General features: G+C 70.1%; 52 protein-coding genes (2 of these 52 only partly in view). 23 read left to right on the plus strand and 29 right to left on the minus strand.

All coding sequences use genetic code 11. The annotated features are described in order from the left end of the window. Positions 1-1,138, minus strand: partial view of a beta-galactosidase gene (locus ACFY1J_RS03205; RefSeq protein ID WP_390730562.1) — the beginning only. It extends 1,829 nt beyond the left edge of the window; only the first 1,138 of its 2,967 coding nucleotides appear in the window; the start codon lies at positions 1,136-1,138; its stop codon lies off the left edge, out of view. Between the two features lie 72 nt (positions 1,139-1,210). On the opposite strand from ACFY1J_RS03205, the gene ACFY1J_RS03210 reads away from it, so the two are divergent. Next, complete coding sequence (locus ACFY1J_RS03210; protein ID WP_390706399.1) at positions 1,211-1,669, plus strand: RrF2 family transcriptional regulator; 459 nt, start codon at positions 1,211-1,213, stop codon at positions 1,667-1,669. Positions 1,670-1,997: 328 nt separating this feature from the next. After that, positions 1,998-2,651, plus strand: a complete 654-nt coding sequence (locus ACFY1J_RS03215; RefSeq protein ID WP_390706398.1) for a DUF4360 domain-containing protein — start codon at positions 1,998-2,000, stop codon at positions 2,649-2,651. Positions 2,652-2,774: 123 nt separating this feature from the next. Here the strand turns inward: ACFY1J_RS03215 and ACFY1J_RS03220 are convergent, their stop codons facing one another. The 9 genes from ACFY1J_RS03220 to ACFY1J_RS03260 form a co-directional block, all read right to left on the minus strand. Then, complete coding sequence (locus tag ACFY1J_RS03220) at positions 2,775-3,533, minus strand: intradiol ring-cleavage dioxygenase (protein WP_390706397.1); 759 nt, start codon at positions 3,531-3,533, stop codon at positions 2,775-2,777. Positions 3,534-3,632: 99 nt separating this feature from the next. Continuing rightward, positions 3,633-5,336 carry a pyridoxal phosphate-dependent aminotransferase gene (locus ACFY1J_RS03225; RefSeq protein WP_390706396.1) on the minus strand — a complete coding sequence of 568 codons (1,704 nt, stop codon included), beginning with the start codon at positions 5,334-5,336 and terminating at the stop codon, positions 3,633-3,635. A 190-nt stretch (positions 5,337-5,526) separates the two neighbouring features. Further along, the gene (locus ACFY1J_RS03230) at positions 5,527-6,675 is read right to left on the minus strand and encodes an aldose epimerase family protein (protein WP_390706395.1); all 1,149 of its coding nucleotides are present in this window, start codon (positions 6,673-6,675) and stop codon (positions 5,527-5,529) included. 54 nt (positions 6,676-6,729) lie between these two features. Next, positions 6,730-7,974, minus strand: a complete 1,245-nt coding sequence (mmsB, locus tag ACFY1J_RS03235; RefSeq protein ID WP_390706394.1) for a multiple monosaccharide ABC transporter permease — start codon at positions 7,972-7,974, stop codon at positions 6,730-6,732. Then, positions 7,971-9,521: a multiple monosaccharide ABC transporter ATP-binding protein gene (mmsA, locus tag ACFY1J_RS03240; protein WP_390706393.1), complete on the minus strand. Its 1,551-nt coding sequence runs from the start codon at positions 9,519-9,521 to the stop codon at positions 7,971-7,973. Before mmsA ends, mmsB begins: the two co-directional genes overlap by 4 nt. A gap of 45 nt (positions 9,522-9,566) precedes the next feature. Further along, positions 9,567-10,673 carry a multiple monosaccharide ABC transporter substrate-binding protein gene (gene chvE / locus ACFY1J_RS03245; RefSeq protein WP_390706392.1) on the minus strand — a complete coding sequence of 369 codons (1,107 nt, stop codon included), beginning with the start codon at positions 10,671-10,673 and terminating at the stop codon, positions 9,567-9,569. An 82-nt stretch (positions 10,674-10,755) separates the two neighbouring features. Next, on the minus strand, positions 10,756-11,724 hold the full coding sequence (locus tag ACFY1J_RS03250) for a hypothetical protein (RefSeq protein WP_390706391.1): 969 nt from the start codon (positions 11,722-11,724) through the stop codon (positions 10,756-10,758). Positions 11,725-11,837: 113 nt separating this feature from the next. Further along, positions 11,838-12,842 carry a zinc-binding dehydrogenase gene (locus ACFY1J_RS03255; protein ID WP_390706390.1) on the minus strand — a complete coding sequence of 335 codons (1,005 nt, stop codon included), beginning with the start codon at positions 12,840-12,842 and terminating at the stop codon, positions 11,838-11,840. Continuing rightward, entirely contained in the window at positions 12,839-13,999 is a 1,161-nt protein-coding gene (locus tag ACFY1J_RS03260; protein ID WP_363301242.1) for a mandelate racemase/muconate lactonizing enzyme family protein, read from the minus strand. The genes ACFY1J_RS03255 and ACFY1J_RS03260 overlap by 4 nt, the downstream gene beginning before the upstream one ends. A 201-nt stretch (positions 14,000-14,200) precedes the next feature. On the opposite strand from ACFY1J_RS03260, the gene ACFY1J_RS03265 reads away from it, so the two are divergent. Beyond that, a complete protein-coding gene (locus tag ACFY1J_RS03265) occupies positions 14,201-15,016 on the plus strand; it encodes a hypothetical protein (RefSeq protein ID WP_390706388.1) in 816 nt (271 codons plus the stop codon). Between the two features lie 478 nt (positions 15,017-15,494). Here ACFY1J_RS03265 and ACFY1J_RS03270 read toward each other — a convergent pair whose 3' ends face one another. After that, positions 15,495-16,358, minus strand: coding sequence for a hypothetical protein (locus ACFY1J_RS03270; RefSeq protein ID WP_390706387.1), 864 nt, complete (start codon positions 16,356-16,358; stop codon positions 15,495-15,497). A 198-nt stretch (positions 16,359-16,556) separates the two neighbouring features. Between ACFY1J_RS03270 and ACFY1J_RS03275 the strand changes: the two genes are divergently transcribed. Next, complete coding sequence (locus ACFY1J_RS03275) at positions 16,557-17,714, plus strand: serine hydrolase domain-containing protein (protein ID WP_390706386.1); 1,158 nt, start codon at positions 16,557-16,559, stop codon at positions 17,712-17,714. A 41-nt stretch (positions 17,715-17,755) separates the two neighbouring features. Here the strand turns inward: ACFY1J_RS03275 and ACFY1J_RS03280 are convergent, their stop codons facing one another. Both ACFY1J_RS03280 and ACFY1J_RS03285 read right to left on the minus strand, forming a co-directional pair. Beyond that, the gene (locus ACFY1J_RS03280) at positions 17,756-18,175 is read right to left on the minus strand and encodes an organic hydroperoxide resistance protein (RefSeq protein WP_390730487.1); all 420 of its coding nucleotides are present in this window, start codon (positions 18,173-18,175) and stop codon (positions 17,756-17,758) included. A 97-nt stretch (positions 18,176-18,272) separates the two neighbouring features. Then, the gene (locus ACFY1J_RS03285; protein ID WP_390730488.1) at positions 18,273-19,271 is read right to left on the minus strand and encodes an NADP-dependent oxidoreductase; all 999 of its coding nucleotides are present in this window, start codon (positions 19,269-19,271) and stop codon (positions 18,273-18,275) included. An 89-nt stretch (positions 19,272-19,360) separates the two neighbouring features. Here ACFY1J_RS03285 and ACFY1J_RS03290 point away from each other — a divergent pair, with 89 nt between their 5' ends. Beyond that, positions 19,361-19,798: a MarR family winged helix-turn-helix transcriptional regulator gene (locus ACFY1J_RS03290; RefSeq protein WP_390706383.1), complete on the plus strand. Its 438-nt coding sequence runs from the start codon at positions 19,361-19,363 to the stop codon at positions 19,796-19,798. 14 nt (positions 19,799-19,812) lie between these two features. After that, on the plus strand, positions 19,813-20,616 hold the full coding sequence (locus ACFY1J_RS03295) for an EI24 domain-containing protein (RefSeq protein ID WP_390730489.1): 804 nt from the start codon (positions 19,813-19,815) through the stop codon (positions 20,614-20,616). Here ACFY1J_RS03295 and ACFY1J_RS03300 read toward each other — a convergent pair. Next, complete coding sequence (locus ACFY1J_RS03300) at positions 20,606-21,859, minus strand: pyroglutamyl peptidase (RefSeq protein WP_390730490.1); 1,254 nt, start codon at positions 21,857-21,859, stop codon at positions 20,606-20,608. The genes ACFY1J_RS03295 and ACFY1J_RS03300 overlap by 11 nt on opposite strands. Before the next feature lie 74 nt (positions 21,860-21,933). Further along, complete coding sequence (locus tag ACFY1J_RS03305; protein WP_390730491.1) at positions 21,934-22,914, minus strand: LysR family transcriptional regulator; 981 nt, start codon at positions 22,912-22,914, stop codon at positions 21,934-21,936. Positions 22,915-22,963: 49 nt separating this feature from the next. Here ACFY1J_RS03305 and ACFY1J_RS03310 point away from each other — a divergent pair, with 49 nt between their 5' ends. The 4 genes from ACFY1J_RS03310 to ACFY1J_RS03325 all read left to right on the plus strand — a co-directional run bounded on the left by ACFY1J_RS03310 (position 22,964) and on the right by ACFY1J_RS03325 (position 27,158). Then, positions 22,964-23,353, plus strand: a complete 390-nt coding sequence (locus tag ACFY1J_RS03310; RefSeq protein ID WP_390706379.1) for a RidA family protein — start codon at positions 22,964-22,966, stop codon at positions 23,351-23,353. Positions 23,354-23,364: 11 nt separating this feature from the next. Next, on the plus strand, positions 23,365-23,703 hold the full coding sequence (locus ACFY1J_RS03315) for a YrdB family protein (protein ID WP_390730492.1): 339 nt from the start codon (positions 23,365-23,367) through the stop codon (positions 23,701-23,703). 56 nt (positions 23,704-23,759) lie between these two features. Next, positions 23,760-26,192, plus strand: a complete 2,433-nt coding sequence (locus ACFY1J_RS03320) for a beta-glucosidase (protein ID WP_390730493.1) — start codon at positions 23,760-23,762, stop codon at positions 26,190-26,192. 135 nt (positions 26,193-26,327) lie between these two features. Beyond that, positions 26,328-27,158, plus strand: coding sequence for a hypothetical protein (locus tag ACFY1J_RS03325; RefSeq protein ID WP_390730494.1), 831 nt, complete (start codon positions 26,328-26,330; stop codon positions 27,156-27,158). Positions 27,159-27,172: 14 nt separating this feature from the next. Here ACFY1J_RS03325 and ACFY1J_RS03330 read toward each other — a convergent pair whose 3' ends face one another. Together ACFY1J_RS03330 and ACFY1J_RS03335 are read right to left on the minus strand one after the other, a co-directional pair. Then, positions 27,173-28,147 carry an aldose epimerase family protein gene (locus ACFY1J_RS03330; RefSeq protein WP_390730495.1) on the minus strand — a complete coding sequence of 325 codons (975 nt, stop codon included), beginning with the start codon at positions 28,145-28,147 and terminating at the stop codon, positions 27,173-27,175. A gap of 10 nt (positions 28,148-28,157) precedes the next feature. Beyond that, a complete protein-coding gene (locus ACFY1J_RS03335; RefSeq protein WP_390706374.1) occupies positions 28,158-29,051 on the minus strand; it encodes an SGNH/GDSL hydrolase family protein in 894 nt (297 codons plus the stop codon). Positions 29,052-29,306: 255 nt separating this feature from the next. On the opposite strand from ACFY1J_RS03335, the gene ACFY1J_RS03340 reads away from it, so the two are divergent. Then, positions 29,307-29,801, plus strand: coding sequence for a DUF3145 domain-containing protein (locus ACFY1J_RS03340; RefSeq protein ID WP_263208345.1), 495 nt, complete (start codon positions 29,307-29,309; stop codon positions 29,799-29,801). Positions 29,802-29,913: 112 nt separating this feature from the next. On the opposite strand, the gene fabF is transcribed toward ACFY1J_RS03340, so the two are convergent. From fabF to fasR, 5 genes are all read right to left on the minus strand, one after another. Continuing rightward, complete coding sequence (gene fabF, locus ACFY1J_RS03345; protein WP_390706373.1) at positions 29,914-31,176, minus strand: beta-ketoacyl-ACP synthase II; 1,263 nt, start codon at positions 31,174-31,176, stop codon at positions 29,914-29,916. 107 nt (positions 31,177-31,283) lie between these two features. Beyond that, a complete protein-coding gene (locus ACFY1J_RS03350; protein WP_015660680.1) occupies positions 31,284-31,532 on the minus strand; it encodes an acyl carrier protein in 249 nt (82 codons plus the stop codon). 105 nt (positions 31,533-31,637) lie between these two features. After that, positions 31,638-32,669: a ketoacyl-ACP synthase III gene (locus ACFY1J_RS03355; RefSeq protein ID WP_390730496.1), complete on the minus strand. Its 1,032-nt coding sequence runs from the start codon at positions 32,667-32,669 to the stop codon at positions 31,638-31,640. 23 nt (positions 32,670-32,692) lie between these two features. Next, on the minus strand, positions 32,693-33,604 hold the full coding sequence (locus tag ACFY1J_RS03360) for an ACP S-malonyltransferase (RefSeq protein WP_390706371.1): 912 nt from the start codon (positions 33,602-33,604) through the stop codon (positions 32,693-32,695). An 89-nt stretch (positions 33,605-33,693) separates the two neighbouring features. Then, a complete protein-coding gene (gene fasR, locus ACFY1J_RS03365) occupies positions 33,694-34,899 on the minus strand; it encodes a fatty acid biosynthesis transcriptional regulator FasR (RefSeq protein ID WP_390706370.1) in 1,206 nt (401 codons plus the stop codon). A 72-nt stretch (positions 34,900-34,971) separates the two neighbouring features. On the opposite strand from fasR, the gene ACFY1J_RS03370 reads away from it, so the two are divergent. Then, positions 34,972-35,625, plus strand: a complete 654-nt coding sequence (locus ACFY1J_RS03370) for a pirin family protein (protein ID WP_390706956.1) — start codon at positions 34,972-34,974, stop codon at positions 35,623-35,625. A gap of 177 nt (positions 35,626-35,802) precedes the next feature. Here ACFY1J_RS03370 and ACFY1J_RS03375 read toward each other — a convergent pair whose 3' ends face one another. After that, on the minus strand, positions 35,803-36,624 hold the full coding sequence (locus ACFY1J_RS03375; protein ID WP_390706369.1) for a serine hydrolase domain-containing protein: 822 nt from the start codon (positions 36,622-36,624) through the stop codon (positions 35,803-35,805). Between the two features lie 74 nt (positions 36,625-36,698). Between ACFY1J_RS03375 and ACFY1J_RS03380 the strand changes: the two genes are divergently transcribed. Further along, the gene (locus ACFY1J_RS03380; protein WP_390706368.1) at positions 36,699-37,163 is read left to right on the plus strand and encodes a MerR family transcriptional regulator; all 465 of its coding nucleotides are present in this window, start codon (positions 36,699-36,701) and stop codon (positions 37,161-37,163) included. 7 nt (positions 37,164-37,170) lie between these two features. Here ACFY1J_RS03380 and ACFY1J_RS03385 read toward each other — a convergent pair whose 3' ends face one another. The 3 genes from ACFY1J_RS03385 to ACFY1J_RS03395 form a co-directional block, all read right to left on the minus strand. After that, a complete protein-coding gene (locus tag ACFY1J_RS03385) occupies positions 37,171-38,022 on the minus strand; it encodes a DUF4429 domain-containing protein (RefSeq protein ID WP_390730497.1) in 852 nt (283 codons plus the stop codon). Positions 38,023-38,088: 66 nt separating this feature from the next. Then, positions 38,089-39,306, minus strand: coding sequence for an alpha/beta hydrolase (locus ACFY1J_RS03390; RefSeq protein ID WP_390706366.1), 1,218 nt, complete (start codon positions 39,304-39,306; stop codon positions 38,089-38,091). 83 nt (positions 39,307-39,389) lie between these two features. After that, entirely contained in the window at positions 39,390-40,016 is a 627-nt protein-coding gene (locus ACFY1J_RS03395; protein WP_390706365.1) for a TetR family transcriptional regulator, read from the minus strand. Positions 40,017-40,082: 66 nt separating this feature from the next. On the opposite strand from ACFY1J_RS03395, the gene ACFY1J_RS03400 reads away from it, so the two are divergent. Next, the gene (locus ACFY1J_RS03400; protein WP_390730498.1) at positions 40,083-41,738 is read left to right on the plus strand and encodes an MFS transporter; all 1,656 of its coding nucleotides are present in this window, start codon (positions 40,083-40,085) and stop codon (positions 41,736-41,738) included. A gap of 373 nt (positions 41,739-42,111) precedes the next feature. Here the strand turns inward: ACFY1J_RS03400 and ACFY1J_RS03405 are convergent, their stop codons facing one another. Next, entirely contained in the window at positions 42,112-42,873 is a 762-nt protein-coding gene (locus tag ACFY1J_RS03405; RefSeq protein WP_390706363.1) for a potassium channel family protein, read from the minus strand. Between the two features lie 94 nt (positions 42,874-42,967). Beyond that, entirely contained in the window at positions 42,968-45,715 is a 2,748-nt protein-coding gene (gene aceE / locus ACFY1J_RS03410; protein ID WP_390706362.1) for a pyruvate dehydrogenase (acetyl-transferring), homodimeric type, read from the minus strand. Positions 45,716-46,197: 482 nt separating this feature from the next. Here aceE and ACFY1J_RS03415 point away from each other — a divergent pair, with 482 nt between their 5' ends. The 6 genes from ACFY1J_RS03415 (at position 46,198) to ACFY1J_RS03440 (ending at position 50,771) form a co-directional block, all read left to right on the plus strand. Next, a complete protein-coding gene (locus ACFY1J_RS03415) occupies positions 46,198-46,635 on the plus strand; it encodes a DUF3052 domain-containing protein (protein WP_263208317.1) in 438 nt (145 codons plus the stop codon). Between the two features lie 142 nt (positions 46,636-46,777). Then, the gene (locus ACFY1J_RS03420) at positions 46,778-47,236 is read left to right on the plus strand and encodes a peroxiredoxin (RefSeq protein ID WP_390706361.1); all 459 of its coding nucleotides are present in this window, start codon (positions 46,778-46,780) and stop codon (positions 47,234-47,236) included. Between the two features lie 115 nt (positions 47,237-47,351). Further along, positions 47,352-47,927, plus strand: a complete 576-nt coding sequence (locus ACFY1J_RS03425; protein ID WP_363298963.1) for a TerD family protein — start codon at positions 47,352-47,354, stop codon at positions 47,925-47,927. A 94-nt stretch (positions 47,928-48,021) separates the two neighbouring features. Beyond that, complete coding sequence (locus tag ACFY1J_RS03430; protein ID WP_316757284.1) at positions 48,022-48,597, plus strand: TerD family protein; 576 nt, start codon at positions 48,022-48,024, stop codon at positions 48,595-48,597. 160 nt (positions 48,598-48,757) lie between these two features. Beyond that, positions 48,758-49,897 carry a DUF475 domain-containing protein gene (locus ACFY1J_RS03435; RefSeq protein ID WP_390730499.1) on the plus strand — a complete coding sequence of 380 codons (1,140 nt, stop codon included), beginning with the start codon at positions 48,758-48,760 and terminating at the stop codon, positions 49,895-49,897. 136 nt (positions 49,898-50,033) lie between these two features. Continuing rightward, positions 50,034-50,771 (plus strand): Tellurium resistance, encoded by a 738-nt coding sequence (locus ACFY1J_RS03440; protein WP_390706955.1) that lies wholly within the window; start codon positions 50,034-50,036, stop codon positions 50,769-50,771. A 3-nt stretch (positions 50,772-50,774) separates the two neighbouring features. Here ACFY1J_RS03440 and ACFY1J_RS03445 read toward each other — a convergent pair whose 3' ends face one another. Further along, the gene (locus ACFY1J_RS03445; protein WP_390706359.1) at positions 50,775-51,611 is read right to left on the minus strand and encodes a TerD family protein; all 837 of its coding nucleotides are present in this window, start codon (positions 51,609-51,611) and stop codon (positions 50,775-50,777) included. A 186-nt stretch (positions 51,612-51,797) separates the two neighbouring features. Here ACFY1J_RS03445 and ACFY1J_RS03450 point away from each other — a divergent pair, with 186 nt between their 5' ends. The 3 genes in view from ACFY1J_RS03450 to ACFY1J_RS03460 are tightly spaced (at most 23 nt apart) and all read left to right on the plus strand, a layout consistent with a single transcriptional unit that may run on beyond the window. After that, positions 51,798-52,964, plus strand: coding sequence for an HpcH/HpaI aldolase/citrate lyase family protein (locus ACFY1J_RS03450; RefSeq protein ID WP_390706358.1), 1,167 nt, complete (start codon positions 51,798-51,800; stop codon positions 52,962-52,964). Positions 52,965-52,987: 23 nt separating this feature from the next. Continuing rightward, positions 52,988-55,438, plus strand: a complete 2,451-nt coding sequence (locus ACFY1J_RS03455; protein WP_390706357.1) for a phosphoribosyltransferase — start codon at positions 52,988-52,990, stop codon at positions 55,436-55,438. Continuing rightward, a protein-coding gene (locus ACFY1J_RS03460) for an HAD family hydrolase (protein WP_390730500.1) crosses the window boundary here: on the plus strand, positions 55,438-56,242 show its 5' portion. 8 nt of this gene lie beyond the right edge of the window; only the first 805 of its 813 coding nucleotides appear in the window; it begins with the start codon at positions 55,438-55,440; its stop codon lies beyond the right edge, outside the window. Before ACFY1J_RS03455 ends, ACFY1J_RS03460 begins: the two co-directional genes overlap by 1 nt.

Genomic DNA, 56,242 nt, shown 5'->3' on the forward strand with positions numbered 1-56,242 from the left:
CGCCGTAGTCGTACGACGTGTAGACGACCGGCGCGGGCAACCAGCCCCACGAGGTGCCGCCGAAGGTCATGTAGACGTTGTGCAGCGTGATGCCGTTGGCCAGGTTGGTCAGGTAGAAGCGCCGCTCGTAGGCCGCGTCCCGGGTGCGCCGCGACTCGGCGTACCCCTTCCCCTGGAACCACGCCCCGCCCCACGGGTCGAACCAGCCGCCCCCGAACTCGGGCACGAACCCCGGTGTGCGCGGACTGGCCGTGGCACCGCCCTTGAGCCCGCCGGGCCCGAAGTGCCCCCAGTCCGGCGGCGGCTGGGCGGGCGACGGATAGCCGTCGAAGCCGTACAGCCAGTTCCCCTTCTCACCACCGGTGTCGAAGGTGCCGGGGATCCAGTAGCCGTTCCTGCCCTTGTCGTTGTGGAAGAGGGGGACGTCGATCCCGTCCCGCCGTACCTTCCGGTACAGATGGGACATGTAGTCGCGGCCGGTCGGCTCGCTCACATGGGCGTCGTACTCGTTCTCGATCTGGTACAGCAGGATCGTGCCGGTGCCCTCGGTGAACAGATGCCGGCGGGCGATCCGGTTCACCGCGGTGAGCCACTCGTCGGCGTACTTCAGATAGGTGGGGTCGGCCGTCCTCGCCGTCCCCGGTGTGGCCGTGAGCCAGCCCGGGAAGCCGCCGCCGTCGATCTCGGCGTTGATGTAGGGACCCGGGCGGAGGATCACATACAGCCCGGTCTCGGCCGCCATGCGCAGGAACAGATCGAGATCCCGCACACCCGTGAAGTCGTAGTGGCCGGGAGCGGGGGAGTGGTAGTTCCACGACACATAGATGCTGACCGCGTTGTAGCCGTGCGCCCGCATCTTCTGCAGCACGTCCCGCCACAGGGACGGGCTGGGCAGCCGGAAGGGATGCATCTCGCCGGACCACACGACCAGCCGTCTGCCGTCGACGACGAGCGAGTGGTGGTCGTACCCGATCGTGTGCCGTCGTCCGTCGGCGCTCGGCGGGGCGGGGGCCGGGCCGGTCGGCACGCTGCGCGCGGCATACGCCGAGGGCGCCCCGGGGCCGCCGCTGCCGCCCAGGGCGAACCCGAGCGCGGCCGAGCCGGCGAGGGCACTGAATGAACGTCTGCTGAGCGCCAAGGGATCCTCCCGGGCGATCTTCGGGGCGCGGGTCCGGCCATTCTCCATGGAGGTACGCCCCACAATGGACCCATGAGGATCTCGGCACGGGCGGATTACGCGGTACGGGCGGTACTGGAGGTAGCCGTACGGCAGGGTGAAGGCCCGGTTAAGGCGGAGGAAATCGCCACCGAACAGGTCATCCCGCACAAGTTCCTGGAGGGGATCCTGGGGGATCTGAGGCGCGCCGGAATCGTGGACAGTCGGCGCGGCGGGGGCGGCGGCTACCGGCTGGCCCGGGAGGCGTCGAAGATCACGGTGGCCGATGTCATCCGCGCGGTGGACGGCCCGATCGTCTCGGTACGGGGCGAGCGCCCCACGGGCCTCGCCTACACGGGAACCGCCCAGCCGCTGCTCCCCGTGTGGATCGCGCTGCGCGCCAACGTGCGCAAGATCCTGGAGGGCGTCACGATCGCCGACATCACGACGAACACCCTCCCCGAGCCGGTACGCCGACTCGCGGCGGAACCGTCGTCCTGGGAGAACCCCTGAACCTCGCCTGCCGCCGTCGGCGACTTTCCCGGTGTGGATGATGGTCCCGCCGGTGTAGGAGCCGTCGGTGAGCGTCACAGCCGTGTGCGCTCGCATATGGATGCGATCCGGCCGCCGCGGCAGGAACCGTGCCGTCGTCCTCCTCCTCGCCGAGTCAGGGCGCAGACCGCGGGGTGTGAAATCCGCTCGTGTGAATGGCCTGAGTTCGACCTGCCCTGCTCTCGTGCGGCTTTCTACGATGCGAGCGCCGCCCCGGCCTTCACAGGTGCCACACAGTTTCTTCATGGGCCGGAGGCGTTCAACCCCCCACTCCACGACTGGAGAAACCATGACTGGTGGACTCCTTCTGAGCGGTGCGGTCGCCGCTCTCCTCACCACCGCGCTGCCGGGCCAGAGCCCGTCCTCCGTGATCGACAACCCGCCCCCGGACAAGATCGTCATCGACGTCGCCACAGTGAACGGCTCGGGCTGTCCGCAGGGCACCGCCGCCGTCGCCGTCTCGCCCGACAACACCGCCTTCACGGTCACCTACAGCCAGTACCTCGCCCAGGCCGGCGGCAACTCCGACCCCACGGCCTTCCGCAAGAACTGCCAGCTCAACCTGATCGTGCACGTCCCACAGGGCTTCACCTACGCCATCGCCAGCGCCGACTACCGCGGCTTCGCCTCGCTCCAGTCCGGCGCGAGCGGCGTCCAGAGAGCCTCCTACTACTTCCAGGGCTCCTCGAACACCGCGGCCAAGAACCACCCGTTCAGCGGTCCCTACAACGACGACTGGCAGGCCACCGACAGCACCGACTGGGCGCAGCTGGTCTGGGCGCCCTGCGGGGTGCTGCGCAACTTCAACATCAACACCGAGCTCCGGGTCAACGCCGGCAGCGCCAACCCCGGCAAGGTCAGCTTCATGACGATGGACTCGACGGACGGTGACATCAGCACCGTGTACCACATGGCATGGAAGACATGCCCGGCGAAGTCCTGACGGCCTGATGGCCCGGCCCCGACCGCACCCGGGGGACGCGTACCCCGACCGCACCCGGGGACGCACACGAGCCCGCGCCCTGTGAGGCAGGGCGCGGGCCTCGTGGTCCTCGTGTCGCGCCGGCTAGTCGTCGACGCCCAGGGTGAGCTTGCCGCTGTAGCCGGAGGAGGCCGAGCTGCCCAGGGCGGTGAGGGTCAGGAGGCCGGACGAGGCGCCTCCGCCGTCGTAGATCGAGTCCTGGGTGAGGGTCGTACGGGTGACCGTGTTGGTCGAGTACGGCGAGATCCTGGCGACCGCCGTGGTGATCGTCTCGCTGAAGAACAGCTGGCCCGTGTGCAGGGTCGAGCCGCCGGTGAAGGAGCCGTCCGAGGTGAGCGTGACGCCGGTGTGGACCTTCACATGGATGTGTATACAGCGGCCCCGGTACCAGCCGGGGTAGATCGTGGTGAGGTTGGCGACGCCTGCGGCGTTGGTGAGCACGCCGCCGCGCAGGAAGGTGCCGTCGTCCGACTCGTTGTGGCCGTTGTTGCCGACGTAGCCGGAGTACTCGCCGAGCGCGTCGGCGTGCCAGATCTCCACCAGGGTGTTGCCGAGGGGAGTGCAGGCGGAGTTCACGACGGTGAGGGCGAGCTTGAGCGGGGCGCCCGGCTTGCCTTCGGTGACGTCGGAGCGTACGAGCGCTCCGTCGAGGTAGTAGGGGCCTTCGGTCATCTCCTTCGTGAGGGTGCAGACGGCCGCGGCGGCGACCGGCGCGGTGTCCGGCGTCTGCGCGGTGGTGTCAGGTGCCGCGGCGGCTCCCACGGCCAGGGCGGCGGCCGTGGTGCCGGTGGCGATCAGTACGGTGCGTCGCCCGACCGAGCGGGCATCCGATGTGTCTGTCATGAACACGGCACCGTAGGAAAGGATGCTGTTGAAGGGCTGTCAGTTCGGCAAAGTGACGGACCGTCAAGATGCCGTTGAGACAGCCGTGCGAAGCCGGTCCTAGCCCGCCTGTCCCATGCCCGCCGCGTTCGGCCAGCTCTGGGCGTTCGGCCAGCCGGTCGCCGGAGCCGGGGTCAGCCCCGGGGCCGGGGCCGTCATACCGCGGACCTGGGCCGCGGTGAGGCCGCCGCGGGCCGGGACCCCGGGAGGGGTGGGCCCGGCGACCGCGGCGGCGGGTGCCGGCACCGGCGTGGGGACCGGCGCCGGCACCGGCGTGGGGACCGGTGCCGGAACCGGTGTGGGGACCGGCGTGGGGACCGGCATCGGGGTTGGCATCGCGGTTGGCATGGGGGTCGGCATGGGGGTCGGCGCCGGAGGGGCGGCCGGGGCGGCCATGGGCTGCTGCATGGCCTGGGCTGCCGCCGGCATCGGCATCCCGACGCCGGCCGGCTGGACGGCGGCGGGGAGCGGCATGCCGGTGCCGGCGGCCGGGGCGGCGACCGGCCCCGGGGCGGCGCCGGCACCGATGGCCTGCGCGGCAAGCCCCAGCATCCCGGCGCCGTTGGTCTCGCTCACCAGCCGGTCCACCGCCGCCGTACCCGAGCTGTAGCTGGTCCCTGTACTCAGCTCGGGTACGGCGGCTCCCCTCCTGGACCCGTAGAGCACCTGCTCCAGGCCGGACACCAGGCGACGCACGTCGACCTGGGGGCGCACCACGAGCCTCAGGAAGCGGCTGGAAGAACCGATCTTGTTGCCGCACTCACGGACCAGGATCCGGTGCTCGGTGAGCATCCGGTCCCGGACCACGGTGCCCTCGGCGCCGACGGGCAGGCGCACGAAGAGGAAGTTGCCCTGCGACGGATAGACCGTCAGACCCGGCAGCGCGGACAGCTGGCTGGCCATCTCCAGCCGGTCGCGACGCACCTGCAGCAGGCTCTGCGCATACTCCGCGCCGTGCTCCTTCAGCATGAACACCACATGCTCGGCAAAGGAGTTGAGGTTCCACTTGGGAAGCATGGAGCGGACCTTGCCCGCCAGGGACGGGTTGGCGACCAGATAGCCGAAGCGTATGCCGTGCAGTCCGAAGTTCTTGCCGAGGCTGCGCAGCACGACCACGTTCGGGCGCAGCATCGCCTCCTGCACGACGCTCGGCTCGGCCTCGGCGTCGGCGAACTCCAGGAAGGACTCGTCGATCACCACCAGGTCCAGGTCCGCCATCGCGTCCATGAACTGCACCAGCGCCTGGCGGTGGATGAATCCGCCGTCGGGGTTGTTCGGGTTGCAGACGACGGCCACGCGGGTGCCGCGCTTGCGGATGAACTCCGCGTACTGCGCGAGGTCCAGGGCGAAGCCGCTGGACTCCTGGAGCGGGAACATGTCGACGCGCTTGCCGGTCTCCATCGGCTGGTCCGTCCAGCGGCCGAAGGTGGGCACCGGGACGGCCAGGGACTCACGGACCAGCAGATGGTCGATCCAGGTGATCAGCTCCGTTGAGCCGTTGCCCATCGCCACGCACTGCGGCGGCAGCTGCAGGAGGCTGCACAGCTCCGCCGTGATGGTGTCGGCGCTGCTCGGGTAGTACGTGATGATGTCCGGCAACCGGGCCGACATCTCCTCGAACATCGCCGGGGTGGGGAAGTACGGATTACAGGGGATACAGAAGTCCACCGGCCCGGCCCCGTCGCCGCCCTGCCGCGTCAGCGCCGCCATCGACGGGCTGTGCGCCGCGGTGTTGCGGAACAGCGAGGTGACGTTTTCGGCCATGGAACCTCCGTATGAGGCGAGCCCGACGGGGACGGCTGGGCTCGTCGTCTATGGGTGGCCCGCGCGGGGGAGCACGGGCCACCTCTCTATACGGAGTCGGCTGGTTGGCTGTTCAACGCGTGTGAAAGAAGTGTGTGCTCGGGAACCCGGGGCCCGTGCGCCGCGTTACGGGCCCCGTGGCTCAGGTCACTCAGGCGTTGAAGGAGTGGATCGTCGTCGTCCGGTACGTCTGCCCCGGGCGCAGCACGGTCGACGGGAACGCGGGCTTGTTCGGCGAGTCCGGGAAGTGCTGTGTCTCCAGGCAGAGGGCGTCGCCCTGGCGGTAGGTGTGGCCGCCGGTGCCGGTCAGGGTGCCGTCGAGGAAGTTGCCGGAGTAGAACTGCAGGCCCGGCTGGTCGGTGGCGATCCGCAGGGTGCGGCCGGAGTGCGGGTCGCGCAGGGTGGCGACGTGCTCGGGCCCGGCGGTACTGCCCTTGTCCAGGGCCCAGTTGTGGTCGTAACCCTTGGCCTGCACCTGCTGGACGTGGCCGGCGCGGATGTCGCGGCCGATCGTCTTGGCCTTGCGGAAGTCGAAGGGGGTGCCGTGGACCCTCGCGAGCTCGCCGGTGGGGATCAGGCCCGTGTCGGTGGGGGTGTAGCGGGAGGCGGCGATCGTGAGCTCGTGGTTCTCGATCGTGCCGCTGCCCTCGCCGGCCAGGTTCCAGTAGACGTGGCTGGTGAGGTTGACGACGGTGGCCTTGTCGGTGGTGGCCTCGTAGTCGATGCGCCAGTCGCCGTGCCGGGTGAGGGTGTACGTCACCTTCGTCCGGAGCGTGCCCGGGTAGCCCATCTCGCCGTCGACGCTGGTGTAGTACAGATGCAGGCCGACGTCGGAGCCCTTGGTGAACGGCTCGATGTCCCAGATGTGCTTGTCGAAGCCCTTGGCCCCGCCGTGCAGGCTGTTCACACCGTCGTTCACGGACAGCTGGTAGGACTTGCCGTCCAGGGTGAACTGTCCCTTGCCGATGCGGTTGCCGTAGCGGCCGATCAGGGCGCCGAAGTACGGCGTCTTCGCCACGTAGTCGTCGATGTTGTCGAAGCCCAGCGAGACGTTGGCGTAGTGGCCGTGCCGGTCGGGCAGTTCCAGGCACTGGACGACACCGCCCCAGTTGAGGACCTTCAGCCGGGTGCCGCCGTTCTCCAGCGACCAGCGGTACACCTTGGTGCCGTCGGCGAGCTTCCCGAAGAGCGACTTCTTCGGCAGCCTGCCGCCGGCGGCCTCGGCGGTGCCCCCGAGGGTGGTCGCGGCGAGACCCGCGGCCGCGGCGCCCGCTATGACCGTACGTCTGTTCAGTTCCATATGCGGCTCCTGTAAAGGGAGGGGCCCCGCCGTTTCCGGCGGGGCCCGAGCTACTTACGAACCGGACTTGCGCTTGTTCCACACATCGAAGCCGACCGCCACCAGAAGGGCGAGGCCCTTGATGACCTGTTGCCAGTCGGTGCCGACGCTGAGGAGGTTCATGCCGTTGTTCAGCACGCCGAGGACGAGACCGCCGATGATGGCGCCGAGGACGGTGCCGACACCGCCGCTCATGGACGCGCCACCGATGAACGAGGAGGCGATCGCCTCCAGTTCGAAGTTGACGCCCGCCTTCGGCGAGGCCGCGTTCAGACGGGCGGCGACCACCAGACCCGCCAGGGCCGCGAGCACGCCCATGTTCAGGAAGACATAGAAGGTGACCTTCTTGTCCTTGACGCCGGACAGCTTGGCCGCCGGCAGGTTGCCGCCGATCGCGTAGATGTGACGGCCGAAGACGGCGTTGCGCATGATGTAGCCGTAGCCGACCACCAGCGCGCCGAGGATGATCAGCACGATCGGCGCGCCCTTGTAGCTGGCGAGCAGCATCGTCAGGGTGAGGATCGCGGCGACCAGGGCGACCAGCTTCAGCAGGAAGAGACGGCCGGGCAGCACCTCCAGCGCGAACTCCTGCTGACGGCCGCGGTCCCGCACCTCCTGCCACACCACGGCGACGATCAGCACGAGGCCGAGGAGCAGCGTGAGGTTGTGGTAGTTGGTGTTCGGGCCGGCCTCGGGCAGGAAGCCGTTGCCCATCTTCTGCAGACCGTCGGGGAACGGGCCGAGGGTCTGGCCCTGGAGCAGGATCTCGGTCAGACCCCGGAAGAGCAGCATCCCGGCGAGGGTGACGATGAAGGACGGTATGCCGAGATACGCGATCAGGAACCCCTGGGCCGAGCCCGCGACCGCGCCCACCAGCAGACACAGCACCAGGGCGAGCGGCCAGGCCATGCCGTGCTGCACCGTCAGCACGGCCGCGAAGGCACCCACGAACGCGGTCAGTGAGCCGACCGACAGATCGATGTGGCCCGCGATGATCACCAGCATCATGCCGATCGCGAGGATCAGGATGTAGCTGTTCTGCAGCACCAGGTTGGAGACGTTGCGCGGCAGCAGCAGGTCCCCGTCGGTCCAGATCGCGAAGAGCACGACGATCAGGCCGAGGGCGATCAGCATGCCGTACTGCCGCATGTTGCGGCGCAGGCCGTCCAGCATCAGCCCGAGCAGACCCCCGCCCGTGGCCGGCCCGCTCTTGCCCGGCGGCGCGGGGGCCGGGCTCTTGGCGGTGACATCCGTGCTCATCGCGTTACCTCTTTGTCCTTCGTCATATGACGCATCAGCACTTCCTGCGTGGCCTCGGCCCGTGGCACCTCACCGGTCAGCCGTCCCGCGGCCATCGTGTAGATGCGGTCGCACATACCGAGCAGCTCGGGCAGCTCGGAGGAGATGAAGACGACCGCCTTGCCCTGGGCGGCCAGCTGGTCGATGACCGTGTAGATCTCGTACTTGGCGCCCACGTCGATGCCGCGCGTGGGCTCGTCCAGGATCAGCACGTCCGGGCCTGCGAAGATCCACTTGCTCAGGACGACCTTCTGCTGGTTGCCGCCGGACAGCTTGCCCACCGGCTCGAAGACGGTCGGCGCCTTGATGTTCATGGACTTGCGGTAGCCCTCGGAGACCTGCCGCTCCTCGTGCTCGTCGACGATCCCCCGCTTGGCGACCTTCCCCAGCGCGGTCAGCGAGATGTTGCGGTTGATGGTGTCGATGAGGTTGAGGCCGTAGTGCTTGCGGTCCTCGGTGACGTACGCGATCCCGTGGTCCACCGCCTCGGCGACGGACTTCGTACGGATCTCCTTGCCGTCCTTGAGGACCGTGCCGCCCGCGTACCGGCCGTACGTCCGCCCGAAGACGCTCATCGCGAGCTCGGTGCGGCCGGCGCCCATCAGGCCCGCGATGCCGACGATCTCCCCGCGGCGCACCTGGATCGACACGTCGTCGACCACCTTGCGCTGCTGGTCGATCGGATGGTGCACGGTCCAGTTGCGGATCTCCAGCGCCGGGGCCGCGCCCTCCTCCGCCTCGTGCGGGGTGCGCTCGGGGAAGCGGTGGTCCAGGTCGCGGCCCACCATGCCGGCGATGATCCGCTCCTCGGTGGTCTCCGCGGCCTTCACGTCCAGCGTCTCGATGGACCTCCCGTCGCGGATGATCGTCACCGAGTCGGCGACCTTGCGGATCTCGTTGAGCTTGTGGGAGATGATGATCGAGGTGATGCCCTGGTTCTTCAGCTCCAGGATGAGGTCCAGGAGCTTGCCGCTGTCCTCGTCGTTCAGGGCCGCCGTCGGCTCGTCGAGGATGAGGAGCTTGACCGACTTCGACAGCGCCTTGGCGATCTCCACGAGCTGCTGCTTGCCGACGCCGATGTCGGCGACCCGGGTCTCCGGATGCTCGTCGAGACCGACCCGGCGCAGCAGTTCGGTGGCGTGCCTGAGGGTCTCGTTCCAGTTGATGAGCCCGCGCCTGGCGTGCTCGTTGCCGAGGAAGATGTTCTCCGCGACGGAGAGGTACGGCACCAGCGCCAGCTCCTGGTGGATGATGACGATGCCGTGGTGCTCGCTCGCCCGGATGTCCTTGAAGCGGCAGACCTCTCCCTCGAAGAGGATCTCGCCCTCGTACGTGCCGTGCGGATGGACGCCGGAGAGCACCTTCATCAAGGTGGACTTCCCGGCGCCGTTCTCACCGCAGATGGCGTGGACCTCGCCCTGGCGGACGGTCAGCGTGACGTCCGAGAGCGCTTTGACACCGGGAAAGGTCTTGACGATCGAGCGCATTTCCAGGACGGGTCCCGCCATGGTCGTGCCTTCCAATCAGTGTTGTCGGGGTCGGGTGCGTCCGGACTACTTGAGCTCGGCGTCGGTGTAGTAGCCGCCCTTGACCAGCACGTCCTCGTAGTTGGTCTTGTCGACGCTGACCGGCTGGAGCAGGTAGGAGGGCACGACCTTGGTGCCGTTGTCATAGGTCTTGGTGTCGTTGACCTCGGGCTTCTTGCCCTTGAGGGTGTCGTCGACCATGGTCGCGGCGACATCGGCGAGCTTGCGGGTGTCCTTGTAGACGGTCTGCGTCTGCTCACCGGCGATGATCGACTTCACCGAGGCCAGCTCCGCGTCCTGGCCGGTGATGACCGGCAGCGGCTTGCTCTTGGAGCCGTAGCCGTCGGACTTCAGCGAGGACAGGATGCCGATGGAGATGCCGTCGTACGGGGAGAGGACCGCGTCGACCCGCTGGCTCTTGTAGGACGAGGTCAGGATGTCGTCCATGCGCTTCTGGGCGGTGGCGCCGTCCCAGCGCAGGGTGGTGACCTTGGTGAGCTCGGTCTGGCCGGAGCGGACGACCAGCTTCTTGCTGTCGATGTACGGCTTCAGGACGCTCATCGCGCCGTTGAAGAAGTACTTGGTGTTGTTGTCGTCGTTGGATCCGGCGAACAGCTCGATGTTGAAGGGGCCCTTGCCGCTCTTCAGGCCCAGCTTGTCGACGATGTAGTTGGCCTGGAGCTCGCCGACCTTGCTGTTGTCGAAGGAGGCGTAGTAGTCGACGTTCTTGGTGCCGAGGATCAGCCGGTCGTAGGCGATGACCGGGATGTTGGCGTCCGCGGCCTCCTGGAGCACGTTGTTCAGGGACTTGTTGTCGATCGCCGCGACGATCAGGCCCTTGACGCCCTGGGTGATCAGGTTCTCGATCTGCGAGACCTGCTGGTCGGGGTCGTCCTCGCCGAAGACCAGCTTGGTCTTGTAGCCCTTGGACTCCAGGTTCTTGACGACGTTCTTGCCGTCGGATATCCAGCGCTCGGAGGACTTGGTCGGCATCGCGATGCCGATGGTGGCCCCCTTGACGCTGCCGCCCTTGTCCTTGCTGCCGCCCTCGCTGTTCTGGCCGCAGGCGGACAGGGTGAGGGCGAGGGAGGCGGCCGAGGCCATGACGGCGAGGGCGGCTCTGCGGTTGCGCATGTGATCAGTCCTTGTTCTTCTCGACGTGGAGAGTCGGTGCGGGCGGGCGGGCGGGATTGCGGGCGGTGCCTTCGGCGGCCGTTCAGGCGCCGGTGGGAAAGCGGTTGAGCGGTCCGGGCAACCGGGAGCCGAGCGGCGCCATGTCGCCGTCCGCGCCGTGCCGGGCGAGCAGATCCAGGGCGAGGCGGCCGCGCCGCACCCGCTCCCGGGCGGTGTCCAGGGTCACGTCCCGCAGATGGGTGCCCCACGGGTAGATGCCGGGAGCCTTGGACAGACCGAACTTCAGATAGAGCGGTGCGCCGCGCCGGATCAGCTCGGCGACCTCGTACATCCGGATGTATCCGCCGAGGTCGTCGGGGGCCTCGATGTACATGTCCATGGGGGCGGCGGACACCCGGCGGATCTCGGTCAGATGATCGAGCGTCAGATCGCTCGGCACATTGAGGGAGTCGGCGCCGAGGCGCTCGTACACCGCGTACGACGCCGGGTTGACGGGTCCGATCAGTGCCGAGACCTTGAGCGTGGTGTCGGCCGGGATGATGCCGCTCTCGCGTGCCCGGTGCAGGGTCCACAGCACGCCCTCGTCGGCGACCAGCAGGCACTTGACGCCCAGCTCGGTGGCCCGGACGGCGTCTTCGACGCATCCGGCGACCGCGTCGTGGCCCCGGGCGCGCAGACCGCCGCCGCGTGAGTCGGTGCGCACCGAGCCGCCGATGTCCCAGGTGCCGCGCGGGCCGGTGAACAGGCAGAGTTCTATGTCGCGTTCGTCGGTGGCCTCGACCATCTCGGTGATCTCGGCGTCGGTGAGCATCCACACGCCGCTGCCCTGGCTGATCCGGTGGATCGGCACGTCGAGCCGGGAGGACTCCTTGAGGACGACCGCCAGCGCCTCGGGACCCTCGCACGAGGGGATCTCGGTGCGCCAGCGGCCGCCGCCCGGGAAGGTGTGCGCGGAGGTGTCGGCGGGATCGAGGGCGGGCGCGCCCAGGCCCAGGGTGGTGAGCGCCTGCTCACCGGGCCGGCGGGCTGCCGTGGCGGATGCGTCGGTCACAAGCTGTCCTTCGTGTTCGATATTTCGGACAAGGTTCGCGGCTCTGGGTATGAAAAGGGCTTGGTGGTACGCCGGTCACGGCGCCGTCAGGTAACGCCGTGACCGGCGTACGGCTAGGGGCGGAGCAGCACCTTGCCGACCTTCGGATCGCCGGCTCCCACCAGCTCGATGGCCTGCGAGAACTCGGTCAGCGGCAGCTCGTGCGTGACCAGGGGCAGCGGGTCGAGCAACCCGGCGCCGAACACCCGTACCGCGTGCGCCCAGGCGTCCGGCGGCGCCCCGAAGACGGTGTGCACCTCCAGCTGCCGTACGACCAGATCGGTCGGGTCGAGACCCTCGGCACCCGGCGCCGGGATGCCCGTCAGGACCAGGCGTCCGCCGCGCCTGAGCAGGGAGGCGGCGGTGCGCGCGGCGGACGCGGACCCGGCGGTCTCGATGACGACGTCGAAGTCGTCGGGGAGCTCCTGGTCCTTCGTGCGGAAGTCACTGGCCCCGAATCGCCTGGACAGCGCCTCCCGGTCGTTGCGGGTGCCCACGACCAGCAGCTCCGACGGCGAGACGGCCGTCAGGAACTGCACCGCGAACATCCCCAGCGTCCCGGTGCCGACCACCGCGACCCGCTCGCCCGGCTTGGCGTTCCCCTTGAGCGCGGCGGCCGCGATACAGGCGGCCGGCTCCAGGAGGGCGGCGGCGGTGAGGTCCGCCTCGTCCGGCAGGACGTGCAGCAGCCGGGCCGGGAGGGTGAGCGTGGTGGCCATGGCGCCCGGCTGGGTGAAGCCGGTCTCCTCGTACCCCGCGGTGCACAGGGTGGTCTCGCCCGCGTGGCAGCGGTCGCACACCTGGCAGTTGCGGAAGCCCTCGCCGACCACCTTGCGGCCGACCAGGGAGTCCGGCACCCCGGCACCCACCGACCACACCGTGCCGGACCACTCGTGGCCGGGCGTCAGCGGGTAACGGACGTACCCCTCGGGCCGGTTGCCCTGGTACACCTCGCGGTCGCTGCCGCAGATGCCGACGGCGTGCACGGCGACCAGCGCCTCGCCCGGACCCGGATCGCGCGGCTCGTGCGGGACGACGTGGTGCTCGCCCGGTGCTTCGACGACGACGGCGGTGTTCACTTCTGGGCACCCTTCGGCTTGCGCTGCTCCCAGCCGTCGGCCCACAGGTCGAACCGGGCCTGCTGCTGGGGGAACTCGGCGGCCGCGTCCGCGTCGAACTCGACGCCGAGACCGGGCGCGTCGGACAGCTGGAAGTACCCGTCGACGACCTCCGGGGCGCCCCTGACGACCTTCTTGATCTCCGCGTCGGCGAAGTCGTTGAAGTGCTCCAGGATCTTGAAGTTCGGGGAGGTGAACCCGACCTGGAGGGAGGCCGCGGTGAGCACGGAGCCGCCCACGTTGTGGGGGGCGACGAGCATGTAGTGGGTCTCGGCGGTGGCGGCCAGCTTCCGGGTCTCCCAGATGCCGCCGATGTGGCCGACGTCCGGCTGGATGATGTCGACGGCCTGGCTCTCGAAGAGCTCACGGAACTCGATCCGGTCGTGGATCCGCTCACCGGTCGCGACCGGCAGGTCCACCTTGGCGGCCACCTTCTCCAGCGCCTTGAGGTTCTCCGGCGGCACCGGCTCCTCCAGCCAGGCGGGCTTGAACGGGGCCAGCTCCCTGGCCAGCCGGACCGCGGTGGCGGGGGAGAAGCGGCCGTGCATCTCCAGCATCAGCTCGGCGTCCGGGCCGATGGCGTCGCGCACCGCCTCGATGAGGGAGACGGAGTAGAGGGTCTGCGCGTGGTCGAGCTCGAAGTGCCCGGTGCCGAACGGGTCGATCTTGAGGGCCTTGTATCCGCGGGCCATGACCTCCTGGGCGGCCTTGTGGTAGGCCTCCGGGGACCGCTCCGTCGTGTACCAGCCGTTGGCGTACGCCTTGACCTTGTCGGTCACCTTGCCGCCGAGCAGCTGCCAGACCGGGACGCCCAGCGCCTTGCCCTTGATGTCCCAGCAGGCCATCTCCACGACCGCGATGCCGGACATCACGATTTCACCCGCCCGGCCGAAGTCGCCGTACTTCATACGGCGCACGAGGTCCTCGACAGCGAACGGGTCCGAACCGAGAATGTGGTTGGCCTCGGCCTCCCGCAGATAGCCGATCAGCGCGTCGGTGTGACCGAGCATCCGGGTCTCGCCGACTCCCGTGATCCCCTCGTCGGTGTGCACCTGTACGTAGGTCAGGTTGCGCCACGGCGTCCCCACCACGTGTGTGCTGATTCCGGTGATGCGCACGGCAGTTGCCTCTCAGCTGTTCGAGATTTCGTCACACGTTCGAAATGCTGGCGTGACAGTAAGGACGGGGCGGCGGGGGTGTCAATGGGTCGAACAGGTAACGGTTTCGACAAGGCTTTCGAGAGCTTTTTCGATCTCCCACAGAACCTTCACAGTGGTGCCTAGGAACGTGACCGGTGCGGAACTTAGTCTTCCGGCGTCATGGACTACTGCCACCCGTGCCGACGGCACCTCAACGGCGCCCTCGCCTGCCCGGGGTGCGGCACACCCGTCGAAAAGCTACGCGCGTATCAGCAGGAAACGGACGCGCTCCCTCAGGATCCGTACGAGTACAAGGACGAGTCCCCGTACGACGGTTACGACGACGAGGGCGACGAGGACGGCGACGGCGACGGTGGCAGCGATGAGAACGAGCCGCAGGGACGCGCGGCCCGGCGCCGCGAGCAGGGACGTGGCCGAGGCCGCGGACGGGCGCGCGGAGGCGCCGCCGAGGGCCCGGCCGGCGCCGACGCGAGCCGTCGCGACCGCAAGGCCGCGGCCCACCGCCGACGGCGGCGCCGCACGATTCTGATCACCGCGGGGTTCGTCCTCGCGGCTGGTGGCCTGAGCCTTGCCGAACTGGGCATCGACGCCCCGTTCTCCAGCCCGAAACCGGCCACGGCCGGAGGCGAGACGACGGACGGCGGCTCCTCGTCCGCGAAGGCCGGCAAGACCGCCAAGCCCCTGGACGACGCGTCCGGCGGCTCATCGGGAGCGGGCACCTCCCCGACCACCTCCGCCTCCCCGTCGGCCTCGAAGTCCGACAAGGACACCGCATCCAAGTCCCCGTCCGACAAGGCGACGGACAAGTCCGACGACTCGTCGGCCACTGGCTCGGGCACTGCAACATCCCGCCCGACCGCCACGACCACGGCCCAGCCGGCCCCCACCCCGACCACGGCCCAGCCGACCTCAGCCCCGACCACCCACCCATCCCCGACCCAGACATGCAAACGGTTCTTGTGGTGGTGCACGTGAGGTAGCCGACGGGACTGCAATGGGCACGGGGGCGCACGGCCGGCGACCACTCCGCCCGCGGTCCTGACGGCGTGTGCTCCGAGCGCGGGCCGGTCGGGCGCTGCTGCCGCGGGCGAGCGGGGTTCGGCGTCGCCGGGTATGGCGGTCGTGTGGTCGGTGACCACCCCGCCGCGGCCCCGACGATGCCTGCTTCGACCGCCGGTCGGTTGGTCGCTGCTGCCGCGGGCGAGCGGGGTTCGGCGTCGCCGGGTATGGCGGTCGCGTGGTGGGTGACTACTCCGCCCGGGGTCTTGACGGTGTGTGCTTCGAGCGCGGGCCGGTTGGCCGCTGCTGCCGCGGGCGAGCGGGGTTCGGCGTCGCCGGGTATGGCGGTCGCGTGGTCGGTGACCACCCCGCCGCGGCCCCGACGACACCCGCCCCGGCCGCAGCTCCCTCGGCGTTGCCCTCGGTGTTCCGTTCTGCGAATCGAGCGGAGCGGCTACGCAGGGGTGACCGCCACGACCACCCCCCGGTCCGCCGCCGGGTTCGCCGCCGCCGATACCCGTACCGCTGCCGCGCGGGCCACGCGGCCCGTGTGGGTTGCCGTGGACAGGAGGAGGGGCTGGAGGTGTTCCAGGGCGGCGACCAACAGTTCCTCGCCCGCTATCAGTAGCGGGTGGGCCGCCTTCGTCGTTGCCGCTGCCGCCTCGGTCAGGTCGGCCAGGGGTGGCAGCGTGGCGCGGACGACGCTCACGCCCGCCTTGGCCGCCCTCTCGGCCAGGGCCACCTGGAGGGGCATCAGGGGAGCCACCGCCGCGGCGAGGGCGTCCGCGATGCGGCGCAGTTCGGGGGAGGAGTCCCGCAGGACCTCGGCCGCCGCGCGGAGCACCGGGGTGAGTGCCAAGAGGACACCCGCTCCCAGGCCCGCCGCCGTGGGCAGCAGCGGGGACATCGCCTCGGCCAGCTCCCCGACCGCCGCGGCCACCTCCTCCACGGCCGGCTCCACCGCGTCCAGCACCGGCAGCAGGCTGTCGCCGAGGGCGGCGAGCAGGGCCTGGGCCGGTTCGCTCACCGGGTGCACCGCCAGCGGCGCGCCGCTCGTACCCAGCCGGGTCAGCGTGTCGACGATCCGGTAGAACGCCTCCTGCGCCTGCGGTGACCCACTCGCCTCCGCCAGCTCCGCCGTGGTCTGCCGTAACACCCGCAACAGCTCGGTGCCCGAACCGTCCCGTGGATCCAGGGTGTTGATCGCGATTCTGGTGATGTTCCCGGCCGTGTCCAGGAGTTGGCCGGTGATGTCGGTGGTGCTGCGTGCCATGCGCAGCATGTCGTCCCTGCTGGGGAGTGAAGGAATCGTCGCCATGGCCCCCGCCTCTCCTCGGCCCGCGTCTCGCGTGCACCCGACCCCAGCATGCCCCGTGCGCCCCCTGCGCCATCGGCCATCCGGGGCATCGGTGACACCGAGACCCCCCTTGTTGCTGTTGAGTCGAACAGGTACGTCTCGCCGTACCGATCTCTGCACGGTGGGAGCAGTGAGCAGCGGCTCGGTTGAGGAGAGCGGATGACACAGGAGATCACCGTCCACGGCACGGTCGCCGATGGCTTCGAGCAGGTGCGCGAGGAGTTCGCCGCGTTCGTCGCCGGTGAACGAGCAGACTACGAAGGTCAGTTGTGCGCGTACGTCAACGGGCGGAGGGTCGTCGACCTGTGGGCGGGGCAGGACGCCGACGGGGATTCCCTCTACGGCGTGTTCTCCTCCACCAAGGGTGCCGCCCATCTCGTGGTGGCGATGCTCGTGCAGGACGGCACACTGGAACTGGACCGCAAAGTCACCTACTACTGGCCCGAGTTCGCCGCGGAGGGCAAGGGCTCACTGACCCTGCGCGACCTGCTGGCGCACCGGGCGGGCCTGGTCGGCACCGACTCCGGCTTCACACCGGCGGAGCTGGCCGACGACCGCGCGATCGCCGAACGCCTCGCCGACCAGCGGCCGTTCTGGCGGCCAGGCACGGCCTTCGGCCACCACGCCCTGGTCATCGGCGCGCTCACCGGCGAGGTCGTACGGCGCGCGACGGGCCGTACGATCCAGGAGCTGCACGAGGAGCGGGTCCGTGCCCCCTACGGCCTGGACCTCTACCTGGGCCTGCCCGCCTCCCGCGAGCCACGCTTCCGCACCACCCAGCCGATGCTGCCGACCGCCGAGCAGCAGTCCCTGCTCGACGCGCAGCCGAGCGGACCGCACACCCTCGCGTCCATCGCCTTCAACGGCCACGCTCCCGAGCCGACCGACCTGGAGTCCCTCCCCAACGACCGCCTGATCCGCGCCAAGGGCCCGGCGTCGGTCGGCGGGGTCGCCTCGGCACGCGGGCTCGCCGGGCTGTACGCGGCGATGATCAGCGAGGTCGACGGGAAGGCACCGCTGCTGAAACCGGACACGGTGGCGGAGTTCGGCCAGTTCCACTCCGTCGGCCACGACCTGGTGGCGCGGGCGCACAAAGCGTTCGGCCTCGGCTTCCAGGCGACCGCCGACACCTGGCACCCGTTCCTGGGCGCCGGCGCCATCGGCCACAGCGGCGCGGCGGGCTCCCAGTCCTTCGCCGACCCCCGCACCGGCCTGGCCTACGGCTACACCCGCCGCCGCTTCGCCTTCCCGGGCGGCGCGGCCCCGGAGAACGACCGCATGGCAAGGGCGGTGCACAGAGCGGCACTCGACATCTGACGGAGGCCCGCAGATCCGAGCACGGTCACGTTCTCGCCGGACTAGGCGAGCGTGACCGTGATGTTCCCCCGCGTGGCCTTCGAGTAAGGGCACACCTGGTGAGCCTTCGCCACCAGGCTCCGCGCCGTGTCCGCATCGACGTTCGGGATCACCGCCGATATCTCGACGATGATCCCGAAGCCGTCGTCGTTCCTGCCGATGCCGACCCTGGCGGTGACCGTCGAACCGGAGATGTCGGCGCCCTCCTGGCGGGCGACGACACCGAGGGCGCCCTGGAAACAGGCGCTGTAGCCGGCGGCGAACAGCTGCTCCGGGTTGGTGCCCGCGCCGCTGCCGCCCATCTCCGCCGGCGGGTTCACGACCACGTCGAGTCGGCCGTCGTCGGTGGCGACCCGCCCGTCGCGGCCGTTCTCGGCGGTGGCGACGGCGGTGTACAGGACGTCGGACTGCTGAATGGGCATGCGGTTGTCTCTCTCCTCGGTCCATGGCGACTCGCGCCCACGATCCCCATGGATTTCGGAAAGAAGTTACCGCATGCCGAAAACAGCGGGGAAGGCCCTACAGCTTGACGATCATCTTCCCGGTGTTGTCGCCGCGCAGGACCCCGAGGAACGCCTCCAGGTTGTTCTCGATGCCCTCGACGACGGTCTCGCGGTACTTCAGCTGCCCCGACGCCACCCACGGGCCGACCTCGGCCACGAACTGCGGCTGCAGGTCGTAGTGGTCGCCGACCAGGAAGCCCTCGATACGGCCACGGGTCTGGATGAGCCGCGTGAGGTTCCTCGGGCCGGGGGCGGGCTCGGTGTTGTTGTAGACGGAGATCATTCCGCAGACGGCGATCCGGCCGCCCTGGTTCAGCGACCCGATGGCCGCCTCCAGGTGGTCGCCGCCGACGTTGTCGAAGTAGACGTCGATGCCGTCGGGAGCCGCCTCGCGCAGCTGCTCGGCCACCGGGCCGTTCTTGTAGTTGAAGGCGGCGTCGAAGCCGTACTCCTCCACCAGCAGCTTGACCTTCTCGTCGGACCCGGCGGAGCCGATGACCCGCGAGGCACCCTTGAGCTTGGCGATCTGGCCGACCTGGCTGCCCACGGCACCCGCGGCGCCGGAGACGAAGACGCTGTCGCCCTCCTTGAAGGAGGCGGTGCGCAGCAGACCGGCGTAGGCGGTGAGGCCGGTCATGCCGAGGACGCCGAGATATGTCGACAGGGGCGCGGCCGCGGGGTCGACCTTGACGGCGTTCTTCGCGTCAATGGCCGCGTACTCGCGCCAGCCGAAGAAGTGCAGGACGTGGTCGCCGACCGAGATCCCCTCGGCGTTGGAGGCCACGACCTCGCCGACCGCGCCGCCCTGCATGACCTTGCCCAGTTCGTAGGGGGCCGCGTACGACTTGGCGGCACTCATCCGGCCGCGCATGTACGGGTCGACCGAGAGGTACTTGTTCCGCACCAGCACCTGGCCCTCGCCCGGCGTCGGGACCTCCGCCTCGACCAGGGCGAAGTCCTCGGGCTTCGGCCAGCCGACGGGACGGCTGAGGAGGTGCCATTCGCGGTTGATCATGACAGTGCCTTTCGGATTTGTTTCAGTACCTGAAACAACCATGCGCCTGAATATTTCATGATGTCAAGTAACCGGGTACTCTTGAGGGCATGTCCACCCCACAGAAGATCTACCGCCCCGACCGGCTGACCATGGAGGTCGTCGAGCTGATCGGCGACGTCGTGGCCCGGTTCTACGCGGACTACGAGGAAGCGGCGGGTGAGCACACGCTGACCGGAGCGCAGGCCCGCCTGCTCAGCCTCCTGTCCCTGGAGCCGCTGCCGATGCGCAAGCTCGCGCAGAAGCTGAGGTGCGAGCCGTCGAACGTGACCGGGATCGTGGACCGCCTGGAGTCCCGCGGCCTGGTCGAGCGCCGTCCCGACCCGGCCGATCGCCGGGTGAAGCTCGCCGCCGCCACCGACGAGGGCCGGCGGGTCGCCCAGGACCTCCGCGACGGCCTGCGCTTCGCCCGCGAGCCCCTGGCCGGCCTCTCCGACGAGGAGCGGCAGTCCCTGCGGGACCTGCTGCGACGCATGCTGGACGGATAGGTAAAGTTTTCGCCATGCGCGATCTCGGGGCGGGGTTCGGTCATCTCCTGAAGGGCCATCGCTGGGTGGCCCGGCACGGCAAGCAGTACGGCTTCGGCCTCGTGCCCGGCCTGATCACCCTGATCCTCTACGCGGCGGCGCTCGTCGCGCTGGCCGTCTGGGGCGAGGACGTCGTCGGCTGGGCCACGCCCTTCGCCGACGACTGGTCGAGCCCCTGGCAGGGGCTGTTCCGGGGCTTCCTCACGGCGGTGCTCTTCGCCCTGGGCCTCCTGATGGCCGTCCTCACCTTCACCGCGATCACCCTGCTGATCGGCCAGCCCTTCTACGAGAACCTCTCCGAGAAGGTCGACCGGGACGTGTCGCCCGACGGCACGGCACCCGAGTCGGGCCTCCCCCTGTGGCGCGAACTGTGGATCTCGGCCCGTGACAGCCTCCGCGTCCTGATCCGCGCCGCCGTCTGGGGCGTACTGCTGTTCGCCCTCGGATTCCTGCCGTTCGTCGGCCAGACGGCCGTACCGGTGCTCGGGTTCTTCGTCACCGGCTTCTTCCTCACCGAGGAACTCGCCGCCGTGGCCCTGCAGCGCCGGGGCGTCGGGCTGCGCGCCCGCCTCACCCTGCTCCGCTCCCGCAAGACCCTGGTCTGGGGCTTCGGCATCCCCCTCGGCCTGGCCTTCCTGGTCCCGTTCGTCGCGGTCTTCCTGATGCCGGGCGCGGTCGCCGGGGCGACGCTGCTGGCACGGGACCTGCTGGGCGAGGAGACCGACGAGGACGCGGACCAGGACACGGACGACACCGAGGGGGAGCAGGTCACCTCCTGAACGCGGCGTCCGCCGCCACCGTCACGATCGACCGCACCTGGTCGATGATGTCGAGCCGGTTCCGCACGAACTCCGGGTCCGTGACCGTGCCGGACGCCGGGTCCGTGTTTCCGGTGCCGAACTGCAGCACGGGGGTGTGGACATGGCCGCCGGGCAGGCTGTCGTGCAGGCCCAGACGGTCCCTCAGCAGCGTCGCGCGGTAGGCGATCTCGTTGGAGAGGTAGTCGCCACCGCCGCCGGCCCGGGCCACCGAGCCGGGAGTCGGGCCGTCGGCGCGTACGACGGGAGAGGTGCCGCCCGCCGGGATCTCGGTCACCTCCGTGTGGTCGTAGACGGGGAAGCGCCCGGTGCGCGCGGCCACGATCGCCGTGTACGGCAGCGTCGTGGTCGTCCACTGCGGCTGCGAGGCCGGGTCGGTGACCGGGACCGTCTCCGTCCGGCCGACGTTGTCGTTGTCGGGGAAGCCGCCCCGCCAGGCCCCGTTGGTGCGCTCGATGTCGAAGCGCCCCACCCGGCCCTGGCTCACGGTCGTGAAGAGGTCGACCTTCGGCAGGTACGGCCGCAGCGTCCGCTCCACCGCCCTGTCCGTGAAGTCCTGCCAGCGCACCGGGAACACGGCCGTCTCCACGCGCGCCGGACCGTCCGCCGTCTCGATCACCGTGCCGTCGAGCGCGAGCGCGGTGGCTCCGGACGGGTTGGAGATACGGATGTCCCGGTCGAGGGTGAACGGGTCGAAGCCGGTGACCAGGATGCGCCGGACGCCCTTGCCGTGCGGATAACGGATGTCGGTCTGGCCGCGTGAGGTCCGCTCCAACTCCGAGAGCAACGCCGAGCGTTGCGCCTGCGACAGCCCGAACTCCGGCTCCCATGTGCGCACTTCCCGGGTCATACCCAGCCGGGCCCAGTACAGCGGCCGGTCGTCGTCCCGGCTGAGGTCACCGCCCGCGGGCCCGCGCCCCTGCGCCCGCTCGACCGCCCGCCGCCACAGCTCCGATCCCTCCCGTACGACGAGGCGCCGGGCCTGGGCGTAGGAGTGCGCGGAATCGAGCGCGCGGGCCAGCTCCGGGGCCACGGTGTCGAATCCCGAGCGCCGCAGGATCTCCTGGGGCACGGCCCTGTCGAGCCGCTGTTCCTCGACGGTCGGCGCCGGGGCCGTGCCGGCGGACGCCGTCGTCGTGGGGGCCGCCAGCCCCGCCATCAGGGCCAGTCCGAGGACGCCGATCCGAACACGTAAAGAATTCAAGGGAGTTCGAGTCCTTTCATCGCTGTACGGGCGCTTGGTGCGGGACGGCGGAAGTATCGCGTGACGGGTGTGGTCTACGCCATGGTGCCCGGGAGGCCCGGGAGGCCCGGGAGGCCCGGGATGCCTGGGATCCTCGCCGCCGCCTCCCGCAGGGCCGTGAGGAACGCCTCCGTGGCCGGCGTCGGCGTCCGTCCCCGTGCTGTCGCCGCGTACACCGCCCGCGCGGGGGCGCCCTCGTCGAGGACGGGCAACAGGGCCACGTCCGGCCGTACGGAGGCGGCGGCCAGTGCCGGGACCAGGGCGACGCCCAGGCCCGCGGCGACATACCCCTGCTTGGCCGTCCACTCGGCGACGACATGCGCCACGCGCGGCTGGAAGCCCTGCCGCAGGGCCGCGTCCAGCAGGGTGCCCTCGGGGTGGGGGCCGCCTGATATCCAGTCGGCGTCGGCGAGCAGGCCCAGCCGCACCGGCGCGTCCTCGCGGGCCAGCGGATGGCCGGCCGGGACGGCGACGTACAGGGACTCGTCGAGGAGGTGGTGGAGTTCGTACGCCTCCAGCGGCGCCCGGCCGGTCGTGGAGACCACGGCCATCTCCAGGTGCCCGTCCGCCAGCCGGTCCAGCAGTCCCGGCGTCAGCCCCTCCTCGCGGGTGACCCGGACACCGGGGTGCCGGGCCCGGAAGGCGGCGAGGGCATGCGGCACCAGTGCCGCGTCGGCGGAGGGGAAGGCGCCGAACCGCAGCCGTCCGGCGGCCCCTTCGCGCAGCGCGGCCAGCTCGCGCCCGGCGCCGTACAGCGCCCCGGTGACGGTCTCTGCGTACGGCATCAGGATCCGCCCGGCCTCCGTCAGCCGCACCCCGCGCGGCAGCCGGTCGAAGAGCGGACCGCCGCCCAGCGCCGCTTCCAGCGAGGAGATCTGCCGGGACACCGCGGACTGCGTCCAGCCGAGCGTCCGCGCGGCCGTGGTGAACGAGCCGTGCCGGGCGACCGCCAGGAACACCCGCAGCCAGACGGTGGAGAGGTCCGGATCGTGATGCGTATTCGGCATGCCGGCCATGCTAGACACTCGCTTGTCGCATCACAGGGACGCACCTAGCGTCGACGGCATGCAGATCACCCTGGGCAGTCCCGCCTCCGCACCCCAGCCCCTCAACGCCTACTACTCCCAGGTCGCCCGAGTCGAACACGCCGACGGCAGCGCCCTGTTGTTCCTCTCCGGGCAGATCGCCGAGGGCGCGACCCTCGCCGAGCAGACCCGGGGCGTCTTCGAGACGATCGAGGCCCTGCTGAAGGCGCACGGCGCGACCCTGGCGGACGTCATCAACATCCGCACGTATCTGACGGACATCTCCCGGCTCGACGAATACGGCGCCGTACGAAGGGAGTTCCTCACCGGGACCGCGCCCACGAGCATGACCTTCGAGGTGCCCCGGCTGTTCCGCCCGGAAGCCCTGGTCGAGATCGAAATCGTGGCGGCGGTGCCCGGGGGCAGGTGATACTGCCGCGCATGAAGACAGCGAAGGCCGTGAACCTGGGCGTCCTGTTCCTGATAGAACTCGGCGCCCTCGCGGCCGCCGCGCACTGGGGCTTCACCCGGGACGCGGCCACCCCCGTGCGGTGGCTGCTCGGCCTCGCCGCGCCCGCCGTACTCGTCGTGCTCTGGGCGCTGTTCGGCTCGCAGAAGGCGTCGTACAAGACGCGCGGAGCGGTCCGCGTCGGCTTCGAACTGCTGTGGTTCGGGGCCGGGGCGCTCGCGCTGTTCGCCGCCGGGGCGGTGGGCTGGGGGATCGCCTTCGCGCTGGTCTGCGCGGTCAGCAAGGCGCTGGCGGTCGTCTGGCGGCAGTGACCGGGTGATGGACACGATGGGAGGTACCGAGCGGACTTCGACGAGGAGGTACCACCGTGGCGGAGACCGGCAATGCCCGAGCGGACGCGGCCCGTGAGGCCGTCGTGGAGGCCGCCCTCCGGCGGCTCGACCTGGACGCCAAGACCCGCCTCCTGGCGGGCCAGGACATGTGGACCCTGCCCGCCCTGCCCGAGATCGGCCTGAAGTCCCTCGTCATGTCCGACGGCCCGATCGGCGTCCGGGGCGTGCGCTGGACCGCTGAGGACCCGTCCGTCGCCCTGCCCTCCCCGACCGCGCTCGCCGCCACCTGGGACCCGGAACTGGCCCGCCGCGCCGGTGTCCTGCTCGCCCAGGAGGCCCGCCGCAAGGGCGTCCACCTGCTCCTCGCACCCACCGTCAACCTGCACCGCTCCCCGCTCGGCGGCCGCCACTTCGAGGCCTACAGCGAGGACCCGTACCTCACCGGGCGGATCGGCACCGGCTATGTGACCGGCGTGCAGTCCGGCGGCGTCGGCACCACCGTCAAGCACTTCGTCGCCAACGACGCCGAGACCGACCGCTTCACGGTGAACAACCTGGTCCCCGAACGCGCCCTGCGCGAGCTGTACTTGGCCCCCTTCGAGGCGATCGTCGAGAACGCCCGCCCCTGGGGCATCATGACCGCCTACAACTCGGTCAACGGCACGACGATGACCGAACACCACCACCTGGTCAACGAAGTCCTGCGCGGCGAATGGGGCTTCGACGGCCTCAACGTCTCCGACTGGACGGCCGCCCGCTCCACCGTCGCCGCGATCGAGGGCGGCCTCGACGCCGCCATGCCCGGCCCGGTCACGGTGTACGGCGAACCGCTCGCTCGGGCCGTCCGCGCCGGGAAGGTGTCCGAGGCCACGGTCGACACGGCCGTACGGAACGTGCTGCGGCTCGCCGCCCGCGTCGGCATCCTGGAGGGCGCCGAACCGGCCGTCACCGAACTGCCGGCACCGGTCGACGGCGAGGCCCTGGCCCGCGAGGTCGCCCGCCGCTCCTTCGTCCTGGTCCGGAACGAGCGCGGCGTTCTGCCCCTGGCGGCCGGCCGGAAGGTGGCCCTGATCGGCGCCGCCGCCCGTGACGCCCGCATCCTCGGCGGCGGCTCCGCGACCGTCTTCCCGGCCCGGATCGTCTCCCCGCTCGACGCCCTCACCACGGCCCTGCCCGAGGGCGGGCTCACCTACGCCGTCGGCGCCGACCCGAGCACCGAACTCGCCGTCGGCGAGCCCGGGTTCGCGCTGCACGCCGTCTGCCGGGACACCGAGGGCCGGGTCATCGGCACCGGCTCCGCCCCGGGCGGCCAGATCCAGTGGACGGCCTTTGACTTACCCCAGGGCGTCACCTTCGACATCCTGCACACCGTGGAACTGACCGGCACCTACACCCCGCGCGGGACGGGCGAGCACACCTTCGGCATCAAGGGCCTGGGCGCCTTCACACTCACGATCGGCGGTACGACGTACTACGAAGACGTCCAGCACCCCACCGGCGACGACCCCTTCGCCGCCGTCTTCGGCACCCCGGTGCCCCGCGCCCGAGCCGGACTCACCGCGGGCGAACCGGTGGACGTCTCCCTCACCCACGTCGTGACGCACTCCGGCAGGCGCCCCTTCAAGAGCGTCATCTTCGCCCTGGCCCACCAGGACCCCCGCCGCGACCCGGACGAGCTGATCGCCGAGGCCGTCGAGGCCGCGCGCGACGCCGACACCGCGGTCGTGGTCGTCGCCACCACCGAACGCGTCGAGTCGGAGGGCTTCGACCGCCGCGACCTGCGTCTGCCCGGCCGCCAGGACGACCTGGTCCACGCGGTCGCCGCCGCCAACCCCGACACCGTCGTGGTCGTCAACTCCGGCTCCCCGGTGGAACTGCCCTGGCGCCACGAGGTCGCGGCCGTGCTGCTCGGCTGGTTCCCCGGCCAGGAGGGCGGTGCGGCCCTGGCCGACGTGCTGACGGGGGCGTACGAACCCGGCGGCCGGCTGCCCACCACCTGGGGCTCCCTGGCCGACGCCCCCGTCACCCGGGTCGTCCCGGACCACGGCGAGCTCCCCTACACCGAGGGCGTGTTCATCGGCCACCGCGCCTGGGAGAAGGCGGGCCGCACCCCGTCGTACGCCTTCGGGCACGGACTCGGCTACACCGAATGGACGTACGAGTCGCTGGAGGTCGAGGGCACGACCGTGAAGGTCCGCGTCCGCAACTCCGGTGCGCGGGCGGGCCGGGAGGTCGTGCAGGTCTATCTGGCGCCGGCCGAGCCGGATGCCCACCGCCCCGCCCGTTGGCTGGCCGCATTCGCGGGCGTCGAGGCGGCGCCCGGCGAGAGCGTCGAGGCGACCGTCGAGATCCCGCGCCGGGCCTTCGAAGTCTGGGACGACTCGTGGGTGTGTGTGAAGGGTTCGTACGAGATCACAGTGGGGCGCTCGATCATCGACCGCCGTCTCACAGCCACGACTAGCGTCTGATCCGGGACAAGTCTCCCCATGAGCAGCCCCGGTCCGGGACCTGACCCCTGGGCCGGGGCTCGTGGCCCCAGAGACGGATGTGGCAGACTCCCGGGCCGCAAGCACCGGAACACACCGGTTCGGGGGAGAGACACCATGTATCCAGGTCAGCAGCCGGGGCCGTACGGCGGCCAGCAGCCGTACCAGCCGTATCCGCCCCAGCAGGGCTACGCGCCGCAGCAGCCGTATCCGCCCCAGCAGCAACCCTATGCGCCCCAGCAGAGCCTGGGCGAGGGGCAGATGCGGCTCGATCCGAATCTCACGCCGGGGCAGCGCGAGCTGGTGGTGAAGATCCAGCAGAAGGCCAAGTTCCTCGCCTACGGCTTTGTGCTCGGTGTCCCGCTGACCTTCGGCGGCGCCCACTACGGCATCACACACAGCCCGGTCGGCTTCGCCGGTGCGGCCGTCGGGCTGGTCCTCGTGGCCGTCGGCGCCCTCGCCCTGACGCAGATGCAGGCCCTCAAGCGGCAGCTGCGGCTGATCACCCCGGACGCCTGGCGTTCCCCGGCCGCCCATCTGCCCGGCGCCCGCAAGGCCGCCACGCAGGCCGCCTACATCAACGGCCTGCTCGTCCTGCTGTCCTTCGGCGCGGCGGGCTATCTGCTGGTCAAGGGCGCCGGGTGGGGCGCGTACGGCAACTCCTTCGGCTTCGGCGCGCTGATGCTCGGCGCGTGCATCCCGCTCGGCATGGGCGTCGCCGCCGCGACCACGATCCCGCAGCTGCTCCGGGTGATCCCGGCCGGCGCCAAGGTCGGCCGGAGCCTGTACTCGATCATCTTCGTGCTGGCCACCACGGTGACCGGCGAGGGCATCAAGGCCGGGGCGCTCCCCCCGATCGCGATCGGCGGCTCGACCCTGCTGGTCTGCGCGGGCGCCATGGCCCTGCTGGGCAGGGCGGCCAGGCGGATGCGCGGGGAGACCCACTAGGTTCGGCCGGTGTCCTAGTCCCGGACGCCGAAGCCGTACACCGTCTCCGACCGGTACACCGCACCCGGCCGCAGCTGGGCGCTGGGGAACTGGGGGCGGTTGGGGGAGTCCGGGAAGTGCTGGGTCTCCAGGGCGATGCCGTCGCACGGCTCGAACGGGTCGCTCAGATGGTCCGCCGTGTAGACCTGGATGCCGGGCTCGGTGGTCGCGATCGTCAGCAGCCGCCCGGACGCCGGGTCGTGCAGCTCGGCGACCTCCGCGGGTGCCTCGGTCACCCCCTTGTCGAGCACGAAGTTGTGGTCGTAGCCGGAGCCGACCTTGCGCGCCGTGCGGAAGTCGAAGCGGGAGCCGGTCACGTCCCGCAGCTCGCCGGTCGGGATCAGATCCGGGTCGACCGGGGTGAACCGGGAGGCGGCGATCCGGAGTTCCTGGCCGCCCGCATGGCCCGAGCCGGCCAGGTTGAAGTAGCTGTGGCTGGTCAGGTTGACCACGGTCGGCTCGTCCGTCACCGCCTCGTAGGAGATCCGCAGCGCACCCGGCTCGTCGAGGGTGTACGTCGCCGAGACCTCCAGCCGGCCCGGGAAGCCCTCCTCGCCGTGCGGGCTGACCCGGGTGAGGCGCACGCCGTGTTCGACCTGCCGCGCACTCCAGACGCGCTTGTCGAAGCCTTGGTCGCCGCCGTGCAGGGAGTGGGGTCCGTCGTTCGGCTCAAGCGCGTACGTCAGACCGTCCAGCGGGAAGCGGGCGTTCCCGATCCGGTTCGCGTACCGCCCGACCAGGGCGCCGAAGTACGGCTCGGGATGCGCCAGATAGCCGTCGAGGCCGGCGAACCCCAGCACGACGTTCGCCGTCCGTCCGTCCCGGTCCGGGACCTCGACGGACTGTACGATCCCGCCGTACGTCAGGACCCGCACCCGCACCCCGGCGCGCTCCAGCGTCCAGCGGTGCACCGAGGTTCCGTCGGAAAGTGTGCCGAAAAGTTCGCTCATGTGGGAAACCCTAGGTGACGGGCTCGGCCGCGGTGACCGTGCGGTACGCGATGGCCGCGAGCCGCGCCTGACCGTCCGCGCTCGGATGGAACCAGTCCCAGTGGCTCAGCTGGTCGGTGCCGAACTCGTAGCCGTAGACCGCGCCCCCGTCGAAGCGGCACCGGCGGTCCTTCGCACAGACCTCCTTCAACACCTTGTTGTAGGCCTCCACCCGCTGCTGCACCTTCTCCCGGCGCAGGGTCGCCGCCGCGGCCAGGTCGTCCGCGTCGCTCAGCATCGACGGGCAGATGCCGAGCTTCCACACCTGCTTGCCCAGCGGGTTCGTACGGCCCTGCGACCACAGCCGCTTCAGGTTCGGCACGCTCGCCACATACACCTGCGCCTTCGGCAGGGCCTCGCGCAGCGTGCTCATCGCCTCCTCGAACTGGTCGCGGAAGTCGTCCACCGGGGTCATCGCCGAGGCCCTGGCCCGGCAGGCGTCGTTGGCCCCCGCCATCACCGTCACCAACTGGGGCCTGCGGGTGGCCGCCTGTGCCATCTGGTCGGGCAGGTCGGCCATCCGGGCCCCCGTCACCGCGTAGTTCCAGCTGTTCTCGGCCGCCTTCTCGCGCCCCAGCAGCCGCACCGCCAGGCTGTCGACCTGGGTGCTGGTGCCGGTCGCCCAGGACACCTCGGGGCAGTCGGACAGCACCGCGCACGCGTCGAAGCCACGGGTGATGGAGTCGCCGACGGCGGCGATCGAGGACGGGCTGCGGTTCCACACCGGGGCCGCCCGGGTGGCCCGCGCCTTCGTGACGTCCGGCGCGGGGGAGTTGTCACCCACCGCGTCGCAGCCGGCGGTGCCCAGGCCGGCCGCCAGCAGGACGGCGAGGACGGCCCGTGAACGCCGGCGTCGGTTTCGCATGCCCTGGTCCATCCCCTTGTCGTGCCGTCATGGTCCCCAACCCATAACAACGCGCGAGGGTTCCCGACGGGCGGCATGCAACGGCTCACACCCGTACAAGCGTCCCCCTGGGTGAATGGCGGGGTTTCCTGGCACCGGGACCGACGGTACGTCACACTCCTTGCGCCGACGCACGGTAGCCTCGCCATCAACGCGGCCGTCGCGCCACTGCCGCCGGCCAGTCCGCAAGATGTCCCGCTCTGCCCGGAGGTTCCGGTGACGACACGTGGAGTTCTGTACGTGCACTCCGCTCCGCGCGCGCTGTGCCCGCACGTCGAATGGGCCGTCGCCGGGGTGCTCGGCACCCGGGTCAACCTCGACTGGATCCGGCAGCCCGCGGCACCAGGCACCTGGCGTTCGGAGTTCTCCTGGCAGGGCGAGGCCGGCACGGCCTCCAAGCTGGCGTCCGCGCTGCGCGGCTGGCACCTGCTGCGGTTCGAGGTCACCGCGGAGCCCTGCCCGACCGCCGAGGGCGAGCGCTACAGCTGCACCCCCGAACTCGGCATCTTCCACGCCGTCACCGGCATCCACGGCGACATCCTCATCCCCGAGGACCGCCTCCGCGCGGCGCTGACCCGCTCCCAGCGCGGCGAGACGGACCTGGAGGCGGAGATCGCCAAGCTCCTGGGCAAGCCGTGGGACGACGAACTGGAGCCGTTCCGCTACGCGGGCGAGGGAGCCCCGGTGCGCTGGCTGCACCAGGTGGTCTAGGAATCCGCCGTACACGAGGAACCCGCACCCAGGGAATCCGCACGGGGAATCCGCACACGAGGAAGGGCCCCCACCACCCGGTGGGGGCCCTTCACTTGCGTACCGGCGTTTCTCAGATCGTCCGGAACGCCAGCACCACGTTGTGCCCGCCGAAGCCGAACGAGTCGTTCAGCGCGGCGATACGGCCCTCGGGCAGCTGACGCGCCTCACCGCGGACCACGTCCGCGTTGACCTCCGGGTCGAGGTCGTCGACGTTGATGGTCGGCGGGGCGAGGCGGTTGGACAGGGCCAGGATCGACGCCACGGTCTCGATGCCGCCGGCGCCACCGAGCAGATGGCCGGTCATCGACTTGGTCGCGGAGATCGCCATGTGGTCGACGTCGTCGCCGAACACCTTGCGCAGGGCCTTGATCTCGGCGACGTCGCCCTGCGGGGTCGAGGTGGCATGCGCGTTCACATGCACGATCTCGGCCGGCTTGAGGTCGGTGTTGTCGAGCAGGTTCTGCAGCGCGTGCGCGATACCGTTGCCGGACGGCTCGGGCTGTGTGATGTGGTGACCGTCGGACGAGATGCCCTGGCCGACGGCCTCGACGTAGATCCGGGCGCCGCGGGCCTTCGCGTGCTCCTCGGACTCCAGGACGATCACGCCGGCGCCCTCGCCCATCACGAAGCCGTCGCGGTTGGAGTCGTAGGGACGGGACGCGCCCTCGGGGTCGTCGTTGTTCTTCGACATCGCCATCATGTTGCCGAACGCGACGATCGGCAGCGGGTGGATGGCCGCCTCGGTACCACCCGCGACGACGACGTCGGCGCGGCCGGTGCGGATCATCTCGATCGCGTAGCCGATGGCCTCGGCGCCGGAGGCGCAGGCCGAGACGGGGGTGTGCACACCGGCGCGGGCACCCAGCTCGATACCGACGTTGGCCGCCGGGGAGTTGGGCATCAGCATCGGCACGGTGTGCGGGGAGACACGGCGTACGCCCTTGTCCTTCAGGACGTCGTACTGGTCGAGGAGGGTCGTCACGCCACCGATGCCGGAGGCGATGACCGCGCCCAGCCGGTCGGGGTTGACGGACGTGTCCTCGCCCGCCCTGGCGGTGAAACCGGCGTCCGTCCAGGCCTCCTGAGCGGCGATCAGCGCGAACTGAGCGGACCGGTCCAGCTTGCGGGCCTGCGGGCGGGGGAGGATCTCGCCCGGTTCGACGGCGATCTGCGCGGCGATACGGACCGGCAGTTCGGCCGCCCACTCCTGCTCCAGGAGGCTGACGCCGGACTTGCCGGCGACCAGGGCCGCCCAGAACGAAGCTGCGTCGCCACCCAGCGGTGTGGTTGCGCCGATACCGGTGACGACCACGGTGCGATTGGTCGGGCTCACGGGAATTCTTTCTCCAACGGATACGGGAGGACTACCCCCGCGTCAGCGGGGACTACGGCGCCACCGCCGGGTGGCGGGGCCTTGCAGCCTCAGGCTCGAGGGGTGACTCAGGCCTGGTGCTTGAGGATGTAGTCGGTGGCGTCACCGACGGTCTTCAGGTTCTTGACGTCCTCGTCCGGGATCTTGACGTCGAAGCGCTCTTCGGCGGCGACGACGACCTCGACCATGGACAGCGAGTCGACGTCCAGGTCGTCGGTGAAGGACTTGTCCAGCTGGACGTCCTCAACCGGGATGCCGGCGATCTCGTTCACGATGTCGGCGAGACCGGCGACGATCTCTTCCTGAGTGGCGGCCATGTCAGGCGCTCCTTCGTAGATATCCAGACGGTGTTTGGCGCCCGCCGCGTGAGCGGCAGGTGTTTGCGGTTCCCGCACCGGATCGCATGATCCGGCACGGAGTGCCTAGGGGAGGGTAACGACCGTGGCGGCGTAGACGAGACCCGCCCCGAATCCAATGACGAGCGCGGTGTCGCCGCTCTTCGCCTCGCCGGTTGCCAGAAGCCGCTCCATCGCGAGCGGAATCGAGGCCGCCGAGGTGTTGCCGGTGGTGCGGATGTCACGGGCGACCGTGACGTGCTCCGGCAGCTTGAGGGTCTTCACCATCGAGTCGATGATCCGCACGTTGGCCTGGTGCGGGATGAAGACGTCCAGGTCGTCCGCGGTGATCCCGGCCGCGTCCAGCGCCTGCTGGGCGACCTTCGCCATCTCGAACACGGCCCAGCGGAAGACCGCCTGGCCCTCCTGGGTGATCGCGGGGAACTTGATGTTGCCCTCGCTGTCCAGGGGCAGTTCGGCGAGGTCGCCGACCCGGTAGCGGTCCCAGGTGATCGTCTGCTTGATGGTCTCGGCCTTGTCGCCCTCGGAGCCCCAGACGGTCGGGCCGATCCCCGGCTCCTGCGCGGGGCCGACCACGACCGCGCCCGCGCCGTCGCCGAACAGGAAGGCCGTCGCGCGGTCCTCCAGGTCGGTCAGGTCGGACAGCCGCTCGACGCCGATGACGAGCACGTGCTCGGCAGAGCCCTCGACGATCATGCCCTTGGCCAGGGTCAGGCCGTAGCCGAAGCCCGCACAGCCCGCCGAGATGTCGAACGCGGCGGCCTTGGCCGTGCCCAGCTTGTCGGCGATCTCGGTCGAGATGGCCGGGGTCTGGCTGAAGTGCGAGACGGTCGAGACGACCACGGCGCCGATCTGCTCCGCGGAGATGCCCGCGTCGGCGATCGCCTTGCCGGAGGCCTCGATCGCCATCGCGGCGACGGTCTCCTCCGGGCCCGCCCAGTGCCGGGTCTCGATGCCGGAGCGCGAACGGATCCACTCGTCGGACGAGTCGATCTTCTCGAGGATCACCTCGTTGGGCACCACACGGGTGGGACGGTAGCCACCGACACCGAGGATGCGCGCGTACGGGGCGCCCTTGCTGGGCTTGATCTTCGACATGATTCGGTACGGCTCCTTAGGCGTCAGGCGTGCTCGGCGATGAGCTCGCGGGCCGCGTCGAGGTCGGCGGGGGTCTTCAGGGCCAGCGTCTTGACGCCCGGCAGGGCGCGCTTGGCCAGGCCGGTCAGTGTGCCACCGGGGCATACCTCGATGAGCGCGGTGACGCCGAGCTGCTGGAACGTCTCCATGCACAGGTCCCAGCGAACCGGGTTGGCGACCTGGCCGACCAGGCGCTCCAGCACCTCGGCGCCGGCGGCCACGGTCCTGCCGTCCTTGTTGGAGACGTAGGTGACCTTGGGGTCCGCGGGCGCGAGGTCCGCGGCGGCCTTGGCCAGCGTCTCGACCGCGGGGGCCATGTGGTGGGTGTGGAAGGCGCCCGCGACCTTCAGCGGGACGACCTTGCGGACGCCCTCGGGCTTGTCCTCGTTCAGCGCGGCGAGCTGCTCCAGCGTGCCCGCGGCGACGATCTGGCCCGCCCCGTTGATGTTCGCCGGCGTCAGCCCCAGCTTCTCCAGATGCGCGACGGACACCTCGGGGTCGCCGCCCAGCAGCGCCGACATGCCGGTCTCGGTGATCGCCGCGGCATCGGCCATGGCCAGCCCGCGCCTGCGTACGAGACCCAGCGCGTCGGCCTCGCCCAGAACGCCCGCGAAGGCGGCGGCGGTGATCTCGCCGACGCTGTGGCCCGCGACCGCGCCCGGGGAAATGTCACCCAGTGCCGTGGCGGACAGGATCCCGGCGGCGACCAGCAGCGGCTGGGCCACCGCGGTGTCGCGAATGGCGTCCGCGTCGGCCTGGGTTCCGTAGTGGACGAGGTCCAGTCCGATGGCGTCCGACCATGCGGCGACGCGGTCGGCGGCACCGGGGAGGTCGAGCCAGGGAGTCAGGAAGCCGGGCGTCTGGGCGCCTTGGCCGGGAGCGACGAGTACGAGCACTCTCACACTCTCTCTTGGGGACGGCCGAGGCCGCCCGTGGGGACAGGGACGAAGAACACGAAGGGGTTTTGTGGGGCCCCGACAAAAACCTAGGGTTGAGGATCTCCATCTGCCAGACGCCCCAGGATCAGCGCGATCCGCAGCGTGAACGCGGATCGTACATCGGATGGCGACCAGCCGGTGACGTCAGTCACACGTCGAAGCCGGTAGCGCACGGTGTTCGGGTGAACGAAGAGCATCCTCGCCGCACCCTCCAGGCTGCTCGCCTGCTCCAGATAAACACTCAAGGTTTCCAGGAGCGCCGATCCGGCCTCTTCCAGTGGTCTGTAGATCTCCTCCACCAACTGCTCACGGGCGTTCGGATCGCCCGCGATGGCCCGCTCCGGAAGGAGATCGTCCGCCAGGACCGGCCGGGGCGCGTCCTGCCAGGCGGAACACGCTTTCAGGCCCGCGGCCGCGGCCTGCGCGGACCGCGTCGCGGCCAGCAGATCGGACACGACGGGCCCCGCGACCACCGGTCCGGCGGCATAAGGCCCGATCAGCGACTTGGCGACGGCCAGCGGATTGTCGTTGCCGCCCGCGATGACCACGAGCCGGTCCCCGAGCACCCCGGTGAGCACCTGGAGCTTGGCGTGCCGGGCGGCCCGCCGGATGGCCTCCACCGTGAGCTCGGAGTCACCGTCCGGCGCGGTCCCCAGCACCACGCACACGTGCTCGGGCGAATTCCAGCCGAGGGCGGCGGCCCGGCTGACGGCGCCCTCGTCGGCCTCACCGCTGAGCACCGCGTTCACGACCAGCGACTCCAGCCGGGCGTCCCAGGCACCGCGTGCCTCGGCGGCCTGCGCGTACACCTGGGCGGTCGCGAACGCGATCTCCCGCGCGTACACCAGCAGCGCCTCGCGCAGCACGCCCTCGTCCCCGGGAGCGGCGACCTCGTCGATCGCGCTCTCCATGACCTCGATGGTGGTGCGCACCATCTCCACGGTCTGCCGCAGCGTGATGGCCCTTGTCAGCTCGCGCGGCGCGGTGCCGAAGACATCCGTCGAGATGGCCTGCGGGGCGTCCGGGTGCCGGAACCACTCGGTGAAGGCGGCGATGCCCGCCTGGGCCACGAGCCCGATCCAGGAACGGTTCTCCGGTGGCATGGCCCGGTACCACGGCAGGGTCTCGTCCATGCGCGCGATCGCCTGGGCGGCGAGGCTGCCGGACGACTTCTCCAGCCGCTTCAGGGTCGCGGAGTGCGCATGGACGTCGTACGTTGCGTGTTCGGGCTTGCGGGTTTCGGGTTCGGGCACGGGACAAGACTGCCTTATCCGGACGGGAGCGTGCGTCGCCGGGTCGGGACCGCGGACTACGGTGGTGCCGTGATGGACGTACGGCGCGCAACGGAGCGCTACCGAGGGGGAGACCCCGACGCCGGGATCGACTCCCGCCACGCCTTCTCCTTCGGCCCGCACTACGACCCCGGGAACCTGCGCTTCGGCGCGGTCATCGCCTGCAACGAGGAGCGGCTCGCACCCGGCGCCGGATTCGACGAGCACCCGCACAGCCACACCGAGATCGTCACATGGGTGGTCGAGGGCGAGCTGACGCACCGCGACTCACAGGGCCACGAGACGCTGGTCCGCCCCGGAGACGTGCAGCGCCTCAGCTCGGCGGGTGGCGTCCGCCACATCGAGCGCAACGACGCCGACACCCCGCTCACCTTCGTGCAGATGTGGCTGGCCCCCCTGGACCCCGGCGGCGACCCGGCCTACGAGATCGTCCGCGGCATCGCCGACTCCACCCCGTACGCCGTCCCCGAGTCCGGCGCGATGCTCCACGTACGCCGCCTGGCCTCGGGGGCGCGAACAGCGATCCCGGACGCGGCATACGTGTACGCCCACGTGGTCCGCGGCGAGCTCCGGCTGGCCGGGGAGAATCTGGGCCCGGGGGACTCGGCCCGGATCACAGACGCGAAGGACGCGGAGGCAGTGGCGGTGACGGAGACGGAGCTGCTGATCTGGGAGATGACCGCCTAGCCTGCCCGCTCAGCTGCGGGCAGTCGTGCCTCCCCCAAGCTCTTCGAGCAGGGGGGACCCCCAGGCGGCACGGGTGGGCGATGGGGGTCCCCCCTGCTCGAGCGAAGCCGAGAGCTTGGGGGAGGCACCCCGCAAGCGCCGGCGAGCGCCCCCACCCCCGCCCAGCCACAGCAAACGTCAGCCCCGCAACTCCGCCAGCACCGCATCCGTGAACACCGGCCACGCCTCGATCGCCCAGGGCCCGAAGGCCCGGTCGGCCAAAGCGGCGCACGCCACCCCCACAACCGGGTCGATCCACAAAAACGTACCGGATTGCCCGAAATGCCCAAACGTCCGAGGCGAAGACGAACTTCCCGTCCAGTGCGGAGACTTGCCGTCCCGGATCTCGAAGCCGAGCCCCCAGTCGTTCGGATTCTGATGCCCGTACCCCGGCAGCACCCCCTTGGTCCCGGGAAACTGCACGGTCATCGCCTCGGCGACGGTACGGACATCCAGCAGCCGAGGCGCCTGCACCTCGGCAGCGAACCTCAGCAGATCCTCGACCGTGGAGACACCGTCCTTCGCCGGTGACCCCTCCAGCGAGGTCGACGTCATGCCCAGCGGCTCCAGCACGGCCTGCCGCAGATACTCCGCGAACGGAATGTCCGTCGCCTTGGCGATATGGTCCCCGAGCTGCTCGAACCCGGCGTTGGAGTACAGCCGCCGCTCCCCGGGCGGCGCGGTCACCCGGTGCTCGTCGAAGGCCAGCCCGGAGGTGTGGGCGAGCAGATGACGGACCGTGGACCCGGGCGGCCCGGCCGGTTCGTCCAGCTCGATCGCCCCCTCCTCGCACGCCACGAGCGCCGCGTACGCCGCGAGCGGCTTGGTGACCGAGGCCAGCGCGAACCGCTGCCGGACGGGACCGTGGCTCCCCAGTACCGCACCGTCGGCCCGTACGACCCCCGCCGCCGCGGTGGGAACGGGCCAGCTCTCGATCGAAGTGAGACTCTTCAACGACATGCAGCCGAGCCTAAGCGACTTCTTACCGGGGTCCGGTTGCTTGGAGTGCACTCGAAGGCCATAGCGTGGGGACCATGACGGTGATGCAGACCTCGCCCGTGGCCACCGAGCAGACTTCGACCCCCGTGGACCTCTGCGCCGCGCCACCCCGGAGGCATCCGCGGCCCGACGGTCAGGACAGCTACACGATCAGCGAGGTCGTCGCCTTCACCGGACTGACCGCCCACACCCTGCGCTGGTACGAGCGGATCGGGCTGATGTCCCACATCGACCGCTCGCACACCGGCCAGCGCCGCTACAGCAACCGCGATCTGGACTGGCTGGACTTCGTGAGCAAGCTGCGGCTCACCGGTATGCCGGTCGCGGACATGGTCCGGTACGCGGAACTGGTGCGCGAAGGCGAGACCACTTACGCCGAGCGGCACGAGCTGCTGGAGTCGACCCGCAGGGATGTGCTGGCCCGTATCGCCGAACTCCGGGACACGCTCGCCGTACTCGACCGGAAGATCAGCTTCTACGCGAGCGGAAGCACCGCGTAGCGCGCGGCTAGAGCTCCGCCAGCAGCTCGGCCTTCTTCGTCGAGAACTCCTCGTCCGTGACCAGCCCGGCCCGGTGCAGCTCGCCGAGATGACGGATCCGCTCGGCGATGTCCGCGGGGTCGCGCCGGCCCGCCGTGGCCGGCACCGCCGCCGCCGGCCCTCGGGCCCGCACCGCCGCCAGGACGGCCGCGGCGAAGGGCAGCGACTCGTGCACGGGACCGTAACCGAGCCCGAAGACGACCGTCGCCGGATCCTGGTCCGGCTGGGCGGGCTGCTCGACGGTGGAGTCGCGGTGCAGGAGCCGCAGATGGCCTTCGAAGACCTCGGGCGAGCGCCACTCGACGCCGCTCAGGCCGGCGACCGGGAAGCTCTGGTCGCCGGCCTTCCACTTCGCCGAGGAGGCGCCGGTCCAGGACCACCGGAACTGCACCGAGGACCCGTCGAAGGACGCCTTGCCGTCGTACGCCTTGAAGTGCCGGGGAGCCTCGGGCGCGGTGACCAGATGGCGTTCCGCGGGCCCGGACTCGGTGAGCTGCGCGCGCAGTTCGTCGGCGTAGTACTCGGCGAGGGTCTCGCGCTCGGCGGGCAGGACCAGCCGGTAGGGGTCGGAGCCCTCCTTCAGCTGCCCGGCCGCCGCCTCCATCAGCGGATCCGCGCCGGGGCGGGGCTCGGCCCGCAGTACGACGGTGCCGCGTTTGCCGACGCCGAGCGTCACACCCGCGAGCGCGGCGAGCGGGATGCGCCGCTCCCCAAGAGCCTGGAACAGCTTCGGTGTTCGAATCCCCCGTTCGTAGCGGATGAGCACAGAGTCGGACTCGAACTCCCAGGCGGCATGAAATCCGGCCAGTACGTCACCCATGCGGCTCATCGTATGCGGCACGCGCTTTTTCGTCCCCTCCCCGCGCAGACCGCAGTTCCTGCGCCTCTACGCGCGTCCTGCCGTGTCGGTGCCGGACAAACCCTCCCGGCACACCTCGACATCGTGCGCACACGTCACCGCGCGGTACGCGCCAACACCGATGTCGGCGAAGTTCCGCAGGCTGTCCGTGCCCGGCTCGAAATAGCCGCTGTGTCCCTGCGCGTCCCGCGCCGAGAGCACCCGCGCGCCGAACGCCGAGGACACCGGATCGGCACCGTGCCCGAGGCCGCCGACCTCCAGGTAGGGCACGTCCTGGACCCAGTCGGTGGCGTCCCGCATCGCCCACACCCGCGCCGAGGTGCCCAGGTGCGCGGCATCGGAGACCCGCATACCGGGGCTCGCGGCCACGGCTATGTCGGCCACCCGGTCGGGCATCGCGTGCGCGGCGACCCCGCAGACCACGGAGCCGTAGCTGTGGCAGAACATCGACACGGGCGCGCTGCCGGGGAGCGCGTGCAGCAGGGCGTTCAGCCGTACGGCGCCGTCCTCGGCGCGCATTGCCGTGGCCGCGTCCACGCCGAGCCCGTTGGGCGCGGTGTAGTCGGCCCAGGCGATCACGGCCGTACGGGTCGTGGGGCTCGCCGTGCGCTCGGCCGAGTACAGGGCCTCGGCCATGCCGGCCGTCGCCGAGTACTTGCGGTTCGTCTTCTGGAAGGTGAGCAGGTCGGTGTCGACGCCGGGGACGACGACCGAGATCCGCTCGGCCTCGTCCAGGTTCCCGAACACCTCGGCGATCCGGCCCGTGCCTTCGGGATCGAAGGAGAGGATCTGGCGGCCGCCGGACATCAGCGACTCGTAGCGGTGCATACGACGGCCCGCCTGCTGCTGCCCGGCCGGGCTGAGCCGGCTGTCGTGCATGCGCTTCTTCTCGACCTTGCGCGCCTGCTTCATGGCGAGGTGATTGGCCTGGTAGCGCAGCTCGACGGGGGCGCCGTTCATATTGCCGACCGCGAGCGGGTAGCGGTGCGCGAGGCGGCCGCGCTCCTGCTCGGTGAGCGAGGCGAAGAAACGGGCGAGCCGGGCGGGGGACGCGTCCGGGTCCGGCAGTTGGTGGCCGTGGAAGCGGCCGTGCTCCCACTTCGTGAGCGAGGCCTGGAGAGGAGTCGTCTCCCGGTGGGTGCGCAGGGCGGTCCAACCGGTGGTCGCGAGCATCACGAACACGACGCCCAGCGCGAGCAGCGCGCGCCAGACGTTGAGTTGCGGGGAGGTGTCGAAGGAAGTCACTGGGAGGACACACTAGGAGAACGGGAGGGTCTCGCGGTAACCGAGTGACAGGGATCACGTTTCAAGCGCACGTGACAATGGCCTCAGTCCTTCCGCCAGCTCCCGACGAGCGCGGGTCCCACCTGATCGAGGTGGGCGGCGGTGAGTTCGCGGATCGCCCCGACGCTGGCGTCGTCCCCCACGGACCAGGCGCGTTCGGTGACCCGGATCACCGCGCCGAAGACGGCCACCACGAGCCGCGGACGCGGGTCCGCGTCGACGTCCAGGCCCTCGCGTTCGGCGATGATCCGCGCGATCTGCTCCTCCAACTCCGCCGAGCGCCGCAGATGGGCGGCGAGCAGGGCGGGCGTCGCCTCGATCATCCGGTAGGCACGCATGTGGAGTTCGACCGGGACGACCTGTTCGACGGCCTCCTCGATGGTGTCCCAGCTCTCCAGCACGGCTCGGCGCAGCGCCTCCAGCGGGGCCTCGTGCGGCGGGCGTTCGCGCACCGCCTCGACGTAGTGCGACTCGGCGAGCCGTGGCACGAAGAAGGCCACGTCCTCCTTGCTGGCGAAGTAGCGGAAGAACGTGCGCTGCGACACATCGACGGCCTCGGCGATCTCGTCGACGGTCGTCTCCTCGTAGCCCCGGGTGGTGAACAGTTCGAGCGCGGACCGCAGCAGTGCGTCCCGGGTGCGCTGCTTCTTGCGTTCGCGCAGTGTTTCCATATGTGTCAGTTACCGACTTGTGATTTGGTTTGTCAATTGTCAGCGGCTGTCACTAGCCTCGATGGCATGACTAGTCAGACCACCATCGACACGACGGGGTCGGGGGACAGGGCGGACAAGGTTTCGTCGGCCCCGTCGGACCCGGTCCCGGCCGCGGGCCTGCGCGGCCACCCTTGGCTCACCCTCATAACCGTGGCCGTAGGGGTCATGATGGTGGCCCTCGACGGCACCATCGTGGCCATCGCCAACCCGGCGATCCAGAAGGACCTCGGCGCCACCTTCGCGCAGGTCCAGTGGATCACCAACGGCTACTTCCTGGCCCTCGCGGTCTCCCTGATCACCGCGGGCAAGCTCGGTGACCGCTTCGGCCACCGGCAGACCTTCCTGATCGGTGTGACCGGCTTCGCCGCCGCCTCGGGCGCCATCGGCCTGTCGCACAGCATCGCCGCGGTCGTCACCTTCCGCGTCTGCCAGGGCCTGTTCGGCGCGCTGCTGATGCCGGCCGCGCTCGGCCTGCTGCGGGCCACCTTCCCGGCCGAGAAGCTCAACATGGCGATCGGCATCTGGGGCATGGTGATCGGCGCGTCCACCGCGGGCGGTCCGATCCTCGGCGGTGTCCTGGTCGAGCACGTCAACTGGCAGTCGGTGTTCTTCATCAACGTGCCGGTCGGCCTGATCGCCCTGGTGCTGGGCGCGCTGATCCTGCGCGACCACCGCGCCGCCCTCGGGCGGAGCCCGCTAGATGAGCACAGCGCGCCGCGCTCCTTCGACCTCCTCGGCATCGCACTGCTCTCCGGCGCGATGTTCTGCCTCGTCTGGGCGCTCATCAAGGCGCCGGCCTGGGGCTGGGGCGACGGCAGGACCTGGGCGTTCATCGCCGGATCGGTGCTGCTCTTCGCCGTCTTCTCCTTCTGGGAGACGAAGGTCGAGGAACCCCTCGTCCCGCTGGGCCTGTTCCGCTCGGTCCCGCTGTCCGCGGGCGTGGTCCTGATGGTCCTGATGGCGATCGCCTTCATGGGCGGTCTGTTCTTCGTGACGTTCTACCTCCAGAACGTCCACGGCATGAGTCCGATCGACGCCGGACTCCATCTGCTGCCCCTCACCGGCATGATGATCGTCGGTTCGCCGCTCGCCGGCGCGATGATCACCAAGCTGGGCCCGCGCATCCCGCTGGCCGGCGGCATGGTGGCCACCGCGGTCGCCATGTACGGCATGTCCACGCTGGAGACGGACACCGGCAGCGGTGTGATGTCGCTCTGGTTCGCCCTGCTGGGCCTCGGCCTCGCGCCCGTCATGGTCGGCGCGACGGAGGTCATCGTCGGCAACGCCCCGATGGAGCTCTCCGGTGTGGCCGGCGGTCTCCAGCAGGCGGCGATGCAGATCGGCGGCAGCCTCGGTACGGCGGTGCTGGGTGCCGTGATGGCCTCCAAGGTCGACAGCGACCTGCCGGCCAACTGGGCCGACGCGGGGCTCCCGAAGCTCACGCCGACCCAGCTCGACCAGGCCTCGGAAGCGGTCCAGGTCGGTGTCGCGCCGGTCGCCAAGGGCACACCGGACGTGATCGTCGCGAAGATCACTTCGGTCGCGCACGACACCTTCATCTCCGGCATGAGCCTGGCGTCGCTGGTCGCCGCGGGCGTGGCGGCCGTGGCCGTGCTGGTGGCACTGCTCACCAGGCGCGGCGAGAACGCCGACGCGGGTGCGGGCGTGGGCCACATCTGAGTTCGCCCATCAGGGTGACGCGACCGAAGATCACTCACCTCCGCCACGCACCTCAGTTCACAGTGGGTCAAGTCCTCCGCAGGGCATAGGAGGACCCCCAACTGCGGCGCGCTGCTGGAGGGGGGCAGCGCGCCGACAAGTCCGAGTACCCGCCCCACCCAACTGCGCCCACCCGTCCCACCCAGCGGCGGTCACCGATCCCGCCCAACTGCGGGCAGTCGTGCCTCCCCCAAGCTCTTCGAGCAGGGGGGACCCCCAGGCGGCACGGGTGGGCGATGGGGGTCCCCCTGCTCGAGCGAAGCCGAGAGCTTGGGGGAGGCACCCCGCAAGCGCCGGGCAGCGGGACCCACCCCCACAGGGCAACCCCAACCCCCTACCCCGGCCGCTCCTCCACCGCCTCCCGCGCCGAAGCCAACGCAGTCAACGCGGCCACCTCCGCCCGAAGCCCCCGTACCTCCGCGGCCAAGGACTCGATCGCCTCGGTCTGCCGCCGCTCCTCCACATCGTCCTTCTCGAACCGCGCGATGAACCACGCGGCGATGTTCGCGGTCACCACACCCAGCAACGCGATCCCGGACAGCATCAGCCCGACCGCGATCATCCGCCCCAGCCCGGTGGTCGGCGCATGATCCCCGTACCCGACGGTCGTCATCGTCGTGAACGACCACCACACGGCGTCACCCAACGTCCGGATGTTCCCGTTCGGCGACTCCCGCTCCACCGACAGCACGGCCAGCGACCCGAACATCAGCAACCCGACGACCGCCCCCGCGACATACGTCGTCAGCCGGATCTGCGAAGCCATCCGCGCCCGCCGCCCCACCAGCAGCAGCGTCGAGACGAGCCGCAGCAGCCGCAGCGGCTGGAGGATCGGCAGTATCACCGCGCACAGGTCCAGCCAGTGCGTCCGTACGAACTCCTTGCGCCGGCGCGCGAGCGCCAGCCGCACCAGATAGTCCGTGGCGAAGGATCCCCACACCACCCACTCCACGACCGTGCACGCGGCCGTCAGGGAGTGGCCCGCCGAACTGTCCACGATCGGCACGGCATAGGCGACGGCGAAGGCCACCGCGAGCGCCAGCAGGGGCCGTTGGGTGCGCCGCTCCCAACGCGCCTGCGCCGATTGTTCCTCCATGCCCGCATCGTAAGGAAAACGCGGGGGCGGTGGAGCATCGAGCCCCACCGCCCCTCAGCAGCTCAAGGGCCGCTCGAGCCGCGAAACCGCGGCGCTACGCGTCGCCGCCGGCCGCTCCCGGGTCCGCCGCCGACACGTCAAGGAGCTGGTACCGGTCGATGGCCTGCTTCAGCACCGAACGGTCGACCTTGCCCTCCCGCGCCAGCTCGGTCAGCACCGCCACCACGATCGACTGCGCGTCGATGTGGAAGAAGCGGCGAGCCGCGCCCCGCGTGTCCGCGAAGCCGAAGCCGTCCGCACCGAGGGACTGGTACGTCCCCGGCACCCACCGGGCGATCTGGTCCGGAACCGACCGCATCCAGTCGGACACGGCCACGAACGGCCCCTCCGAGCCGCTGAGCTTGCGCGTGACGTACGGCGTGAGCTGCTCCTCCTCCGGGTGCAGCAGGTTGTGCTGCTCACACGCCACGGCCTCGCGCCGCAGCTCGTTCCAGGAGGTCGCCGACCAGACGTCGGCCCGTACGTCCCAGTCCTCGGCGAGGATCCGCTGCGCCTCGACCGCCCACGGCACCGCCACGCCGGACGCCATGATCTGCGCCGGGACGGAGCCCGCCGTACCCGCGCCGATCCGGTGGATGCCCTTGAGGATGCCCTCGACGTCCACGTCCGCCGGCTCGGCCGGGTGCTGGATGGGCTCGTTGTAGACGGTGAGGTAGTAGAAGACGTCCTCGCCGTGCGGGTGCTGCGCGTCGCTGCCGTACATACGGCGCAGGCCGTCCTGCACGATGTGCGCGATCTCGTACGAGTACGCCGGGTCGTAGGCGACACAGCCGGGGTTCGTGGAGGCGAGCAGCTGTGAGTGGCCGTCCGCGTGCTGCAGACCCTCACCGGTCAGCGTCGTACGGCCGGCGGTCGCGCCGAGAACGAAACCGCGCGCCAGCTGGTCGGCCATCTGCCAGAACTGGTCACCCGTGCGCTGGAAACCGAACATCGAGTAGAAGACGTACACCGGGATCAGCGGCTCGCCGTGTGTCGCGTAGGCCGAGCCGGCCGCGATCAGGGAGGCCGTGCAGCCCGCCTCCGAGATGCCGTCGTGCAGCATCTGGCCCGTCGGCGACTCCTTGTACGCGAGCAGCAGGTCGCGGTCCACCGCCTCGTACTGCTGGCCGAGCGGGTTGTAGATCTTCGCGCTCGGGAAGAAGGAGTCCATGCCGAACGTGCGGTACTCGTCCGGTGCGATCAGCACGAACCGCCTGCCCAGCTCCTTGTCCCGCATGAGGTCCTTGAGGAGCCGGACAAAGGCCATGGTCGTCGCGATCGACTGCTGACCCGAGCCCTTCTTCACACCCGCGTACGTCTTGTCCTCGGGCAGCGCGAGCGGCTTGGAACGCACGACGCGCGTCGGGACGTACCCGCCGAGCCCCTTGCGCCGGTCGTGCATGTACTGGATCTCCTCCGAGTTCCGGCCCGGGTGGTAGTACGGCGGCAGGCCGGACTCCAGCTCCTTGTCGGAGATCGGCAGGTGCAGCCGGTCGCGGAAGCCCTTGAGGTCGGTGACCGTCAGCTTCTTCATCTGGTGCGTGGCGTTGCGGCCCTCGAAGTTCGGGCCGAGCGTCCAGCCCTTGATCGTCTTGGCCAGGATCACCGTCGGCTGGCCCTTGTGCGCCTTGGCCGCCGAGAACGCCGCGAAGATCTTCCGGTGGTCGTGACCGCCACGGCCCAGGTGCAGGATCTGGTCGTCGGTCATGTGCTCGACCATCGCGCGCAGCCGGTGGTCGTCGCCGAAGAAGTGGTCGCGGATGTACGCGCCGGACTCGGTTGCATACGTCTGGAACTGGCCGTCGGGCGTGGTGTTCATCCTGTTGACCAGCACGCCGTCGCGGTCCTGGGCGAGCAGCGGGTCCCAGGTGCGGTCCCAGACCAGCTTGATCACGTTCCAGCCGGCGCCCCGGAAGACCGACTCCAGCTCCTGGATGATCTTGCCGTTGCCGCGCACCGGGCCGTCGAGCCGCTGCAGGTTGCAGTTGACCACGAAGGTGAGGTTGTCCAGGCCCTCGCGCGCCGCGATGGACAGCTGGCCGAGCGACTCCGGCTCGTCCATCTCGCCGTCGCCGAGGAACGCCCACACATGCGACTTGGAGGTGTCCGCGATGCCGCGCGCCTCCATGTAGCGGTTCATCCGGGCCTGGTAGATCGCGGCCAGCGGGCCGAGGCCCATGGAGACCGTCGGGAACTCCCAGAAGTCCGGCATGGAGCGCGGGTGCGGGTAGCTGGAGAGCCCGTTCGGGTACTTCGACTTCTCCTGGCGGAAGCCGTCCAGCTGCACGTCGGTGAGCCGGTCGAGCAGGTAGGCGCGTGCGTAGATGCCGGGGGAGGCGTGTCCCTGGAAGAAGACCTGGTCGCCGCCGTCGCCCTCGTCCTTGCCGCGGAAGAAGTGGTTGAAGCCCACGTCGTAGAGCGAGGCGGAGGAGGCGAACGTGGCGATGTGGCCGCCGACGCCGATGCCGGGGCGCTGCGCGCGGGACACCATCACCGCGGCGTTCCAGCGGGTCGCGTTCAGGATCCGGCGCTCGATTTCCTCGTTGCCGGGGAAGAACGGCTCGTCCTTGGTCGCGATCGTGTTGACGTAGTCCGTGCTGCGCATCTCGGGCACGGCCACGCGCTTCTCGCGGGCGCGCTCGATCAGGCGGAGCATCAGATAGCGGGCCCGCTCCCGGCCGCGCTCGTCCACGGCGGCGTCGAGGGAGTCGAGCCACTCCTGGGTCTCTTCGGGATCGAAGTCAGGTACCTGACTCGGAAGGCCGCCAATGATGATCGGGTTGCGATCGGATCCGGAAGCCACGCTGTTCCTTACCTGTCAGAGGGCCGCTTCTGCTTGGGCTTTTTTCTCGGGCGTATCCCTTGTGCCAGCACCGTCCCCCATCGTGTACCTCGGGGAGGCCCACGTCATCTCTACTCGGTGGTAACCGAGACGTCCGTACGGTCTCCCTCAAGCCGTACTCGGGCGGCTCGGGCCAAAACGCAACGATACGCCCAGCGTATGACGTGATTGGCAAAGGCGTTCGAGCGCCGCACTCCCGGGTGATTCACGGAGGGTTCCTAAGCTCGCAAAGCGGGCACAAGGGTGCAGAAGAATGTGGTGTGGGTCACCCTGGGTTTGGGAGGGGTGCCAGGAGTTGCGGCGACACGGCCAGGATCGTCACCGTTTCGGCGGTCTGAACGGCCGGGTACTTGCGCGATCCGTCCCGCCCGTGTGGACTACGGCCAATGCTTCGCGCACGCGCGTGGCTGAGATAGTTACCAAGAATGATCAGGAGGCAACCCGTGAGCGCGACCGCGGACCACGCGGAGGAGCGGACGAGCCCTGCCGTCAGGCTGGGGTTCCAGCCCGAGCAGGTGGTCCAGGAGATCGGCTACGACGACGACGTCGACCAGGAGCTCCGCGAGTCCATCGAGGAAGTCATCGGCAGCGAACTCGTGGACGAGGAGTACGACGACGTCGCAGACGCCGTGGTGCTGTGGTTCCGCGACGAGGACGGCGACCTGACGGATGTGCTGGTGGACGCCACCACGTACATCGAGGAGGGCGGCGCGATCCTGCTCCTCACGCCGAAGACCGGCCGTGACGGGTACGTGGAGCCGAGCGACATCTCGGAAGCCGCCGTGACGGCGGGGCTGTCGGCCTCCAAGAGCGTCAGTGTGGGCAAGGACTGGAGCGGCTCGCGTCTGGTGACGCCGAAGGCCGCGAAGTCCAAGCGCTGATCGAGCAGTGACCGCCGTCCCTCGCCGGACGGGCTGATGTCAGCCGGGCTGGGCCGAAGGCCCAGCCCGGCGCCGCTGCGCCCCGGGGGCGGCTGCGTAGGGTGGTGCCACCCGAACAGCCCCTCCGAAGGGAAGCAGGACCATGGCGATTCAGGTCGGCGACAAGGCGCCCGACTTCGAGCTCAAGGACAACCACGGCCGCACCGTGAAGCTCTCCGACTTCCGGGGCGAGAAGAACGTGGTGCTGCTCTTCTACCCCTTCGCCTTCACCGGCGTGTGCACCGGCGAGCTGTGCGAGCTGCGGGACAACCTGCCCAGGTTCGAGGACCGCGGCACGCAGGTGCTCGCCGTCTCCAACGACTCCATCCACACCCTGCGCGTCTTCGCCGAGCAGGAGGGCCTGGAGTACCCCCTGCTGAGCGATTTCTGGCCGCACGGCAACATTTCGCGCGCCTACGGCGTCTTCGCCGAGGACAAGGGTTGCGCCGTCCGCGGGACCTTCATCATCGACAAGGAAGGCGTCGTGCGGTGGACCGTGATCAACGGCCTGCCGGACGCGCGGGACCTGAACGAGTACGTGAAGGCGCTCGACACCCTGTGATTCTTGGGAGTCAGGGCCTGCGGGCAGCGGGAACCCCTCACTAGGATCGAATCGTTGATCCGGTATCCGAAGCACCTCGGGGCTCCCCGCCCCTGGACACGACATGGAGGGACTCGTGGGAGTCAGCCTCAGCAAGGGCGGCAACGTATCCCTGACCAAGGAGGCCCCGGGTCTGACCGCGGTCCTCATCGGTCTTGGCTGGGACGTCCGCACCACGACCGGCACCGACTTCGACCTCGACGCCAGCGCCCTGCTGCTGGACACGTCGGGCAAGGTCGGCAGTGACCAGAACTTCGTCTTCTTCAACAACCTGAAGAGCCCGGACGGCTCGGTGGAGCACACCGGCGACAACCTCACCGGTGAGGGCGAGGGCGACGACGAGGTGATCAAGGTCAACCTGGCGACGGTCCCGGCCGACGTGGACAAGATCGTCTTCCCGGTGTCGATCTACGACGCCGAGAACCGCCAGCAGTCCTTCGGCCAGGTCCGTAACGCCTTCATCCGGGTCGTCAACCAGGCCGGCGGTGCCGAGATCGCCCGCTACGACCTGAGCGAGGACGCGTCCACCGAGACGGCCATGGTCTTCGGCGAGCTCTACCGGCACGGCCCGGAGTGGAAGTTCCGTGCCATCGGCCAGGGCTACGCCTCGGGGCTGCGCGGCATCGCGCAGGACTTCGGCGTCAACGTCTGAGATGTGACCGCCTCGTCCGGCGCCGCACCGTTTACGGTCGGCGCCGGACGTGCAGGACAACCGAAGAAGCACCACCTAGGGGAGGACCAGCATCATGGGCGTCACGCTCGCCAAGGGGGGCAACGTCTCCCTGTCCAAAGCCGCACCGAATCTCACGAACGTGCTGATCGGGCTCGGCTGGGACGCACGCTCCACCACCGGAGCCCCCTTCGACCTGGACGCCAGCGCGCTGCTGTGCCAGGGCCAGCGGGTGCTCGGCGACGAGTGGTTCGTCTTCTACAACCAGCTCAAGAGCCCGGACGGTTCGGTGGAGCACACCGGAGACAACCTCACCGGTGAGGGCGAGGGTGACGACGAATCGATTCTGGTCGACCTGCTGAAGGTCCCGGCCGTCTGCGACAAGATCATTTTCCCGGTCTCGATCCATATGGCGGACGAGCGCGGCCAGACCTTCGGCCAGGTCTCCAACGCCTTCATCCGGGTCGTCAACCAGGCCGACGGCCAGGAGCTCGCGCGCTACGACCTCAGCGAGGACGCCTCCACCGAGACGGCCATGATCTTCGGCGAGCTCTACCGCTACGGCGGCGAATGGAAGTTCCGGGCCGTCGGACAGGGGTACGCGTCGGGGCTGCGGGGCATCGCCCTGGACTTCGGCGTCAACGTCTCGTAGGCGATCCCGACGGCTGGCCGCACCATCTCGGACCAGTGTGTTCCGTGGCCGGGCGCCCCTCCTGGCCCGGGTTGAGGGGCAGGCCCTACACTTCGGGTCAACAATGAGTAAAGCCGAGTACGGCGCGGGGGAGACCCGTACACACACGATTGGGTAGCCAGTGCTTCTGAAAACCTTCGGCTGGTCGTTCGCGATTACCGCGCTCGGTCTGGTCGCGGCGGTCTTCTACGGGGGGTGGGAGGCCTTCGGCATCGTGGCGATCCTCTCCGTCCTGGAGATCTCCCTGTCGTTCGACAACGCGGTGGTCAACGCCGGAATCCTGAAGAAGATGAACGCCTTCTGGCAGAAGATCTTCCTCACGGTCGGCGTGCTCATCGCGGTCTTCGGCATGCGACTGGTCTTCCCGGTCGTGATCGTCGCCATCAGCGCCAAGATGGGCCCCATCGAGGCCGTCGACCTCGCTCTCAACAACAAGGACCACTACCAGGAACTGGTGACCGACGCCCACCCGGCGATCGCCGCCTTCGGTGGCATGTTCCTGCTGATGATCTTCCTCGACTTCATCTTCGAGGACCGGGACATCCAGTGGCTGCGCTGGATCGAGCGGCCGCTGGCCAAGCTCGGCAAGGTCGACATGCTGTCGGTCTGCATCTCCCTGATCGTCCTGCTGATCACCTCCTTCACCTTCGCCACCCACGCCCACCAGCACGGCGGCGCGCACGTCGACAAGGCGCAGACGGTACTGATCGCCGGTATCGCCGGTCTGATCACGTACATGATCGTCGGCGGTCTCTCCGGCTACTTCGAGGACAAGCTGGAGGAAGAGGAGGAGCGGGAGCACGAGGAGGAGGAAGAGGCCGCGCGCACCGGCAAGAAACGCTCGCCCGTGGTGCTGGCCGGCCAGGCCGCGTTCTTCATGTTCCTCTACCTGGAGGTCCTGGACGCGTCCTTCTCCTTCGACGGCGTGATCGGCGCCTTCGCCATCACCAACGACATCGTCCTGATGGCGCTGGGCCTGGGCATCGGCGCGATGTACGTCCGGTCGCTCACCGTCTACCTGGTCCGCCAGGGCACCCTCGACGACTACGTCTACCTGGAGCACGGCGCCCACTACGCGATCGGCGCGCTGGCCGTGATCCTCATGGTCACCATCCAGTACGAGATCAACGAGGTCATCACCGGCCTCGTCGGCGTCATCCTGATCGCCTGGTCCTTCTGGTCCTCCGTCCGCCGCAACCGCGCTCTGGCGGAGTCCGAGGGAAAAGAGGGCTCGGACGAGAAGGCTGAGGTGTCCGTCTAGGGCTTGGTCCACATCCGGGGTGTCTCACTTCCAGGTGTGATCACCTTCCGGGTGAGGAACGCTCACAGCGGGGCGGCCGACGGCGGCCGCCCCGCGGTTTTGTGTCACGGGTACGCAGGCGTACATGGGGGCGGGAATGGGTTTCTTCGACGGGCTGCTGGGCGGCCGGGCTGCCGACTTCGACTCGGGCAGTGCCGCCACCAACTCGATCCAGCTCACCAAGCGGCACCAGCAGGTGTCCCTGACCAAGCAGGACGCGGCCACCGGGCATCTGCGCGTCAATCTGACCTGGCGCATGCGGACGTCCGACTTCGGCGGCATCCAGCGCACCAGCCTGTTCCGGCACCCCTTCAAGGCGCTCAAGCCGGCGGAGGTGCTGGGCCACGGGCAGAGCATGGTCAACGTCGACCTCGACCTGGGCTGCCTGTACGAGCTCACGGACGGCACCAGGGGGGTCGTCCAGCCGCTCGGCAACTACCTCGGGGACGTCAACTCACCGCCGTACGTCAAACTCAGCGGCGACGACCGGTTCGGGTCGGCGTCCGGCGAGACGATGTACGTCAACCTGGACCACCGCGAGGAGATAAAGAGGCTGCTGGTCTTCGTCTACATCTACGACCAGACCCCGGCCTTCGACCGCACCCACGCCATCGTCACGCTCTATCCCAGCAACGGCCCGCGCATCGAGATCGGCCTGGACGAACGGCACCCCCAGGCCCGCTCCTGCGCCGTCGTGATGATCGAGAACGTCAAGGGCGAACTGATCGTCCGCCGCGAGGTGAAGTTCGTCTACGGCTTCCAGGGCGAGCTGGACCGGCTCTACGGCTGGGGGCTGCAGTGGGGCCGGGGCTACAAGACCAAGGTGGTGGAGTGACCCTCAGCGGCCGATGAACTGCGGGCCCTGCGGGGGCAGCCTGAAGTCCGGGTTCGGGGCCGCCGTCACCGCAGGGGGATAGCCGTAGCCGGACTGCGCCGACGCGGCCGGTGCCTGGGGATAGCCGTACGCGGGCCCGCCGGCGGGCTGCGGATAGCCGTAGGCCGGCTGGGTCTGGGCCACCTGCGAGGTCCCCGGCTGCGGATAGCCGTACGCCGACTGCGCCGCCTGCGTCGGCAGTATCGTCGGCTGCTCCGGAGGCAGGGGCAGCGACTGGGGCGGCTCCTCGGCCCCCTCGGACTCGTCCACCGAGATGCCGAAGTCGGTCGCCAGGCCCTTCAGACCGTTGGAGTAGCCCTCGCCGAGCGCCCGGAACTTCCAGCCCTCGCCGCGCCGGTACAGTTCCCCGCAGATCAGCGCGGTCTCGGCGCCGGTCTCCGGCTTGATGTCGAAGAGGGCCAGCGGCTCGCCGTCGACGGTGGACGCGTCGTACAGCACGATGCGCAGCGCGTGTACGTGTTCGAAGGCGACGCCGTCCGCCGAGGCGACCAGGAGAATACGGCTGACACCGGTCTCGACACCGGCGAGATCCGTCTGGATCGTGTCGGTCAGGCCCTCGGCGATACGCTTTTTGCCGAGCCGCCACACCTTCCCGGAGGGGTGCCGGGGCTGGTTGTAGAAGACGAAGTCCTCGTCGGAGCGCACACGACCGTCGGGGCCGAGGAGCAGCGCCGAGGCATCGACATCCGGGACCCCCTGCCCGGGCGTCCAGCGCAGCACGGCGCGCACCGTCGTGGCTTCCAGCGGGACGTTCGACCCCTTCAACATCGCGTGCGTCATGCGGTCATCCTGCCTTCTCGGTCCTGGTCACGACAATGCGGGGTAACCACAACCGACAGGGCTGTGCTTGCCGGCGTTACCTGAAATTCATGCCTGGCGGGAACCCATGACATGGAGCCGTACGTACTATTACCGGCCACCTGTCCACCAAATCCAGTTGCTTACCTTGCGCCACGGGGGAGTTCTATGCGTCATTTCGGGCACATCGCCCCTGAGGTGCGGCAGCGCCTCTTCCACCAGGAGCCGTGCGAGTTCACCGCCGACTCCCCGGCCCGGCTGCTCTCCGCGGCCCTGGGCGCCACGCTGTACAGCCCGGCCACCAGGCCGAGGCTCGCCGACGACGTCGTCAAGCAGGCCTCACTGGGCGTGGTCTCGATGGTGCTGTGCCTGGAGGACTCGATCGGGGACGAGGACGTGCTGGAGGGCGAGGAGAACCTCGTACGCCAGTTCGCCGACCTCGACTCCCGGGCCGGCGTGGACCTGCCCCTGCTCTTCATCCGGGTCCGCAACCCGGAACAGATCTCCGACCTCGTACGACGCCTGGGCGCGACCGTCCGGCTACTGTCCGGCTTCGTGTTCCCGAAGTTCACCGAGGAGCGTGGCATCCCCTTCCTGGAGGCGCTGGCCGCCGCCGAGACGGAGAGCGGGCGCCGGCTGTTCGGCATGCCGGTCCTGGAGACGCCCGAGCTGATGTACCGGGAATCGCGCGTGGACGCCCTGGAGGGCATCGCCCGCGCCGTCGACAAGTACCGCGACCGGGTGCTGGCGCTGCGCCTGGGCGTCACGGACTTCTGCTCCTCGTACGGACTGCGCCGCGCCCCCGACATGACGGCGTACGACGTCCAGATCATCGCCTCGGTGATCGCCGACGTGGTGAACATGCTGGGGCGGGCCGACGGCACCGGGTTCACGGTGACCGGCCCGGTGTGGGAGTACTTCCGGGTCCCCGAGCGCATGTTCAAGCCGATGCTGCGGCACAGCCCCTTCCTGGAGGGGCAGGCCGTCGAGCTGCGCGAGAGACTGATCGAGCACGCGATGGACGGGCTGCTGAGGGAGATCTCCCTGGACCAGGCCAACGGACTGCTCGGCAAGACCTGCATCCACCCCTCGCACGTCCTGCCGGTGCACGCACTGTCAGTGGTCAGTCACGAAGAGTTCAGTGACGCCCAGGACATTCTGCGGCCGGAACGCGGCGGCGGGGGTGTACTCAGGTCGGCCTACACGAACAAGATGAACGAAGTGAAGCCGCACCGCGCCTGGGCCGAGCGGACCATGCTGCGCGCCGAGGTGTTCGGTGTCGCCAACGAGGACGTCGGCTTCGTGGAGCTGCTCGCCGCCGGGATCCCCGGCTGACCACCGCCCAACCCAAGGAACGCATGAACAAGGCAGTGAACAACGGGGCTTGGTCCGGCAGTTGGGTCGCCGAGCGACTCGGGGTCGGACTGACGGGCGACGACACGCTGACGGGCCTGCTCGGGCTCGCGCTGCGCCGCAACCCCAAGCGCGCGCACCTGCTCGTCTCCAATGTGCTGGGCAAGCATGTGCCGCAGTCGCCGGGTGTGGTGTACGGGCACGGGTTCGCCCTGGGCCGCAGGGTGCGCGAACTCCTCGGCGACGAGGAGGCGGCCAGGGCCGTCGTCGTGGGCTACGCGGAGACCGCCACCGGCCTCGGCCACTCGGTCGCCGACGGCCTGGGCCTCGCCCCCTATCTGCACTCCACCCGCCGCCCGGTCGCGGGCGTCGCCCGGGCGGGCGGCTTCGAGGAGTCGCACTCGCACGCCACCTCGCACCTGCTGCTCCCGGAGGACCCGGCGCTGCTGGCCGGCGACGGCCCGCTGGTCCTCGTCGACGACGAGTTCTCCACCGGCAACACGGTCCTGAACACCATCCGCGACCTGCACGAGCGCTACCCGCGCGGGCGGTACGTCGTGGTCGCCCTCGTCGACATGCGCTCACCCGCGGACGCCGGACGCCTGGCGGCCTTCGCCCGGGAGATCGGCGCCCGAGTGGACCTGGTCGCCGCCGCCTCGGGAACCGTACGACTGCCCGAGGGGGTGCTGGAGAAGGGGCAGGAGCTGGTCGCCCACCACGAGTCCCGGGAGGCGCCGGCACCGGGGGCCGAGGACGGCCGGATCACCCGCGTCGAGCTCCACTGGCCGCGCGCTCTGCCCGACGGCGGCCGGCACGGGTTCACACCCGCCCACCGGGCCCGCCTGGAGGGCGCCCTGCCCGCCATGGCCGCGCGGCTCGCCGAGGCGATACCCGCCGGCGCCCGCCGTGTCCTGGTCCTCGGCTTCGAGGAACTGATGTACGCGCCCCTGAGGCTGGCCCGCGAGCTGGAGCAGGTCGCGAACGTCGAGGTGCGCTACTCCACCACCACCCGCTCGCCCGTCCTCGCCGTCGACGACCCCGGCTACGCGATACGCACCCGCCTGGTCTTCCCGGCCCACGACGACCCGGCCGACGGCCCCGGCGAGCGCTACGCCTACAACGTCGCGGGCGCCGGCTTCGACGCCGTCGTCGCGGTGGTCGACTCGGCCGCCGACACGCCCCGACTGCACGCCCCCGACGGCCTGCTGGCCCAACTGGCCGCGCACACGCCGCACGTTCTGCTCGCCGTCGTACCGTCGTACGTGCCCGAGCCCCTGTACGTACCCGAAAGGCCCGCCATGCTGCCCGAGCCCCTCCGCGGCCCCGCCTTCTCCTCGTACGCGCCCGACGAGGTCGGCTGGCTGCTGCAGGACCTCTCGGACGTGACGCTGGAGGCGCCGACCGAGGAGCGTGAGGAGGCGATCCAGAGCGGCGGCGCGCACTACGCCGAGTCGCTGCCGGTGGAGTACCAGCCGAGCGAGCAGTACCAGGAGCTGTTCCACGCGGCCCTGGAGGCCTCGGCCGAACGGATCGCCCAGGCGGCCGGCGTGGTCACGGAGGCGGTGATCGCCGAGCGGTCGCCCCGGCCGGTGCTGGTCTCCCTGGCCCGCGCGGGCACCCCGGTCGGTGTGCTGATGCGCCGCTGGGCCAGGTTCCGGCACGGACTCGACCTGCCGCACTACGCCGTGTCCATCGTGCGCGGGCGTGGCATCGACGCCAACGCGCTGCGCTGGCTGGCCGCGCACCACGACCCGCGGGACGTCGTCTTCGTCGACGGCTGGACCGGCAAGGGCGCGATCACCCGCGAACTCGCCGACGCCATCGAGGAGTTCGAGGCGGGCGACGGGATCACCGGCTTCGACCCGGAGATCGCGGTGCTCGCCGACCCGGGCTCGTGCGTGCGGACGTACGGCACCCGCGAGGACTTCCTCATCCCGTCGGCCTGCCTCAACTCGACGGTCTCGGGCCTGATCTCACGCACCGTCCTGCGCGCCGACCTGGTCGGCCCGAACGACTTCCACGGCGCCAAGTTCTACCGCGAACTCGCCGGCGTGGATGTGTCGGTGGCCTTCCTGGACGCCGTCGCCGCGCGCTTCCCCGAGGTCACCGACACCGTGGACACCGCGGTCAAGGAACTCCTCGCCGCCGACCGCACCCCGACCTGGGAGGGCTGGGCCGCGGTCGAGCGGATCAGCAAGGAGTACGGCATCCACGACGTGAACCTCGTCAAGCCCGGCGTCGGCGAGACCACCCGGGTGCTGCTGCGCCGAGTGCCCTGGAAGATCCTCGCCCGCGCCGGGGCAGGCCCCGACCTGGAGCATGTCCGGCTGCTGGCCGAGCAGAGAGGGGTGCCCGTCGAGGAGGTCGGCGAACTGCCGTACACCTGCGTGGGGCTGATCCACCCGCGGTACACGCGCGGCGCGACCGGCGCCGACGGCAAGGCGGTGACGGTCTGATGCCGGTGCTGGTGGCGAGCGACCTCGACCGTACGCTGATCTACTCCGCCGCGGCCCTCGCGCTGACCATGCCGGACGCCCGGGCGCCCCGGCTGCTGTGCGTGGAGGTGCACGAGAGCAGGCCGCTGTCCTATATGACGGAGACGGCGGCGCAGCTGCTCGGCGACCTCGGCGACGCGGCGGTGTTCATGCCGACGACCACCCGGACCCGCAAGCAGTACCTGCGCATCAACCTGCCGGGCCCGGCGCCGAAGTACGCGATCTGTGCCAACGGCGGCCATCTGCTGGTGGACGGCGTCTCGGACCCCGACTGGCACGCGCGCGTGCAGGACCGGCTGGCCGACGAGTGCGCGCCGCTGGAGGAGGTGCGCGCGCATCTGGCCGAGACCGCCGACCCCGCCTGGGTGCGCAAGCACCGGATCGCCGAGGACCTCTTCGCCTATCTGGTGGTCGAGCGCGAGCTGCTGCCCGAGGAGTGGGTCAAGGAGCTCGCGGTGTGGGCGGAGAACCGGGGCTGGACGGTCTCCCTGCAGGGCCGCAAGGTCTACGCCGTGCCGAAGCCGCTCACCAAGAGCGCGGCGGTGCGTGAGGCCGCCCGCCGCACCGGCGCCGACCTCACGCTGGCGGCCGGCGACTCCCTGCTCGACGCCGACCTGCTGCTCGCGGCCGACCGGGGCTGGCGCCCGGGGCACGGCGAGCTGGCCGACGCCGACTGGACCGCACCGGCGATCAGCGCGCTGCCCGAGCGGGGCGTGCTGGCGGGGGAGCGGATTCTGCGGGAGTTCCTGCGGACGGTACGGCGGC

This window comes from Streptomyces sp. NPDC001406, assembly GCF_042895285.1.
In the GTDB taxonomy this organism is placed as follows: Bacteria; Actinomycetota; Actinomycetes; order Streptomycetales; family Streptomycetaceae; genus Streptomyces.

Bases quoted from the DNA above. Each gene is read 5' to 3' on its own strand.
- ACFY1J_RS03295 (WP_390730489.1), top strand. From the start codon at position 19,813: ATGCGCGATCTCGGGGCGGGGTTCGGTCATCTCCTGAAGGGCCATCGC.
- ACFY1J_RS03375 (WP_390706369.1), bottom strand. From the start codon at position 36,624: ATGTCGTTGAAGAGTCTCACTTCGATCGAGAGCTGGCCCGTTCCCACC.
- ACFY1J_RS03215 (WP_390706398.1), top strand. From the start codon at position 1,998: ATGACTGGTGGACTCCTTCTGAGCGGTGCGGTCGCCGCTCTCCTCACC.
- ACFY1J_RS03405 (WP_390706363.1), bottom strand. From the start codon at position 42,873: ATGGAGGAACAATCGGCGCAGGCGCGTTGGGAGCGGCGCACCCAACGG.
- ACFY1J_RS03455 (WP_390706357.1), top strand. From the start codon at position 52,988: ATGAACAAGGCAGTGAACAACGGGGCTTGGTCCGGCAGTTGGGTCGCC.
- ACFY1J_RS03330 (WP_390730495.1), bottom strand. From the start codon at position 28,147: ATGAGCGAACTTTTCGGCACACTTTCCGACGGAACCTCGGTGCACCGC.
- ACFY1J_RS03270 (WP_390706387.1), bottom strand. From the start codon at position 16,358: ATGGCGACGATTCCTTCACTCCCCAGCAGGGACGACATGCTGCGCATG.
- ACFY1J_RS03385 (WP_390730497.1), bottom strand. From the start codon at position 38,022: ATGGGTGACGTACTGGCCGGATTTCATGCCGCCTGGGAGTTCGAGTCC.
- ACFY1J_RS03335 (WP_390706374.1), bottom strand. From the start codon at position 29,051: ATGCGAAACCGACGCCGGCGTTCACGGGCCGTCCTCGCCGTCCTGCTG.
- ACFY1J_RS03380 (WP_390706368.1), top strand. From the start codon at position 36,699: ATGACGGTGATGCAGACCTCGCCCGTGGCCACCGAGCAGACTTCGACC.
- ACFY1J_RS03355 (WP_390730496.1), bottom strand. From the start codon at position 32,669: ATGTCGAAGATCAAGCCCAGCAAGGGCGCCCCGTACGCGCGCATCCTC.
- ACFY1J_RS03305 (WP_390730491.1), bottom strand. From the start codon at position 22,914: ATGGCCGGCATGCCGAATACGCATCACGATCCGGACCTCTCCACCGTC.
- ACFY1J_RS03445 (WP_390706359.1), bottom strand. From the start codon at position 51,611: ATGACGCACGCGATGTTGAAGGGGTCGAACGTCCCGCTGGAAGCCACG.
- ACFY1J_RS03280 (WP_390730487.1), bottom strand. From the start codon at position 18,175: ATGCCCATTCAGCAGTCCGACGTCCTGTACACCGCCGTCGCCACCGCC.
- chvE (WP_390706392.1), bottom strand. From the start codon at position 10,673: ATGCGCAACCGCAGAGCCGCCCTCGCCGTCATGGCCTCGGCCGCCTCC.
- ACFY1J_RS03210 (WP_390706399.1), top strand. From the start codon at position 1,211: ATGAGGATCTCGGCACGGGCGGATTACGCGGTACGGGCGGTACTGGAG.
- ACFY1J_RS03275 (WP_390706386.1), top strand. From the start codon at position 16,557: ATGACACAGGAGATCACCGTCCACGGCACGGTCGCCGATGGCTTCGAG.
- ACFY1J_RS03440 (WP_390706955.1), top strand. From the start codon at position 50,034: ATGGGTTTCTTCGACGGGCTGCTGGGCGGCCGGGCTGCCGACTTCGAC.
- ACFY1J_RS03220 (WP_390706397.1), bottom strand. From the start codon at position 3,533: ATGACAGACACATCGGATGCCCGCTCGGTCGGGCGACGCACCGTACTG.
- ACFY1J_RS03450 (WP_390706358.1), top strand. From the start codon at position 51,798: ATGCGTCATTTCGGGCACATCGCCCCTGAGGTGCGGCAGCGCCTCTTC.
- ACFY1J_RS03290 (WP_390706383.1), top strand. From the start codon at position 19,361: ATGTCCACCCCACAGAAGATCTACCGCCCCGACCGGCTGACCATGGAG.
- ACFY1J_RS03400 (WP_390730498.1), top strand. From the start codon at position 40,083: ATGACTAGTCAGACCACCATCGACACGACGGGGTCGGGGGACAGGGCG.
- ACFY1J_RS03225 (WP_390706396.1), bottom strand. From the start codon at position 5,336: ATGGCCGAAAACGTCACCTCGCTGTTCCGCAACACCGCGGCGCACAGC.
- ACFY1J_RS03420 (WP_390706361.1), top strand. From the start codon at position 46,778: ATGGCGATTCAGGTCGGCGACAAGGCGCCCGACTTCGAGCTCAAGGAC.
- ACFY1J_RS03310 (WP_390706379.1), top strand. From the start codon at position 22,964: ATGCAGATCACCCTGGGCAGTCCCGCCTCCGCACCCCAGCCCCTCAAC.
- ACFY1J_RS03315 (WP_390730492.1), top strand. From the start codon at position 23,365: ATGAAGACAGCGAAGGCCGTGAACCTGGGCGTCCTGTTCCTGATAGAA.
- ACFY1J_RS03395 (WP_390706365.1), bottom strand. From the start codon at position 40,016: ATGGAAACACTGCGCGAACGCAAGAAGCAGCGCACCCGGGACGCACTG.
- ACFY1J_RS03370 (WP_390706956.1), top strand. From the start codon at position 34,972: ATGGACGTACGGCGCGCAACGGAGCGCTACCGAGGGGGAGACCCCGAC.
- ACFY1J_RS03285 (WP_390730488.1), bottom strand. From the start codon at position 19,271: ATGATCAACCGCGAATGGCACCTCCTCAGCCGTCCCGTCGGCTGGCCG.
- ACFY1J_RS03430 (WP_316757284.1), top strand. From the start codon at position 48,022: ATGGGCGTCACGCTCGCCAAGGGGGGCAACGTCTCCCTGTCCAAAGCC.
- ACFY1J_RS03265 (WP_390706388.1), top strand. From the start codon at position 14,201: ATGGACTACTGCCACCCGTGCCGACGGCACCTCAACGGCGCCCTCGCC.
- mmsB (WP_390706394.1), bottom strand. From the start codon at position 7,974: ATGAGCACGGATGTCACCGCCAAGAGCCCGGCCCCCGCGCCGCCGGGC.
- ACFY1J_RS03325 (WP_390730494.1), top strand. From the start codon at position 26,328: ATGTATCCAGGTCAGCAGCCGGGGCCGTACGGCGGCCAGCAGCCGTAC.
- ACFY1J_RS03230 (WP_390706395.1), bottom strand. From the start codon at position 6,675: ATGGAACTGAACAGACGTACGGTCATAGCGGGCGCCGCGGCCGCGGGT.
- ACFY1J_RS03350 (WP_015660680.1), bottom strand. From the start codon at position 31,532: ATGGCCGCCACTCAGGAAGAGATCGTCGCCGGTCTCGCCGACATCGTG.
- mmsA (WP_390706393.1), bottom strand. From the start codon at position 9,521: ATGGCGGGACCCGTCCTGGAAATGCGCTCGATCGTCAAGACCTTTCCC.